Origin of the sequence: Rhizobium anhuiense, assembly GCF_003985145.1 — a bacterium.
Lineage (GTDB): Bacteria > Pseudomonadota > Alphaproteobacteria > Rhizobiales > Rhizobiaceae > Rhizobium > Rhizobium anhuiense.
Window position 1 is genome coordinate 1 of the sequence record NZ_ML133524.1, and the last position, 54,755, is coordinate 54,755.

General features: G+C 60.8%; 59 protein-coding genes and 2 pseudogenes (1 of these 61 running past the window's edge). 14 read left to right on the forward strand and 47 right to left on the reverse strand.

Features of this window, described 5'->3' with window-relative positions:
* The 5 genes and pseudogenes from EEQ99_RS13275 to EEQ99_RS13295 form a co-directional block, all read right to left on the reverse strand.
* Positions 1-416, reverse strand: a pseudogene (locus EEQ99_RS13275) (extracellular solute-binding protein); the annotation flags it as partial.
* A gap of 88 nt (positions 417-504) precedes the next feature.
* Positions 505-2,025 (reverse strand): aldehyde dehydrogenase family protein, encoded by a 1,521-nt coding sequence (locus EEQ99_RS13280; RefSeq protein ID WP_097545240.1) that lies wholly within the window; start codon positions 2,023-2,025, stop codon positions 505-507.
* Positions 2,025-2,804 (reverse strand): enoyl-CoA hydratase/isomerase family protein, encoded by a 780-nt coding sequence (locus tag EEQ99_RS13285; RefSeq protein ID WP_047619901.1) that lies wholly within the window; start codon positions 2,802-2,804, stop codon positions 2,025-2,027. The genes EEQ99_RS13280 and EEQ99_RS13285 overlap by 1 nt, the downstream gene beginning before the upstream one ends.
* Entirely contained in the window at positions 2,797-4,410 is a 1,614-nt protein-coding gene (locus EEQ99_RS13290; RefSeq protein ID WP_097545241.1) for an acyl CoA:acetate/3-ketoacid CoA transferase, read from the reverse strand. The genes EEQ99_RS13285 and EEQ99_RS13290 overlap by 8 nt, the downstream gene beginning before the upstream one ends.
* A 5-nt stretch (positions 4,411-4,415) precedes the next feature.
* The gene (locus EEQ99_RS13295) at positions 4,416-5,465 is read right to left on the reverse strand and encodes a LacI family DNA-binding transcriptional regulator (RefSeq protein ID WP_097545242.1); all 1,050 of its coding nucleotides are present in this window, start codon (positions 5,463-5,465) and stop codon (positions 4,416-4,418) included.
* Positions 5,466-5,776: 311 nt separating this feature from the next.
* On the opposite strand from EEQ99_RS13295, the gene EEQ99_RS13300 reads away from it, so the two are divergent.
* Positions 5,777-6,181 (forward strand): Imm6 family immunity protein, encoded by a 405-nt coding sequence (locus EEQ99_RS13300; protein ID WP_097545243.1) that lies wholly within the window; start codon positions 5,777-5,779, stop codon positions 6,179-6,181.
* Between the two features lie 64 nt (positions 6,182-6,245).
* On the opposite strand, the gene EEQ99_RS13305 is transcribed toward EEQ99_RS13300, so the two are convergent.
* Together EEQ99_RS13305 and EEQ99_RS13310 are read right to left on the reverse strand one after the other, a co-directional pair.
* Positions 6,246-7,637 (reverse strand): amidohydrolase, encoded by a 1,392-nt coding sequence (locus tag EEQ99_RS13305; protein ID WP_097545244.1) that lies wholly within the window; start codon positions 7,635-7,637, stop codon positions 6,246-6,248.
* A complete protein-coding gene (locus EEQ99_RS13310; protein ID WP_047619894.1) occupies positions 7,634-8,878 on the reverse strand; it encodes an MFS transporter in 1,245 nt (414 codons plus the stop codon). The genes EEQ99_RS13305 and EEQ99_RS13310 overlap by 4 nt, the downstream gene beginning before the upstream one ends.
* A gap of 120 nt (positions 8,879-8,998) precedes the next feature.
* Here EEQ99_RS13310 and EEQ99_RS13315 point away from each other — a divergent pair, with 120 nt between their 5' ends.
* The 3 genes from EEQ99_RS13315 to EEQ99_RS13325 all read left to right on the forward strand — a co-directional run bounded on the left by EEQ99_RS13315 (position 8,999) and on the right by EEQ99_RS13325 (position 13,391).
* Positions 8,999-11,011 carry a helix-turn-helix domain-containing protein gene (locus EEQ99_RS13315; protein ID WP_097545246.1) on the forward strand — a complete coding sequence of 671 codons (2,013 nt, stop codon included), beginning with the start codon at positions 8,999-9,001 and terminating at the stop codon, positions 11,009-11,011.
* Positions 11,012-11,171: 160 nt separating this feature from the next.
* On the forward strand, positions 11,172-12,704 hold the full coding sequence (locus tag EEQ99_RS13320) for a sensor histidine kinase (protein ID WP_047619890.1): 1,533 nt from the start codon (positions 11,172-11,174) through the stop codon (positions 12,702-12,704).
* A 63-nt stretch (positions 12,705-12,767) separates the two neighbouring features.
* A complete protein-coding gene (locus EEQ99_RS13325) occupies positions 12,768-13,391 on the forward strand; it encodes a carboxymuconolactone decarboxylase family protein (RefSeq protein WP_047619888.1) in 624 nt (207 codons plus the stop codon).
* Positions 13,392-13,441: 50 nt separating this feature from the next.
* On the opposite strand, the gene EEQ99_RS13330 is transcribed toward EEQ99_RS13325, so the two are convergent.
* A complete protein-coding gene (locus EEQ99_RS13330) occupies positions 13,442-14,485 on the reverse strand; it encodes an alpha/beta hydrolase (RefSeq protein WP_047619886.1) in 1,044 nt (347 codons plus the stop codon).
* Between the two features lie 92 nt (positions 14,486-14,577).
* Complete coding sequence (locus tag EEQ99_RS13335) at positions 14,578-15,465, reverse strand: LysR family transcriptional regulator (protein WP_047619884.1); 888 nt, start codon at positions 15,463-15,465, stop codon at positions 14,578-14,580.
* 125 nt (positions 15,466-15,590) lie between these two features.
* On the opposite strand from EEQ99_RS13335, the gene EEQ99_RS13340 reads away from it, so the two are divergent.
* On the forward strand, positions 15,591-16,442 hold the full coding sequence (locus tag EEQ99_RS13340; protein ID WP_097545247.1) for an oxidoreductase: 852 nt from the start codon (positions 15,591-15,593) through the stop codon (positions 16,440-16,442).
* Positions 16,443-16,597: 155 nt separating this feature from the next.
* Positions 16,598-17,602, forward strand: a complete 1,005-nt coding sequence (locus tag EEQ99_RS13345; protein WP_097545248.1) for a ketopantoate reductase family protein — start codon at positions 16,598-16,600, stop codon at positions 17,600-17,602.
* Between the two features lie 44 nt (positions 17,603-17,646).
* On the opposite strand, the gene EEQ99_RS13350 is transcribed toward EEQ99_RS13345, so the two are convergent.
* Complete coding sequence (locus EEQ99_RS13350) at positions 17,647-18,594, reverse strand: alpha/beta fold hydrolase (RefSeq protein ID WP_097623607.1); 948 nt, start codon at positions 18,592-18,594, stop codon at positions 17,647-17,649.
* Between the two features lie 185 nt (positions 18,595-18,779).
* Between EEQ99_RS13350 and EEQ99_RS34595 the strand changes: the two genes are divergently transcribed.
* From EEQ99_RS34595 to EEQ99_RS13360, 3 genes are all read left to right on the forward strand, one after another.
* Complete coding sequence (locus tag EEQ99_RS34595) at positions 18,780-18,938, forward strand: hypothetical protein (protein WP_155295777.1); 159 nt, start codon at positions 18,780-18,782, stop codon at positions 18,936-18,938.
* Positions 18,939-19,039: 101 nt separating this feature from the next.
* Positions 19,040-19,351 carry a DUF1883 domain-containing protein gene (locus EEQ99_RS13355; protein ID WP_097545249.1) on the forward strand — a complete coding sequence of 104 codons (312 nt, stop codon included), beginning with the start codon at positions 19,040-19,042 and terminating at the stop codon, positions 19,349-19,351.
* A 254-nt stretch (positions 19,352-19,605) separates the two neighbouring features.
* The gene (locus EEQ99_RS13360; protein ID WP_097545251.1) at positions 19,606-20,280 is read left to right on the forward strand and encodes a VIT1/CCC1 transporter family protein; all 675 of its coding nucleotides are present in this window, start codon (positions 19,606-19,608) and stop codon (positions 20,278-20,280) included.
* A 32-nt stretch (positions 20,281-20,312) separates the two neighbouring features.
* Here EEQ99_RS13360 and EEQ99_RS13365 read toward each other — a convergent pair whose 3' ends face one another.
* Both EEQ99_RS13365 and EEQ99_RS13370 read right to left on the reverse strand, forming a co-directional pair.
* The gene (locus tag EEQ99_RS13365; protein WP_063473384.1) at positions 20,313-21,629 is read right to left on the reverse strand and encodes a replication-associated recombination protein A; all 1,317 of its coding nucleotides are present in this window, start codon (positions 21,627-21,629) and stop codon (positions 20,313-20,315) included.
* Positions 21,626-23,029, reverse strand: coding sequence for a DegQ family serine endoprotease (locus tag EEQ99_RS13370; protein ID WP_029868484.1), 1,404 nt, complete (start codon positions 23,027-23,029; stop codon positions 21,626-21,628). The genes EEQ99_RS13365 and EEQ99_RS13370 overlap by 4 nt, the downstream gene beginning before the upstream one ends.
* A gap of 256 nt (positions 23,030-23,285) precedes the next feature.
* Here EEQ99_RS13370 and EEQ99_RS13375 point away from each other — a divergent pair, with 256 nt between their 5' ends.
* Positions 23,286-23,666: a YkvA family protein gene (locus tag EEQ99_RS13375; protein WP_029868136.1), complete on the forward strand. Its 381-nt coding sequence runs from the start codon at positions 23,286-23,288 to the stop codon at positions 23,664-23,666.
* 23 nt (positions 23,667-23,689) lie between these two features.
* Positions 23,690-24,043, forward strand: coding sequence for a lysozyme inhibitor LprI family protein (locus tag EEQ99_RS13380; RefSeq protein ID WP_029868135.1), 354 nt, complete (start codon positions 23,690-23,692; stop codon positions 24,041-24,043).
* A 58-nt stretch (positions 24,044-24,101) separates the two neighbouring features.
* On the opposite strand, the gene ilvD is transcribed toward EEQ99_RS13380, so the two are convergent.
* The gene (gene ilvD / locus EEQ99_RS13385; RefSeq protein WP_029868134.1) at positions 24,102-25,940 is read right to left on the reverse strand and encodes a dihydroxy-acid dehydratase; all 1,839 of its coding nucleotides are present in this window, start codon (positions 25,938-25,940) and stop codon (positions 24,102-24,104) included.
* Positions 25,941-26,273: 333 nt separating this feature from the next.
* Here ilvD and msrP point away from each other — a divergent pair, with 333 nt between their 5' ends.
* Both msrP and msrQ read left to right on the forward strand, forming a co-directional pair.
* Positions 26,274-27,221: a protein-methionine-sulfoxide reductase catalytic subunit MsrP gene (gene msrP / locus EEQ99_RS13390; protein ID WP_029868132.1), complete on the forward strand. Its 948-nt coding sequence runs from the start codon at positions 26,274-26,276 to the stop codon at positions 27,219-27,221.
* Positions 27,221-27,877 (forward strand): protein-methionine-sulfoxide reductase heme-binding subunit MsrQ, encoded by a 657-nt coding sequence (gene msrQ, locus EEQ99_RS13395; RefSeq protein ID WP_029868131.1) that lies wholly within the window; start codon positions 27,221-27,223, stop codon positions 27,875-27,877. The genes msrP and msrQ overlap by 1 nt, the downstream gene beginning before the upstream one ends.
* 25 nt (positions 27,878-27,902) lie before the next feature.
* Here msrQ and EEQ99_RS13400 read toward each other — a convergent pair.
* From EEQ99_RS13400 to rpsL, 32 genes and pseudogenes are all read right to left on the reverse strand, one after another.
* Positions 27,903-28,308: pseudogene (locus EEQ99_RS13400) on the reverse strand (ribosomal maturation YjgA family protein).
* A gap of 142 nt (positions 28,309-28,450) precedes the next feature.
* A complete protein-coding gene (gene rplQ / locus EEQ99_RS13405) occupies positions 28,451-28,873 on the reverse strand; it encodes a 50S ribosomal protein L17 (RefSeq protein WP_003573769.1) in 423 nt (140 codons plus the stop codon).
* Between the two features lie 123 nt (positions 28,874-28,996).
* Positions 28,997-30,007 (reverse strand): DNA-directed RNA polymerase subunit alpha, encoded by a 1,011-nt coding sequence (locus EEQ99_RS13410; RefSeq protein ID WP_003547579.1) that lies wholly within the window; start codon positions 30,005-30,007, stop codon positions 28,997-28,999.
* 97 nt (positions 30,008-30,104) lie between these two features.
* Entirely contained in the window at positions 30,105-30,494 is a 390-nt protein-coding gene (gene rpsK, locus EEQ99_RS13415; RefSeq protein WP_003547577.1) for a 30S ribosomal protein S11, read from the reverse strand.
* Positions 30,495-30,627: 133 nt separating this feature from the next.
* On the reverse strand, positions 30,628-30,996 hold the full coding sequence (gene rpsM / locus EEQ99_RS13420; protein WP_003573772.1) for a 30S ribosomal protein S13: 369 nt from the start codon (positions 30,994-30,996) through the stop codon (positions 30,628-30,630).
* Positions 30,997-31,217: 221 nt separating this feature from the next.
* Positions 31,218-31,868 (reverse strand): adenylate kinase, encoded by a 651-nt coding sequence (locus tag EEQ99_RS13425; RefSeq protein WP_029868130.1) that lies wholly within the window; start codon positions 31,866-31,868, stop codon positions 31,218-31,220.
* A complete protein-coding gene (gene secY, locus EEQ99_RS13430) occupies positions 31,865-33,205 on the reverse strand; it encodes a preprotein translocase subunit SecY (protein WP_029868128.1) in 1,341 nt (446 codons plus the stop codon). Before secY ends, EEQ99_RS13425 begins: the two co-directional genes overlap by 4 nt.
* A gap of 233 nt (positions 33,206-33,438) precedes the next feature.
* Positions 33,439-33,915 (reverse strand): 50S ribosomal protein L15, encoded by a 477-nt coding sequence (gene rplO, locus EEQ99_RS13435; RefSeq protein WP_029868127.1) that lies wholly within the window; start codon positions 33,913-33,915, stop codon positions 33,439-33,441.
* 16 nt (positions 33,916-33,931) lie between these two features.
* A complete protein-coding gene (gene rpmD / locus EEQ99_RS13440; protein ID WP_003547566.1) occupies positions 33,932-34,141 on the reverse strand; it encodes a 50S ribosomal protein L30 in 210 nt (69 codons plus the stop codon).
* Positions 34,142-34,155: 14 nt separating this feature from the next.
* Complete coding sequence (gene rpsE / locus EEQ99_RS13445) at positions 34,156-34,725, reverse strand: 30S ribosomal protein S5 (RefSeq protein WP_003573784.1); 570 nt, start codon at positions 34,723-34,725, stop codon at positions 34,156-34,158.
* A gap of 131 nt (positions 34,726-34,856) precedes the next feature.
* Entirely contained in the window at positions 34,857-35,219 is a 363-nt protein-coding gene (rplR, locus tag EEQ99_RS13450; protein WP_029868126.1) for a 50S ribosomal protein L18, read from the reverse strand.
* 12 nt (positions 35,220-35,231) lie between these two features.
* Positions 35,232-35,765 carry a 50S ribosomal protein L6 gene (gene rplF / locus EEQ99_RS13455; protein WP_029868125.1) on the reverse strand — a complete coding sequence of 178 codons (534 nt, stop codon included), beginning with the start codon at positions 35,763-35,765 and terminating at the stop codon, positions 35,232-35,234.
* A 42-nt stretch (positions 35,766-35,807) separates the two neighbouring features.
* A complete protein-coding gene (gene rpsH / locus EEQ99_RS13460) occupies positions 35,808-36,206 on the reverse strand; it encodes a 30S ribosomal protein S8 (protein ID WP_003547562.1) in 399 nt (132 codons plus the stop codon).
* A gap of 12 nt (positions 36,207-36,218) precedes the next feature.
* The gene (gene rpsN / locus EEQ99_RS13465; RefSeq protein WP_003573787.1) at positions 36,219-36,524 is read right to left on the reverse strand and encodes a 30S ribosomal protein S14; all 306 of its coding nucleotides are present in this window, start codon (positions 36,522-36,524) and stop codon (positions 36,219-36,221) included.
* 32 nt (positions 36,525-36,556) lie between these two features.
* Entirely contained in the window at positions 36,557-37,114 is a 558-nt protein-coding gene (gene rplE, locus EEQ99_RS13470; RefSeq protein WP_003573788.1) for a 50S ribosomal protein L5, read from the reverse strand.
* The gene (gene rplX, locus EEQ99_RS13475) at positions 37,107-37,415 is read right to left on the reverse strand and encodes a 50S ribosomal protein L24 (RefSeq protein ID WP_003587195.1); all 309 of its coding nucleotides are present in this window, start codon (positions 37,413-37,415) and stop codon (positions 37,107-37,109) included. Before rplX ends, rplE begins: the two co-directional genes overlap by 8 nt.
* An 11-nt stretch (positions 37,416-37,426) precedes the next feature.
* Positions 37,427-37,795 carry a 50S ribosomal protein L14 gene (gene rplN, locus EEQ99_RS13480; RefSeq protein WP_003573790.1) on the reverse strand — a complete coding sequence of 123 codons (369 nt, stop codon included), beginning with the start codon at positions 37,793-37,795 and terminating at the stop codon, positions 37,427-37,429.
* A 259-nt stretch (positions 37,796-38,054) separates the two neighbouring features.
* The gene (gene rpsQ, locus EEQ99_RS13485) at positions 38,055-38,294 is read right to left on the reverse strand and encodes a 30S ribosomal protein S17 (RefSeq protein WP_003547557.1); all 240 of its coding nucleotides are present in this window, start codon (positions 38,292-38,294) and stop codon (positions 38,055-38,057) included.
* Between the two features lie 12 nt (positions 38,295-38,306).
* On the reverse strand, positions 38,307-38,507 hold the full coding sequence (gene rpmC / locus EEQ99_RS13490; RefSeq protein ID WP_003547556.1) for a 50S ribosomal protein L29: 201 nt from the start codon (positions 38,505-38,507) through the stop codon (positions 38,307-38,309).
* Between the two features lie 12 nt (positions 38,508-38,519).
* Positions 38,520-38,933, reverse strand: coding sequence for a 50S ribosomal protein L16 (rplP, locus tag EEQ99_RS13495; RefSeq protein ID WP_003573792.1), 414 nt, complete (start codon positions 38,931-38,933; stop codon positions 38,520-38,522).
* A 36-nt stretch (positions 38,934-38,969) separates the two neighbouring features.
* The gene (gene rpsC, locus EEQ99_RS13500) at positions 38,970-39,701 is read right to left on the reverse strand and encodes a 30S ribosomal protein S3 (RefSeq protein ID WP_003587196.1); all 732 of its coding nucleotides are present in this window, start codon (positions 39,699-39,701) and stop codon (positions 38,970-38,972) included.
* A complete protein-coding gene (rplV, locus tag EEQ99_RS13505) occupies positions 39,701-40,090 on the reverse strand; it encodes a 50S ribosomal protein L22 (RefSeq protein WP_007626081.1) in 390 nt (129 codons plus the stop codon). The genes rpsC and rplV overlap by 1 nt, the downstream gene beginning before the upstream one ends.
* 2 nt (positions 40,091-40,092) lie before the next feature.
* The gene (gene rpsS / locus EEQ99_RS13510; protein WP_003573797.1) at positions 40,093-40,371 is read right to left on the reverse strand and encodes a 30S ribosomal protein S19; all 279 of its coding nucleotides are present in this window, start codon (positions 40,369-40,371) and stop codon (positions 40,093-40,095) included.
* Between the two features lie 15 nt (positions 40,372-40,386).
* Complete coding sequence (gene rplB, locus EEQ99_RS13515; protein ID WP_003573799.1) at positions 40,387-41,223, reverse strand: 50S ribosomal protein L2; 837 nt, start codon at positions 41,221-41,223, stop codon at positions 40,387-40,389.
* An 11-nt stretch (positions 41,224-41,234) separates the two neighbouring features.
* Positions 41,235-41,528 carry a 50S ribosomal protein L23 gene (locus tag EEQ99_RS13520; protein WP_003547550.1) on the reverse strand — a complete coding sequence of 98 codons (294 nt, stop codon included), beginning with the start codon at positions 41,526-41,528 and terminating at the stop codon, positions 41,235-41,237.
* A complete protein-coding gene (gene rplD / locus EEQ99_RS13525) occupies positions 41,525-42,145 on the reverse strand; it encodes a 50S ribosomal protein L4 (protein WP_029868123.1) in 621 nt (206 codons plus the stop codon). The genes EEQ99_RS13520 and rplD overlap by 4 nt, the downstream gene beginning before the upstream one ends.
* 13 nt (positions 42,146-42,158) lie before the next feature.
* Positions 42,159-42,800, reverse strand: a complete 642-nt coding sequence (rplC, locus tag EEQ99_RS13530) for a 50S ribosomal protein L3 (RefSeq protein WP_028757604.1) — start codon at positions 42,798-42,800, stop codon at positions 42,159-42,161.
* A 39-nt stretch (positions 42,801-42,839) separates the two neighbouring features.
* A complete protein-coding gene (gene rpsJ, locus EEQ99_RS13535; RefSeq protein WP_003547547.1) occupies positions 42,840-43,148 on the reverse strand; it encodes a 30S ribosomal protein S10 in 309 nt (102 codons plus the stop codon).
* 154 nt (positions 43,149-43,302) lie between these two features.
* Entirely contained in the window at positions 43,303-44,478 is a 1,176-nt protein-coding gene (gene tuf, locus EEQ99_RS13540; RefSeq protein ID WP_028757605.1) for an elongation factor Tu, read from the reverse strand.
* Positions 44,479-44,546: 68 nt separating this feature from the next.
* Positions 44,547-46,646 carry an elongation factor G gene (gene fusA, locus EEQ99_RS13545; protein WP_127430614.1) on the reverse strand — a complete coding sequence of 700 codons (2,100 nt, stop codon included), beginning with the start codon at positions 46,644-46,646 and terminating at the stop codon, positions 44,547-44,549.
* A gap of 29 nt (positions 46,647-46,675) precedes the next feature.
* Complete coding sequence (rpsG, locus tag EEQ99_RS13550) at positions 46,676-47,146, reverse strand: 30S ribosomal protein S7 (RefSeq protein ID WP_028757597.1); 471 nt, start codon at positions 47,144-47,146, stop codon at positions 46,676-46,678.
* A gap of 77 nt (positions 47,147-47,223) precedes the next feature.
* The gene (rpsL, locus tag EEQ99_RS13555) at positions 47,224-47,595 is read right to left on the reverse strand and encodes a 30S ribosomal protein S12 (protein ID WP_003547537.1); all 372 of its coding nucleotides are present in this window, start codon (positions 47,593-47,595) and stop codon (positions 47,224-47,226) included.
* A 497-nt stretch (positions 47,596-48,092) separates the two neighbouring features.
* On the opposite strand from rpsL, the gene EEQ99_RS13560 reads away from it, so the two are divergent.
* Positions 48,093-48,386, forward strand: coding sequence for a hypothetical protein (locus EEQ99_RS13560; RefSeq protein WP_028757598.1), 294 nt, complete (start codon positions 48,093-48,095; stop codon positions 48,384-48,386).
* Positions 48,387-48,501: 115 nt separating this feature from the next.
* On the opposite strand, the gene rpoC is transcribed toward EEQ99_RS13560, so the two are convergent.
* Together rpoC and rpoB are read right to left on the reverse strand one after the other, a co-directional pair.
* Positions 48,502-52,710 carry a DNA-directed RNA polymerase subunit beta' gene (gene rpoC / locus EEQ99_RS13565; protein ID WP_047620027.1) on the reverse strand — a complete coding sequence of 1,403 codons (4,209 nt, stop codon included), beginning with the start codon at positions 52,708-52,710 and terminating at the stop codon, positions 48,502-48,504.
* Between the two features lie 190 nt (positions 52,711-52,900).
* Positions 52,901-54,755, reverse strand: the end of a protein-coding gene (gene rpoB / locus EEQ99_RS13570; RefSeq protein ID WP_127430615.1) for a DNA-directed RNA polymerase subunit beta. Its footprint extends 2,309 nt past the window's final position; 1,855 of the gene's 4,164 nt are visible here — the last part of the coding sequence; its start codon lies off the right edge, out of view — the gene reads right to left on this strand; the stop codon is at positions 52,901-52,903.

The following is a 54,755-nucleotide window of genomic DNA, read 5'->3' on the forward strand; positions in this document are numbered from 1 at the left end:
GGGGCTGCGACCCACTTGCCGTCATAGACCGAGAACTTCTGCAGCGCCGCCGGCACCGACTTGTCCCAGCCTTCCTTCTTCGCCGTCTCCGTCAGGTCGCCCATGACGCCGGCCTGGGCATAATCGAGCACGGTATACCCCAGCATCTGCGAGGCTGTCGGATAGGTGCCGGCCGCCACCATCGCCTTCAGCGCCGTCATCGCCGCGTCACCGCCACCGCCGGCCACCGGAACATCCTTCCAGGCAAAACCTTCCTTCGACAGGTCCTGCTTCAGAACGTTCAGCGCCGCTGCCTCGCCGCCAGACGTCCACCAGTGCAGCATCTGCACTTCCTTCACGTCGGCTGCGCGTACGGACACGCTACCGCTGGCCAGAGCCAATGCGATCATTGCGGTCGTGGTCAAAAACCTGTTCATCGAAGAACCTCCCAGTTCCAGTTTGGAAGATGCGGGACCCATTCCCGCACCAATCACCCGCCCTCCTCGAGCGTAGTTCGGCCGCCGGCTAAGCCGGCTTTTCCGTCTGCGGCATCCACCAATTGGTGCGTTTGCCGATATGCATGTTCAGCGTCTTGGTCTCCGTGTAGTCTTCGACCGCATCACGGCCGAGCTCGCGGCCGAGGCCGCTTTGCTTGTAACCGCCAAAGGGAAGCTCCGAGGCGCCGTCCATGAAGGTGTTCATCCAGATCGTGCCCGCCCGCACCGACCGCCCGATCGTCAGGCAGGTGTCGAAATCGCGGCTCCAGACACCGGCCGACAGGCCGTAGTCGATGGAATTGGCGATCCTGATGGCTTCGGCTGATGTCTCGAATGTCAGGACCGACAGGACCGGCCCGAAGACTTCCTCACGCGCCACGGCCATATCAGGGGTGACCTCTTCGAGGATCGTCGGCGACATGAACTGCCCCATGCCGAGATCGAGCGTCTCGCCGCCATAAGCGACGCGGGCGCCGCTGCTTCTGGCGCCGGCGACATATCCCGATATCTTCTCCAGATGCTGCGGCGTGATGATGGCGCCGACCTGCGTCGAAGGGTCGAGGGGATCGCCGACCTTCACCGCCTTCGACAATTCGGCAATCCGCCTGACGACATCGGCAGCGATTGATTTATGAAGGACCAGCCGTGAGCCGGCATTGCAGCACTCGCCGGCATTGAAATATGCGCCGAAGACCGCGGCATCGATGAATGCATCAAGATCGGCATCCGGGAATACGATCTGCGGGTTCTTCCCACCCAGCTCCAGCGAAACCTTCTTCAGCGTCTGGGCGGCATTCGCCATGGTCAGCTTGCCGACGCCGGTCGAGCCGGTGAAGGACACCATATCGACGTCAGGATGCGACGTCATGACCGCGCCGACCTCAGGTCCCCGGCCGGTGACAATATTGACGACACCATCGGGAATGCCGGCCTGCTGCAGGATTTCTCCCAGCACGAGCGTCGATCCCGAGGTCAGTTCCGAGGGCTTGACGACGGTGGTGCAGCCGGCGGCCAAGGCAAACGGCAGCTTCTGGCCGACGATCAGGAACGGGAAGTTCCAGGGCGTGATGATCGACACCACGCCGATCGCTTCGCGCAGCACGACCCCCAATGTGCCATCGCCGAGCGTGTTGTAGCTTTCGCCGTGGAGGTCACGTGCGAGCGCTGCCGCGTAGCGCCATATGTCAACGGATCCGGCAATTTCTCCCCGCACCTGCGTGATCGGCTTTCCCGCCTCGATCGCATCGAGAAATGCCAGCTCCTCCGCACGCGTCGCAATCAGATCGGCGGCCTTGAGCAGGATGGCGGAACGTTCGGAAGCGGTCATCCGCGGCCACGGCCCAAGGTCGAAGGCCCTGCGTGCCGCGGCGATCGCCCGCTCGGCGTCCGTGCTGCTGCCCGTCGGGAAGCGGCTGACCACGACACCATGGCTTGGCGCGACACGCTCGATCGGACCGGAGGAGCCTGCCTCCCATTTGCCGTCGATGAGCATCTTGAAATCACGCGCTCTGTGGTTGCTCAGTGCCGTGGGGTTGACGAGGACCGTCATTACCATTCTCCCTTGAACGTTGCCGGGCGCTTCTCGCTGAATGATGCGACGCCCTCCTTCAGATCGCCGGTCTTCGCAGCGAGGATCGAGCCCAGGGCTTCGACCGCGGTTCCGTTGTCTTCGCCGTTCGCCGATGCGATCATCAACTTCGCGATCTCGGTCGCAGCCGGCCCCCTTGCAGCAATCCGCTGCGCATATTCCTTGGCAGCGGCCAGCGCGTTTCCTGTGGGAACAACCGCGTCCACGATCCCGAGAAGGCGTGCCTCCTCGGCGGTGAATATCTCGCCACCCAGGGCCATACGCCGGACGGCCTGCGCCCCGAACCGGCGCACAAGACGCTGCGTCCCGGACCAGCCCGGCACCATGCCAAGGCCGGTCTCCGGCAGGCCGATCTTGATGTGCTGCTCGGCGAGGCGAATGTCCGCGACGCCCGCAAGCTCAAGCCCTCCTCCGAGAGCGTGGCCGTTCAGAGCCGCGACCAACGGCACCCTGAGTGTCGCCAGTCTTTCGAAAATACGGTGGCCGTGGCGAACCCAGAGATGACCGAACTCCTGAGGCAACATTCCGCCCCAGGCCTTGATATCGCCACCGGCGGAAAAGCCCTTTCCTTCGCCCGTGAGAATGGCAGCGCGCACATTGGCGTTCGCCTCCACCTCGTCAGCCGCATCCGCCAGCGCTTTCAGCATGTCCAGGTCGAGCGCGTTCAGCTTCTCCGGACGAGAAATCGTCAGCGTCGCAACATGTCCATCGACGTCAATTCTGACGGATCCGCTAGCCATGGAAGCTGCCCTCCAGCGTGCGTGCCTTTTTTTCTGGAAGCGACAGGCCGATCGCTGCCTCCGCGAAGAGCGCCGCGTCCATGACCTTCAGATCAGGCGCGACGATCAATGGAAACTCCGATTGATCGAGGATGTGGGACTGGAGATCGACGCCAGGGGCAATCTCGGTGAGGACGATGCCATCGCGCGTCAGCTTCATCACGCACCGCTCGGTGACATAGGTGATATCCTGCCCTTGCTCGATCGCGCGCCTACCGCTGAAGGTGACATGTTCGACCTCGTTGACGAGTTTCTTCAACTTGCCTTCCTTCTCGATTAGTAGCGCGCCATCGGCGATCGAAAGCTTCGCTCCGGCGTTGAACATGCCGGAGAAGACGATCTTCTTCGCCCGCGCGGTGATGTCGACGAAGCCTCCGGCGCCAGCCGTCACATGCGGCCGGAAGGAGAGCTTGGAGACATTGACCGAACCGTCTTTGCCGATCTCAAGGAAGGACAGCAGCGAGGCATCGAAGCCTGCGCCCTGGAAATAGGTGAACTGATAGGGAGACGGCATGTAGGCGTCGGCGTTGGAGGCGCAGCCAAAGGCGAAGTCGAGCAGCGGCACGCCGCCGACGGCACCCTGCTCGATCACCCAGGTGACTGCGCCGTGGAGCCCCTCCTCCAGCAGAATGCGCGGCACGTTGGCCGAGATGCCGAAGCCGAGATTGACGCAGCTTCCCGTCTGAAGTTCCTGCGCGACACGGCGCGCGATGACTTTCTGAACATTGAACTCCGGGACGCTGAAACTATCGAGCGGGCGGAAGATCTCCCCCGAAATCGCCGGATCGTACTGCGTCTGCGTCGTCTGCTTCTGCTCCGGATCGACGACCACATAATCGACCAGCATTCCGGGCACACGGACGTCATGCGGCTTCAGCGAGCCTTCCTTGGTGATCCGCTTGACCTGGGCGATGACGATGCCGCCATTGTTGCGGGCGGCCAGGGCCTGATCAAGTCCGCCGAGATAGGCGCCTTCATGTTCGTAGGTGAGGTTGCCGCGCTCGTCGGCCGTGGTGGCGCGGATTATGGCGACCTTGGGGACGATCGCGGGAAAAAACAGCCAGTCGTCGCCTTCGAAGCTGACACGCTTGACCACCGGATGTTCCGACGCCAGGCCGTTCATCGCGCAACCCTGCCGCTCTGGATCGACGAATGTATCGATGCCGATCTTGGTCAGGACGCCTGGTCGCTTGGCGGCGGCTTCACGATGAATGTCGAAAAGAATGCCGGAGGGAATGTTGTAGGCCGGGATCTCGTTGCTGGTGATCATCTGCCAGATCAGTGGCGGCTCTGATGACGACGGACCGGAGGGATAGGAGCCGCCGATGATGCGTTTGAGCAGTCCCTTCTTGGCGATATAGTCGACGCCCTTGATGCCGCTCATGTCGCCGGCAGCGATCGGGTGAAGGGTGGTAATGTCCTTGGGATGACCGGTCGCATCGAAACGTTCGCCGATCGCCTTCAGCATCAGGTTCGGGCAGCCGAGACCGCTCGAAGACGACACCGTGACAACAGCGCCATCCGGGATCAGCGCGGCCGCTTCGGCCGGGGTGAGGTGCTTCTTCATTGGCATTAGACAGAGTCCTGTTTGATCTTGACGCTCATGCCGGCTCCACAGCTCTCGCGAACGACCAGCCGGACGGCTGTTGTCACCGTCTCCGCCTCGGCCTTACCCGCACTGATTTGCTTGAGAAGCATCTGCGCGCCGCGGCGCCCAATGCCTTGCGGATCGACCGAGACCGTTGTCAGCGCCGGAACCGCCGCCTGAGCCTCGATGACGTCATCGAAACCCACGACCGCGAAGTCGGAGCCGGGCTCCAGACGGCGCGCGCGCAACCCGTCGCAAACACCGAAGGCGACGGCATCGTTGAAGCAGACGGCCGCCGTCGGTCTGTCGGTAAGAACGAGCGCTTTTCCGATCGCCTCGACCCCGCCGGCGCGCGACGGCGCCGACGAGACGACAAGTTCTTGGTGGTAGTCGAGCCCGGCTGCTTCCATGCCGCTTCGGTAACCGGCAAGGCGGTCGTCGAAAACGGCGGTGTCGGGAAAACCGCCGAGGAAAGCGATGCGCTTGTGGCCGAGCCCCGCCAGGTGCTTGACCGCCGACATCATGCCGGCCCGGTTGTCGGAGACGATCGACGAGACTTTGGCGCCGGGCAGGTTTCGCACGACGACCACCACCGGTATGCCTGCCGCGACGAGCGGCTTGAAGTCTGCAGCATCGGTGGCGCGCGCCGGCGACACGATGAGCCCGGAAATGCCATGTTCCCGCATCGATGCGACGACCTCGCGCTGCCTGTCGATGCTCTCACTGGTGTTCGACAGGAACTGCACGAATCCGGCCGACTGAACGACCATGTCGACGCCGACTGCCAGCTCCGCAAAGAAGCTGTTCGTCAGATCGTTCACGACGACCCCGATGATCCGCGATTTGGCGCCGGCTTGGCGAAGATTGGCTGCGCCGCGATTGTAGACATAGCCCAGCTCGCGCATCACCGCATTGACCTTGGACCGCGTCCCCTCATTGACCAGGGAAGAGCCCTGAAGCACGAGCGAAACCGTCGATTTGGAGACGCCAGCCGCCTTTGCGATATCGATGACGGTCACCCGCGCCTTCGTCACCTCTTCCTCCGAACACCAAACGTTGATTGATCGTTAAATATTTGGAACGTTCCAATTCTGTCAAGAGAAATCTTAATCTGATGCCATTTATTGGCTATTTTCGGCGTAATGATTTTCTAATTGTCGCAGAACCCTTCATTTTAGAATTGGAACGTTCTAAAAGGACGACCCGTTACGCGCCATCGTTCGATTTTTTCGACCGATCTAAACACGAGCAATGCGCCGCAATCGGCAGACCTTCTGGGACAAGCCGGAAGGGCTTCTATCTGTGTTAAAAACTTTGCGACAAACTCAGTGGAGAGCATGGAGACATGAAACTGCGCGCCGAGTTGACCGGCCTGCCGCAACGCGAACAAGCACGGCGCTTGGCAACCGTTGCCGCGGCTTTGGTCGCACACATCGAGCGCATCGAACCCGACGCGTCCGAAGCCAGGGCCGCCCTGGCGGCAATCCGTATTGGGAGTGGCGATGGACGCCTGACCGGCCGATATTTCTCCGACCTCATTTACAGCGACGATGAGCGCGGGACACTCCGTCGGCTCTCCGAGGCCGTGGGAAAGCCCAGCGAAGACGGCTGGAACGCGCTGACGACGGCGGCCATGTACGTCGCCTGGCTTGTTTACCAGGAGACCGGCGATCCCATGCCGAATGATGTCAACGAGGTCGGAGAGGACAGCCTTGATCTGCTGGAGGAGCAACTAGCCAAACTCGGCTGAAGTCCCCTCGCCGCTCGCTGTTGCTCGTAACTATTCCATGGCTCGCATAACCGTCCGCATTTGTCTAGCGGACCTTCATCGGCTTCGTCTCGGGCGGGATGAGAGGCTTGTAGGAAGCGCCTCCGAGTTCCCTGACGTGTTCCTGCTTCGCCTGGACGATCAACTCGCTGTTCTGGAGACATCTGGCGGCGGCGGCGGCCATGACCTTGCCGGCCTGAAGCATTCCCTTATGCGCGTAGGAGGCCTTGCCTTGCGCAACCATCTGCCAGCTATGCGGAGGCGTTCCGTAGGCTGATGTCGCCATGTAGACCTGTCCGGTGGGAACGATCCAGCTGACGTCGCCGACATCGGTCGAACCGTGCAGGAACGTCGGCTTTTCCTGAAACTCGTTGATATGCGCGGAGAGGATCGTTCCGCGCTTCTCGATGCGCGCTTGAACGTCCTTGGGAAAAGTCTTCTGGATCTCCGCCGCGAACGCCTTCTCGCTGTTGGAGAAGGACGCTCCGCCGATCTTGCCGAGTTCCTGGTGAATGACGCCTGCCAGCGTGGCGTTCGGGATCAGGTCGGCAGAGGCTGCATCGAAGGTGATCTCGACCTCCGTTCCGGTCATCAGCGCCGCTCCGCGCGCCACGTCCTTGACCCGTTCGGTAATGTCGCGCACCTGATCCATCAGCGGCGCGCGGACCTTGTAGAGCACTTCGGCTTGCGACTGCACGACATTAGGCGCCTTTCCGCCGGTATCGGTTATCGCATAGTGAATCCTGCCGTCCTGAACGATGTGCTCGCGCAGGAAGTTCGCCCCGACATTCATCAGCTCGACGGCATCGAGCGCGCTTCGTCCGAGATGAGGTTCGAAGCCGGCATGCGCGCTGACGCCACGGAAGGTGAAATAGACCTGGTTCGTCGCCAGCATTCTTGCATGATAGGCGAGGTTTTCATCCCACGGGTGCCAGGTGAAGGCAACGTCGACGCCATCGAACAGTCCCTCACGGGCCATGAAGGCCTTGCCGCCACCGCCCTCTTCGGCAGGGCAGCCGTAGAAGCGGACCGTACCGGCAAGCCCGAGTTCTTCCTTGCAGGCCTTGAGCGCCAAGGCGGCGGCCAGCGAACCGACACCCAGCAGATTATGCCCGCATCCATGGCCGTTGCCGCCGGGGATGATGGGCTTATATCCGACGACCTCGCCCTCCTGGCTGAGATTGGGAAGCGCATCGAACTCGCCCAGGATCGCCACGACCGGCTGTCCCTCGCCGTAGCTTGCGACGAAAGCCGTCTCGATGCCGCCGGCCCGGCGCTCGACGGCAAACCCCTCCGCTTCGAGAAGGTCGGCGAGCAATGCGGCCGACTTGTACTCTTCATAGCGGATTTCGGCGAAAGACCAGATTTCATTGGCTGCCGACTGCAGCCCTTCCGCCTTGTCGGTGAGCACGCGCTCGATGATGTCGATATATGTCATTTCACCAGTCCTGGAATTGCTTGATCGGCGACCAGTTCGTCCTTGCTTCCGGTCGGAAGCGTCGCCGCCACGGCGAAGGTCACGACAGCGCAGCCGATGATCGCCAGGAAGGCTGTCTGATAATTCTGGTCTGTGGCGTGCAGGATGGCCCCGATCGCTGTCGGCGAGACGAAGGATCCGATCTGGGCCAGGGAGTTGATCAGGCCCGTCGCTGTCCCCACCGAGTGGCTGGGGTAATGTTTCATGATCGTCACGAACACGCTGATCGAGATCGCGTTCAGGAAGACGTTTGAAACCGTGAGATAGAAGAAGGCCAGCGGGATGGAGGAAGCGTTGGCCATCAGATAGATGAACGCCGCCGACACCAGGGCGCCGATGCAGATGAGATACTTTTCCTTCTTGTGGAAATAGCGGTCGAGCAGCCAGCCGCAGAACAGGAAGGACAGGAAGCCGAGCGTCGGCGGGATTGCCGAATAGGCGCCCATCGACATCATGCTCATGCCCTTGACCTTCACCCAATAGGACGGGAGCCAGGACTGGAGACCCCAAAAGACGATGTTGGTGAAGAAGTAGCAGAGGGCGATCTTCCAGGTCAGTGCATTCTTGAGCAACGCCGTGATCCGAGCTTTTTCCGACTTTGCCGTTTTCGGGCCGGCGGAGATCGAAGCCGCGCCGGCGACTGGCTTCATGACCAGATAGAGCGCGATCGCAAGAACCAGTCCGACCAAGCCGAGGGTGACGAACATGACGCGCCAGTTGAAGTAGGCAATCAAGGCCGTGGTTACCAGCGAGCCTACGGCAAAGCCGACAGAGGCTCCCGACTGAATGACCGATTTCGGCCTGGCCATGCTCTCCTTTTTGAAGTTCTCGGTTATGGCGACCGAGCTTCCCGCCGGAAAGACAGCCTCGCCCATTCCGACCAGGACGCGCGACACGGCGAGCCCCATGGCGGAGCTGACAGCGCCGCATGCGACCGTGCCGAGCGACCAGATACCGACTGCGGAGGTCAAGACCGATCGGGTTCCCAGCCGATCGACAAGGTATCCTCCGACGAGCTGCGTCAGAGAATAGGCGAGAAAGAATGCGCTGATGATCATCCCGGACTGTTCGGAAGTCAGGTGGAACTCGTCGACGATCGGAATGATGGCGATGTTGATCGCGGTCTTGTCGAGGAAACCGACGACCCAGCAGACAAACAGCATCGCAACAATGACGTGCCTTCGCTTGATTTGACTAAGCATGGAATGCTCCCCTTTTTTGAGCGTTTATAAAACATGCTTAATATGTGAGCAGTCGCTTTTGGATGTTGAAACACACATCATGCTCGGTTTATTTATGTGAAAAGACACAAGGTTGCCAACATGACGATCATGGACGAAATCGAGGCTTCGCTTTTGCGCCTGCCGGATCGACCTCGCATCAGCTGGCGGCGGGTTACGGGCCGGCCCATGGTTTCGGAGACCGACGCGCCGGAACCTGCGATCGGATTCAGCCATCACCGCGACGGCGACGACGCCATATTGATCGCCGATATTTCCTATTTTGCCGGGGCCATCTGCGAGGTGCGAATACCCGGTGCCCACGCTGAAATCGCCCTTGCGCACCTGCAGGAGATCGTACTCAGCACAGTCATCCGCTTTCAGAACCGCGCCGTCCAGGCCATGAACGCCATCAATCGCAATGTCCTCGACTCCCTCGATCCGAACGAGATCAACGTAAACGCGCTCGAGCAGACGCTGAGCGTGATAGCCGAGAGCGACGCGGGCGTCCTGAGACTTTACGACGAGGCCTCAGGTCTCCTCATTCCGGTGTCACAAGTCGGCTTCGACGACGATTATTACAATTATCGCATCAAGCCTCAGGAATCGATCTCCGGCAGCGTCTTCTCGACCGGAACACCCGTCCTGCTGAACTCGGCCGCCGATATCAGAGATGCCCATGCGAATCTGCGTGCGCCAAACGTTCGCTTCCTATCCGAACAGCGTCTCTCTCACAGCCTCATCTGCGTTCCCATCAGGACCGACACGACGACGCTGGGAACGCTGACCGTCATGTCGTTTCGGCAGGGCTCCGCCTATGGCGCATTCAGCGTAGGCCTGCTTGCGGCCGTGGCGACGCAGCTTGCCATCGCCTACAAGAAGTCGCAGGCCTACGAGCAGGCCGTTCGGTCGAATGAAAGCATCAACCGGATGCGGCTGGAGATCGAAAGGCGCAACGCAGAGCTGGCGCGCTCGCTCTCGGCCCATGACGACATCCTGTCCATCTTCACGCACCATCGGCCGCTCGGCGAACATCTGGACGAGATCGCGACCCATTACGGCATCGATTTCCACTATGCCGATATTTTTGGAACGACGTTCGGCTCCAAGGGATGGAAGGAGCCGAAGACGACGAAGGACGTGCCGGCCGCACTCCTCGACGGTGGCCTGCGCCAGCGAGAAAGCATATTCGTGCATCCCGTCCGTGTCGCCGACGACGTCGTCGGAACCTTTCGTTCCGAGCGCGGCGACAATGCAGGCTATTGCGCGGCGATCCTCGGCGTGGTTTCCGCTTTCGTCGCGCTCGAAATTGTCCGCAGCGCCTCACACGACGATATCCTCAACAGCAGGAAACGGAAGCACTTCGAGGTTTTAGGAAAGGATGATCAGGCCACATCGGGTGGCGCCGTCCGGTTCGGCTTCCAGATCAGGAAGTACTGCCAGATCATCTTTATCAGGCATGAGCAAGGGAGCGCCCAGAACCAGAGCCTGTTCCTGCAGAGAACGCTGCAGCAGGCGTTGAAGGCGGCGACGATCCGCAACCAGCTGTCATTCTATACCGATGAAGGCGTCTTCCTGCTGTTTTGCGCTGCCACCGAGGAGGCCCTGCGGACGAATCTGGCATCCATCGGAGACCAGGCGGTAGCTGAGGGATGGTGCTGCGGGGCGAGCCTCATTCAAAGCGCACCCCATCCTTATCCGGAAGGCGCCGCACAGGCTGTCGAGGCCGCGCATCTCATGAGCATGCGGCATCGGGCGGGCATCCTCATGCACAGCGAGACCGGCATCGACAGACTGCTGCGCAAACAATCCGCGGCTGATATCCTCGAATTCGCCGATCAGATACTCGCTCCCTTCGAGAAGGAAGCAAACGGCGACGCCCTTCTCAGGACCCTGGAAACCTACATCGAGAGCGGAAAATCAGCGTCCAAGGCAGCGGCCTGCCTCGGCATACACACCAACACCCTCTATCAAAGGCTGCAGCGGGCGCAGTTGTTGATGGGCAAGGACATCGACAACAAGGATGACTATCTGTTGCTCAGCCTGGCGTTCCACCTGAAGTCGACCTACGGTTCGCCGCGGCCTGCAGGCAGACGCAAAGCAACTTCCCCCTGAACGCTGGTTCGCCTATCTGAGAAAGATAGAAGAATGCCGGAGAGCCGTATTCCCCCAGCTTTCCGTCGAGCAGTTCCCACCGACAGACATTAGCGAAACTTTATCGTTTCTGACCAATGCTACGCAGACGTGCAACGCACCAGATCTGAAGCAGGACCGGATGATGCCACACTCGTTTGAATCCATTCTGGAGAGCCTGCCTCAGGGCATTGTCCTGCTCGATCCTGCCAGTGCGGTAACGGCGTTCAATTCCCGCACGCTTGATATTCTCGGCCTTCCGGAAGGCGCCATCCGCAAGGGAATGGCTATCGACGGATTGTTGGGCGCCGACTGCCGTGCGGTGGCATCCCGGCGATCGGCGATCGGCAAACCGCATACGTCTCAGTTCGTACTTTCCGACGGACGGATGATCTCATTGACCTGCGCGCCATCGAAGGATGGAGGCTGGATCCTCAGCTATGAAGACATCTCGACGCTCATTCGCGTCGAAGACAGCCTGGCCGAACAACATCGCCGGTTCGACGCAGCCCTCAGCAACATGCCGCATGGGCTGTGCATGTTCGATTCCGTCAAGAACCTGATATTGTGCAACCCCTCCTATGCGCGGATGTACAATCTGCCGGACCTGCTGACGCAACCGGGGACGCCACTCGTGGATATCCTGGCCTATCGCAGCCGGGAGGGAAATGGCCCGGCCGATACCGCTACCTATTTTGATGTCGTTTTCGAAGCGACGGCCCGCGGTGCGGTAGCCAGCCAGAACATCGTGCTCACCGATGGGCGGGTTATCAAGATCACCCACAATCCGATGCAAAACGGTGGATACGTCGCCACCCATGAAGACGTCACCAAGACCGTGCGCCTTGCCGAAGAGCTGCGCCGGCATCACGATCAGCTCGAAGCGACGGTGAAGAGTCGTACGGCGGAAGTCGAGCGGCAAGCGCGGGAACTAGAACGCATGCTCACGCAGGAGCGGAACATCAACGAATTGCAGCGGCAGTTCGTGGCGATGGCATCGCATGAATTCAGGACCCCGCTTGCCATCATCGACGCCGCTGCCCAGCGGCTGCTGCGTAAACGAGGGGCGGTCGAACCCGAATTTCTCAGCGACAAGGTCGATCAGATCCGCGCATCGGTGAACCGGATTGTCGATCTCATGGAGAGCATCCTGTCGGCCGGACGCCTCGATACCGGCAAGATCGATATCAGCTACACCGCTTGCGCATTAAGATCATTGATAAGAACCTGCTGCGAGCGGCAGTCGACGATCGCAAAGACGCACAGCTTTGTTTTGGACATAGATGGGCTTCCCGAGTTCATCGATGGCGATCCCCGCACTTTGGCACAGGTCTTTACCAACCTGCTTTCCAATGCCGTCAAATACGCGCCTGGAACCTCCGAAATTCGCGTCACGGCATGGGCAGAGACAGGAAACGTCAAAGTTTCGGTCAGCGATGACGGTGTGGGGATCGATCCGGAAGACGTGCCCCGGCTGTTCCAGCGCTATTTTCGTGCCCGGACGTCGATCGGGATTGCCGGAACGGGTATCGGCCTCAATCTGGTGAAGCAGATCGTCGAGCTGCATAACGGCTCGATAGAGGTTCGAAGCGCAAAAGGATGCGGGTCGACATTCACCGTAACCCTTCCCATCAAGAGAAGCGGTAACGCTTCCGCGACCAATGACGCGGCCTGACGTTTCAGGATTGCTGTCCGCCATATCTACCCTATCCTTCTCGCAATAGAGGAGGATCACGCCATGGCTTTCATTCACACCCCCAATGCATCCGCCAGCGAGAAGACGACGTCGATGTATGCGTCGGCCGAGGCGAATTATGGATATCTGCCGAACATGTACCGGGCCTTCGGCCACCGGCCGGAGGTGATGGAGAGCTGGGCGGCGCTGCTTTCGAGCATTCGCAGCCATATGAGCCTCAGGCGCTATGAACTGGTGACGCTGGCGGCAGCCAAGGAGCTGAAATCCTCCTATTGCATGCTGGCGCACGGCTCGGTGCTGCTGCGCGAGGGTTTCACCAGCGACGGGCTCACGGCAGTTGTCAACGAGACGGAGAAGGCGCCGATCGATGCCGGCGAACGCGCGATCATGGCCTTTGCCGCCAAAGTGGCGCGCGATGCGACGTCGGTCACCCAGCAGGATATAGACGGGCTGAAAAAACACGGACTGAGCGATGCCGATGTCTTCGACGTCACGGCTGCGGCCGCGGCCCGGTGTTTCTTCTCGAAAATGCTGGATGCGCTGGGCGCTGCACCCGACCACGCCTATATCGAGCGGCTGGAGCCGAATGTGCGAAAGACACTCAGCGTCGGCCGGGAGGTGGAGCGGCCTCTGGCGCCCTCACCGTCTCGTGGCACATCGCAATGATGCGATGACCGAGGGCGCCTGCTCCTGCGGCCCCCTGTTCCCCTGCGGCCCTACTCCTGTGGTTTGTCCGCAAAATGCCGGATCGCAAATTCGGCGATGTTCTGGCTCGATCGGTCGGCATCGTCGAGCAGCGAGGGAAACAGCTGCCATTGATGCGGCATTCCCGGCCAGACCTCGGTGGTGACGTCCACTCCCGCTTGGCGCGCCTTGTCGGCGAGCCGCAGCGTATCGTCCAGCAGGACTTCGCCGGAACCGACCTGCAGCAGCAGCGGCGGAAAGCCGGTCATGTCGGCATAGAGCGGCGAGGCCTGAGGATCGGTCGGAGACCGGGTGCGGAGATAGGTCTTGCGCAAGGTCTCGATCCAGTCCTTGCCGACCAGCGGATCGCTTTCGGCATTCGATGTCATCGATCCGCCCGTCGCGGCAAGATCGGTAATGGGGCTGAGCGCAATCACAGCCGCCGGCAACGGCTTTGCGACCTGCATCTGCCGCAGCACCGTCTCGATCGCGATATTGCCGCCGGCGCCGTCTCCGGCGACGATGATGTTCTCGCTCCGATAGCCGTTGTCGAGAAGCCAGCGATAGGCGGTCAGCGCGTCGTTGATCTGCGCGGGATAGCCATATTCAGGCATCAGCCGATAATCGACGAGAAGAACGTCGCTCGATGCGGCCTTGGCGAGCGAGCCGGCAATCAGGCTGTGCGTGCGGATGGAGCCGCTGGAAAAGCCGCCGCCATGGATATAGAGGATCACCCTTTGGCCGATCGGGTGATGAAGTCGGGCGGGCCACATCAGTTCGGCATCGACGCCGTCGGCATCGACCTGCCGGACCTGGATGCGCGTCGGTCCCGGCGTCGTCTCCATCAGCGTTCTGAAGGCCGTCCGCCGCTGCTGCAGGCTGTCGGCGCCGGCAAAGTGTTTCTTCCAAAGGCTGACGAGTTTTTCGACCTGCTCACGCGAGGCCTGGCTTTGCGGCCCAATGTCCTGCGCAGACACGCCGGATGCCAGCAACGCCATCGCAGTAAGCGCAGGCAACAGACATCCGAGCCGCCTTGCGAGCCTTCGATTACCGGCAGACAAAATCCGATTGTTCATCAACCTCTCCCGATGATGCGGGTCACGGCAGCATCATTGGCCAGTTCGCCCATGGGAGTCAAAAGGGTGACGGATGCCAATCCCGACCTTTTTTACTCCGCTCTTATCGCGTCGATAACAGCCCTGAAACCCGCCGACATATGGCGGCGGCTCGGATAGTAGAGATAGAGCGGTTCCTCCGGCTGACACCAGTCGTCCAGCACCTGGATCAGTTCGCCGCCGGCGACCGCCTTCTCCACGCGCGGCTCCCAGATATAGGCAAGGCCAACGCCGCTAAGTGCTGCCTGCATCATCAGCTCGTGATCGTCGAGCGACAGCGGCCCGGTCGGCTGAAAGCTCACGGTCTGGCCATCCTTCTCGAACTCCCAGGCATAGCGCGCACCTGATGGAAACATGTTCTGGATGCAGAGATGGCGCTTGAGCTCATGCGGTGTCGCCGGTTTCGGCCGGGTCTCGAAATAGGCGGGCGAACCGACGACGACCAGGCGGATGCGCGGCTTGATGCGCAGCGCGATCATGCCCTCGGTGACGCGCTCGCCGAAGCGGATGCCGGCATCAAACCCCTCCTCGACGATATCGACCAGCCTGTCTGTCGCGTTGATCTCCAGCTGCAAATTGGGGTTCTTTGTCAACAGCGGACCGATGATGCGGCCGATGACGAAGGGGCCGATCGAATTCGGCACGTTGATCCGCACCTTGCCGAAGGGCGTGTCTCGGTAGCGGTTCAGCGCATCGAGCGCTGCCGCCATCTCGCCGAAGGCCGGGTCAAGATGCGAGATCAACAGTTCGCCGGCCTCCGTCAGCGAGACGCTGCGCGTCGTGCGGTTGAGCAGGCGGATGCCGATCCGGTCTTCGAGATTGAGCACGGCATGGCTGACCGCGGAAGCAGTGACGCCCCGCTCCTCGCCTGCCTTGCGAAAGCTCTTGTGCCGCGCGACGGCGGCGAAAGCCGCGAGTTCGGACAGTTCGGTGGCGCGCATTGCTGAAATAAGCTCATCATAGTTTCAAGAATAACAAATCTTATACAGCAACGAATTTTCAGTCAAATTCACCTCGTCGGCACAGAGATGCCACCGCCAACCGAATAGTTCGAAAGGAATTCGTCATGAAAGTCTGGTTCATCACTGGTGCATCTCGCGGCTTCGGCGCGCTGATGACCAAAGAAGCCCTCGCATCAGGCGATGCCGTCATCGCCACCGCCCGCAACCCGAAGACCGTGACCGAGCAGTTGGGCGACCACCCGAACCTGCTTGCCGTCGCCCTCGACGTCACCAACGAGGCGCAGGCGAAAGAGGCTGCGGCTGCCGGCATCGCCCGCTTCGGCCGCATCGATATTCTCGCCAACAATGCCGGCTACGGCCTGCTTGGCGCTGTCGAGGAAGCCACGGCCGAAGAGATCGAGAGGCTCTATGCCACCAACGTCTTCGGTCTGCTGAAGGTGACGCGCGCAGTGCTGCCCCATATGCGCCGCCAGCGCTCCGGCCACATCCTGAACTTTTCCTCAATTGGCGGTTATTTCGGCTATCCCGGCTGGGGCGTCTACGGCTCGACGAAGTTCGCCGTCGAAGGCTTGTCCGAATCGATGGCCGCCGAACTCGAACCTTTAGGCATCAAGGTGACGATCGTCGAGCCTGGCTTCTTCCGCACCGACTTCCTCGCCGACACGTCGCTGGCGGTCAGCCCGGCCTCCATCGCCGATTACGAAGGCACGCCGGCCGGCAACATGCGCAGCTTCGCTGTTGATGCCAACCATACCCAGCCCGGCGATCCCGCCAAGCTTGCCGCCGGCATCATGACGCTCGCCAATTCGCCCAATCCGCCGCTGCGCATGCCGTTCGGCAGCGATACGGTGGCCGTCATCGAGGATCAGCACGCCAGCGTCGAAAAGGAACTTGCCGCCTGGCGCCAGCTCGCTTTGTCCACGGATTTTCCAAGCGAGGCAACGGGCTCGGCCTGAAGACCAAGGTGGGGCAGCCGTTGCCTCCCGAATCTCCGGGATGCGGCGGCTGCGCGCCGTGAGTGCAGGAAAGTGCAGCATGCGGCAAATTAGCGTTCGCCTCGCGTATGGAATGGCCTAGATCTAGGTTCGATCACCACCATGAAGAGGCGAGCATGTCCATCAAGTCCATCTGCATCTATGGCGCCGGGGCGCTCGGCGGCGCTATCGCCGTCAAGCTTGCAAGCCACGCCGAAAACGACGCCATCATCTCCGTCGTCGTGCGTGGAGCCCATCTCGACGCCATCCGCGACAATGGTCTCAGCCTGCGCGAAGCCGGTGCGGAAAGGCCGCTCAATGTCCGCCTCACCGCAACCGACGATCCCAGGACATTGCCGCCGCAGGATCTCGTCATCACCGGCCTCAAGGGGCATCAGCTGGCACCCGCTGCCGAAGGTATTGCAGGCCTCCTCAAGGAAGGCACCCGCGTCGTCATGATCCTCAACGGCATTCCGTGGTGGTATTTTCACCGCGATATCCAGAGCCGGCATGCCGAGCTGCAGTTCGACGAGCTCGATCCCGGCGGCAGGCTTTGGCGACTGATCGGGCCGGAACGGGTGATCGGCTGCGTCGCTTATCAAGGGGCAGAGGTCATCTATCCCGGCGAGATCCAGCTTGCCAACAACGGCCGCTTCGTGCTCGGCGAGCCCTCAGGCGAGATGTCGGCCGATCTCAAGGCGATCGCCGCGGTGCTGACCGACGCCGGCCTCAACATCACGACGACGGCTGTTATCCGTGACGAGATCTGGAGCAAGTTGATGGGCAATACCGCCTTCAACCCGATCAGCGCGCTGACCAGGGCGCTGATGACCGACATCATGGCGGATCCGGCACTTTCGACCACAGTCGGCAAGGTGATGAACGAGGTCCGCGCCGTCGGCGAGGCCTTGGGCGCGCGTTTCAGCATGACCGTCGAGCAGCGGCTCGAGCAATCGCGCCATATCGGCGCCGTGCGCACATCGATGCTGCAGGATCTGATCGGCGGCAAGGCGCTCGAAATCACGCCGCTGGTCGGCATGGTGGTGGCGCTCGGACGCCTGAGTGCCGTTCCGACCCCAGTCTCGGAAACGATCCTGGCGCTGGTGACACAATTGGATCGGGAAAACCAGCGCGACCGCTGACTGCGGAGAAAAAGAAAGGCCGGGAGAAACCCGGCCGCCTTGACTTACTTTCCGACCTGCTCGGCCCAATTCGGCGCCTTGCCGCCGCCATCGAGGAAGGTCATTGCCATATTCGCCATGAGGGGAGAGGCGAAGGTCTCGTAATGGGTGAGATCGGGCAGGATCGCCAGCCGGTTCTTCGACATGTTTTCCCGCATCCAGCCCGCATCGCGCAGACCGCCGCCGAGCTTGTGATAGAAGTCGACCATATGCTCGGGGCGGATCATGTCGGCATCGCCATAGATCAGCATGACCGGCATGGTGAGCTTCGCGACCGCATCGCTGTAGTCGGCGGGTTCACGCATCAGCGCGCCCATGGCGTCGAGCAGCTTCGGAAATTCAGAAACATCAGGCGCCACCGCCTTGTAGGAGAGGAACATCGGCGTGTCCTTCATCATCTCGGCCATGCCGGCGCCGACGGCCGCCTGCTGCGGCAGCATCTCCGGGAAGAAGCCGTTCTGCGCATAGGGTGCAGAGAGTATCACCAGCCGGCGCACCTGGTCGGGCGCGTTCGCCGCCATGTTCAGCGCCACCCCGCCGCCAAAGGAATAACCGAAGACGTCGAGTTTGTCGTAACCGAGCTGCTTCACCAGGATCGCGAGATCGGCGCCGATCGCCGGAAGCTCGATCGGCCGCTTGCCGAGCGGCGTGCGGCCATGGCCCTGCAGGTCGACGGCGATCACCTGGCGGTGGTCGGTGAAGATGGGCATGACCGGCGCGAACATCTCGATCTGCCCGAGGCCGCCGTGAAGGAGCAGCAACGGTTCGCCCTCCCCGCGGATCTCGTAGTAATAATCGATGCCGTTGACCGGCACGCTTCCCTTCCTGACCATCGGCGCTACGGCCTTATTGTCCTCGATGACAGGCCTTCCACTTTCAGCACCTGACATATCGGGTGCGGCCAGGAATGCGGCAGCCGTTGCGATCATCGAAATCAGCGTCATCTTCGACATGTCCTTGCTCCCATGTTTGCTTCGATATCGCAAGGACGGCGGCGATCATGCGTTTCCGACACCGCGCTTCGAAATTTCTGCCATCGGCCTTTATGCCATTTCTACATTTTCGCCCCTCTCTCCGAATGGATTTCCTATCGCAAGCGGCAGTAGCCTTTCGCCATCACTGCAAAGGTCAAAAAGCCATGCGAAATCTCATGTCCTCCGGTTTCCGGCCTCTTCGCCCCTACAGGATCACGCGCGGCAGCCGGCAGATGCGCGAGAGGCGCACCGCCCAGGCGTTCATCGTCTTCGGCGTGGTGCTCGCCTGTGTCGAGCTCTACGTCATTTTCGGCTGGCTCTGAGGCGGAGCGCGAAGACGTGAGCTGAAAGGCCAATTCCAACTTTTCCTTAACCGGCATGCTGGTAAAATCCTGGCGCAGAGACTTCAGACGCCGCGAGACCGATGCCGAAACCGAATTTCCGCTTCACCCATTACGATCTCAAGGAACAACGCGCCGGATCGATCATCGAGGTGTCGTTGAATGCGGTGAACAATGTCCGGCTGATGACGTCACCGAATTTTCAGCGGTTCACCGAGGTTCTCGATTTCAAATATATCGGCGGCGTAGCGCGCAAATCGCCGATCAGGATCGCCGTGCCGGAAAGCGGCCACTGGCATGTCGTCGTCGACATGGAGGGCCATCACGGGCTTGCGGAATCCGCCGTCAAGGTGATCGCGGCGCCCGCAAATCAGAAGATGCCGCGGCCCTCCTGAATTTTACAGCACCCACGCATCTTTCGGACGCGCAAAAGCAAGCGCTGAAGCTGCTCTGTCGAAAAACCGTGATCACGAGACGCCCAATCCTGCCGATCGTTGATTGCGATCAATGAATCAGACCGCGACGTCGGTCACAGTTCTGTGGTCGCGAGGCTTACCCCGCGCCGCCAGTTGCAAGTCGGCTCCTCATTCATGCTCTGCTAGAGAGTGAGGAACAGCGGGCCATGATCTTCATCACCTGGGGGCAGTCCATGACTTCGAGCCCGATCGGTCGTATCACCAATATCATCGATCCCGGCGATGCGCTCGGTGAGGTCCTTTTCGGATTGATCATGGCGCTAACATTTACGGTAGGTTCAAGGCTCGTTTTTGAGGATGAAGGGTTAGATGTCCACGAGTTGATCGTCGCAACAATCGGATGCAACGTCGCTTGGGGGATCATTGATGCCGTGTTGTTCATTCTGGGTACGACTTTTTACAAGAGCAGACGGCTGCGCCTTTTTCGGCAAATTAAAGCCGCCAGAAGCGAAGCTGCGGCGCTTGAGATGCTCGCGAAAGAATTCCCGATCGAAGAAGCACCGTTTTCTGCAAAGGCCGGGGACGCGGACACGCTCTATCGATCACTCCTGACGCTTGCATCTCGGGCCGATCCTGTGACGGTGTCCCTATCGAAAGGTGATCTCTGTGCCGCCATCGCGGTCTTCTTTCTGGTCTCCATCACCTCCATTCCGGCAGTGACCCCTTTCCTTCTCATCGACAGCGCGCACCTAGCTCTGAGAGTCAGCAACCTGTTTCTCATCATGCTGCTGTTTGTGACGGGCTATGCGTGGGCGAGATTTTCGGGAGGCAGGCCTTTTCGCGCAGGGATGACGATGACTTCTCTCGGGTTGCTTCTGGTTGCAATAGCGATCGCTCTTGGCGGGTGAGCCCCTTCGCCAACCCAACAGGCATAAACCCGTCAGCGCGGATTGCGCTCCTTGCGAAGTTTCGCCCACCATTCCAGCCGCTTGCGGATGTCGCGCTCGAATCCGCGCTCCGGCGGATCGTAGAAGGTCTGGCGGCCCATCTTCTCCGGGAAATAATCTTGACCGGAAAAGGCATCCGGCTCGTCGTGATCGTAACGATAGCCCTCGCCGTAACCTTCGCCCTTCATCAGCTTGGTCGGCGCATTGAGGATATGTTTCGGCGGCAGCAGCGAACCGTTCTGTTTTGCCGCCTGGCTGGCCGCCTTGAAGGCGGTGTAGACGGCATTCGACTTCGGCGCGGTGGCGAGATAGATGCAGGCTTGCGCCAGCGCCAGTTCGCCTTCCGGCGAGCCGAGATAATCGTAGGCATCCTTGGCGGCATTGCAGATCACCAGCGCCTGCGGATCGGCAAGACCGATATCCTCCACCGCCATGCGCACCAGCCGCCGGCCGAGATAGAGCGGGTCTTCGCCGGCATCGAACATGCGGGCGAGATAATAGAGCGCGGCATCGGGATCCGAGCCGCGCACGGATTTATGCAGCGCCGAGATCAGATTGTAGTGCCCGTCCTGCGCCTTGTCGTAGACTGGGGCACGGCGCTGGACGATGCGCGTCAGGCCCTCGGTATCGAAGCTCTCGCCCTCGCGCGCGGCGCGCCAGACCTCTTCGGCGAGCGTCAGCACCGCCCGGCCATCACCGTCGGCCATGCGGATCAGGCTGGCGCGCGCCTCCTCGGTCAGCGGCAGCGGCTTCTGCTCGATCGCCTCGGCGCGCTTCAGCAGTTCCTCCAGGCTCTCCTCGTCATGCGACTTGAAGGTGAGGACACGGGCCCGCGACAAGAGAGCGGCGTTGAGCTCGAAGGACGGGTTCTCGGTGGTGGCGCCGACGAGGATGACGGTGCCGTCCTCCATGACCGGCAGGAAACTGTCCTGCTGGGCACGATTGAAACGATGGATCTCATCGACGAAGAGCAGCGTCTGACGGCCGTCCATGCGCCGCAGGCGGGCTGTCTCGAACACCTTCTTCAGATCGGCGACGCCGGAAAAGATCGCCGATATCTGCTCGAAGGCCAGCCCGGCCTCGCCCGAAAGCAGCCGCGCCACCGTCGTCTTGCCGGTGCCTGGCGGCCCCCAAAAGATCATCGAGCCGAGCGAGCCGCTTTCGATCATCCTTTTCAGCACGCCATCCTCACCGGTCAGGTGTTCCTGACCGGTGACATCGGCAAGCGTCTTCGGCCGCAGCCGGTCGGCAAGCGGCCGCCTGGCGGCGACCTCCTCCGGAACACGCGGCGCGAAGAGATCGTTGCTCATCGGAAAAACTGCCGGATGCGCTGGCCGTCGCGCTCGATTTCCACTCGCCAGAGGCCGGGGTCGCTATCGGCGATCTCGGACAGTTCGCTGGTCGACTTCACATCCGTGCCGTTGATCGAGACGATGATATCCTTCGGCTCGAAGCCCAAACGGGCGGCAGGCGAATCCTCTTTCACCTCGGAGACGACGACGCCTGCCGATTCCGGCGGCATGCGCAACTCGTCGGCAACCCGCGGCGACAGGTTCTCGACGACGGCGCCGGTAAACGGCGTGTGGCCGCCGATCGTGCGCTGGTCGCGCGGCGAGGTCTCCGGGGCGCGGTCGAGCGTCAGCGGCAATTGCTCCTCGCGGCCGTTCTCGACGACGGTGAGCTTGACCGATTTGCCGAGACCGGCCGTCGTCAGCCGGTAGAGCAGTGCATCGGGATGTTCGACAGAAATGCCGTCGACGGCGGTGACGATTTCCCCGGCCTTCAGCCCGGCCTTGGCCGCCGGCCCGCCTTCCGAGACCTTGACGACGAGCGCGCCGCGCGCCTTGTTCAGCCCGAGCGCTTCAGCCACCTCAGAGGTCACGGCATCGAAACTGGCGCCGACATAGGGCCGCTCGAAGGATTTGACGCCGGCATCGGCCGAGGCGAGGAAGACCTTGACGAGATTGGCGGGGATGGCGAAGCCGATACCGTTCGAGCCGCCGCCGCGGGAGAAGATCGCCGTATTGATGCCGATCAGCTCGCCCTTCATGTTCATCAAGGCGCCGCCGGAATTGCCGGGATTGATCGAGGCATCGGTCTGGATGAAGAAGCCGAACTCGTTCCTGACCACCTGGTTGCGGGCCAGTGCCGAGACGATACCGCTCGTCACCGTCTGGCCGACGCCGAAGGGGTTGCCGATCGCCAGCACGAGATCGCCGACCTCGACCGAATCGGAATTGCCGATCGGCAATGTCGGGAAGCTTTCCTTGGTATCGATCCTCAGGACGGCAAGATCGACGCGGTCGTCGCGCAGCACCACCTTGCAAGGGAATTCGCGGCCATCCGACAGCGCGATCTTGATGTCGTCGGCGCCTTCGACGACGTGATTGTTGGTGACGACAGTGCCGTTCGCCTCAACGATGACGCCGGAACCAAGCGAGGACTGCTTTTCCGAACGGTTCGGCATCTGCTGGCCGAAAAACTGCTCGAAGAAAGGATCGCCGGCAAAGGGCGACTGCCGCTGGACGATCTTTTCCGCATAGACATTGACGACGGCGCCTGACGTTTGTTTGACGAGCGGCGCGAAGGAGAGCTGCATCTGCATCTGGCTCTCGGGGACGGTCTTTGCAGTCTGCGCATCGGCCGCGGCCGGCAGAATGAGCATGAGAGCGAAGAGCGAGACGGACGCGCGCTTGAACAGGCCTTGCATGGGTATCCCTTTTGAATCCTCTTGAGGAACGTTTTAGAGCATGATGCCGAAAAATGTGAGCGGTTTTCGGACGACATCATGCTCTAACTATTTAATTGCGAACAGGATTCAGATTTTAGGCCGGCCGGCCTAAAATCGTCCCGTTCTGCGGCCCGACGCTAGAAAGGAAAGAGGGCGGAAGCATGGAAGAATAAGGCAAGAGGACGCCTCGGAAACCGGTTGAAGTCATTGTGAATTTGATTCAGGAAGATTGGCCATGCAACTGATATCGAAAGCCAAACTCTGGGCGAAGTCACTGAAGCGTGACATCGTGGCCCTTTGGTTTGCCGCTCGCGATCCACGCGTGCCCTGGCATGCCAAAACGGTGGCCGGCACTGTTGCCGCCTACGCGCTGTCGCCGATCGATCTCATCCCCGATTTCATTCCCGTGCTCGGCTATCTCGACGATCTCCTGATCGTGCCGCTCGGCATCATGCTGGCTATCCGGCTCGTGCCGGTGGAGGTGATGATCGAGCTCCGCACGGAGGCGGCCAAGCGCATCGAGCGCCCCTCCAGTCGTCTCGGAATGATCTTCATCCTTGCCGTCTGGCTCGCCTGCATCATCTTCCTGGCTCTGGCACTCAGCAGGCTCGCCTGAACGGCACCAACGGGAACATATGCATGATGATGACAAGAATGATGACGGCAGCCTTCGGCTTTGCGACCCTGCTCCTCGCATCGCCCGTGGCACAGGCGGCCAGTTTCGATTGCGACGCGAAAGAATTGAAGCCGGATGAAAAGGCGATCTGCGACAACCGCGCGCTCAACGATGCCGACGTGCAGATGGTGACGACCTTCGATCTGCTCTCCGGCCTGCTGGCGATGGGCTCGCGCGGCACGCTGCAGGACGAACAGACGGCCTGGCTGAAGAAACGGCAGGAATGCGGGGCAGATGCGACCTGCATCAAGGCTGCTTATGACGAGCGGCTGAAGCAACTCGGCGAGACCTATAAAAACATCAACCGGCCGCTGTGAAAGCGACCGGTTGGTAGAGCCGCTGACTTTTAATCAGCAGGTAATCGGTTGAGATGCCTCAACGGGCGTTCAGATCGCGCACGGCGCCGCGATCGGCGCTCGTTGCGAAGGCGGCGTAGGCCTTCAACGCGGTCGTGACGTTGCGCTTGCGGACTTCGACCGGGTACCAACCCTTGGCGTCCTGATCGGCGCGGCGGGCGGCAAGTTCGGTTTCGCTGACGCGCAGGCTGATCGTACGGTTGGGGATGTCGATGTCGATCATGTCGCCTTCACGCACCAGGCCGATGATGCCGCCATTGGCCGCTTCCGGTGAGACATGGCCGATCGACAGGCCGGAGGTGCCGCCGGAGAAGCGGCCGTCGGTGATGAGGGCGCAGGCCTTGCCGAGGCCCCTCGACTTCAGATAGCTCGTTGGATAGAGCATTTCCTGCATGCCGGGGCCGCCCTTCGGGCCTTCATAGCGGATGACGACGACGTCGCCTGATTTGACCTCGTTGGAAAGGATCGCCTTGACGGAGGCATCCTGGCTTTCGAAGACGCGGGCGGGGCCGGAGAATTTCAGGATCGATTCATCGACGCCGGCCGTCTTGACGATGCAGCCGTCGATCGCAAGGTTGCCCTTGAGCACGGCGAGGCCACCATCTTTCGAGAAGGGATGTTCGACCGAACGGATGACGCCGTTCTGGCGATCGGTGTCGAGCTCGTCCCAGCGGGCCTCCTGGCTGAAGGCGACCTGGGTCGGGATGCCGCCCGGAGCGGCGCGATAGAATTTGCGGACAGTTTCGCTGTTGGTGCGGGTGATATCCCAGCGATCGATCGCATCGCCCAGCGTCTCGGCATGGACGGTCGGGCAATCGCGGTTCAAGAGACCGCCCTTGTCGAGCTCGCCGAGGATCGACATGATGCCGCCGGCGCGGTGGACGTCTTCCATATGCACATCGCTCTTGGCGGGCGCGACCTTCGACAGGCACGGCACGCGGCGCGACAGCGCGTCGATATCGGTCATGGTGAAATCGACCTCGCCTTCATGGGCGGCGGCAAGGATGTGCAGGACCGTATTGGTCGAGCCGCCCATGGCGATGTCGAGCGCCATGGCATTCTCGAAAGCCTGCTTGGAAGCGATGGTGCGCGGCAGCGCCTTGACGTCGTCCTGCTCGTAATAGCGGCGGGCGAGATCGACGATCAGATGGCCGGCCTCGACGAAGAGCCGCTTGCGGTCGGCGTGGGTGGCGAGCGTCGAGCCGTTGCCGGGCAACGACAGGCCGAGCGCTTCCGTCAGGCAGTTCATCGAATTGGCGGTGAACATGCCGGAGCAAGAGCCGCAAGTCGGACAGGCCGAGCGTTCGATGGTCTGGACGTCTTCGTCGCTGATCTTGTCGTCGGCCGCGGCGACCATGGCATCAACGAGGTCGAGCGCATGCGTCTTGCCGTGCAGCACGACCTTGCCGGCTTCCATCGGACCGCCGGAGACGAAGACTGTGGGAATGTTGAGGCGCAGCGACGCCATCAGCATGCCGGGAGTGATCTTGTCGCAGTTGGAGATGCAGACCATGGCGTCGGCGCAATGGGCATTGACCATATATTCGACGCTGTCGGCGATGAGCTCACGCGAGGGCAGCGAATAGAGCATGCCGTCATGGCCCATGGCGATACCGTCATCGACGGCGATCGTGTTGAATTCCTTGGCGACACCACCGGCCGCTTCGATCTCGCGGGCGACCAGCTGGCCGAGGTCCTTCAGGTGCACGTGGCCGGGCACGAACTGGGTGAAGGAATTCACCACCGCGATGATCGGCTTGCCGAAATCCGAATCCTTCATGCCCGTGGCGCGCCAAAGGCCGCGGGCGCCCGCCATGTTGCGGCCATGGGTCGTGGTTCTGGAACGGTAAGCTGGCATCGGTGTCTTCCTCAACGTGGCGGAATTATCAGGCAAAGCGGGGCGGCATGGAGCCTGCAGGCCGGGCAAACGCTGCTTTTTGGAATTGTCCTAATCCAATCGACGGGGGCTGTCACTACCTGGAAGCTCAAATCCGGTACGCCATCGGCCAAGCGCCACAAGCCCATCGATCATATACGGTTCGGCGCGATGTTTCGTTACAGCCTATTCCATCACCGCCGAACACAAAAAATTGGCTTCCCGTCGGTAATATTCAAGGCTTAGACACTCATCCGAGTGTGCGGGTGGTTCGTTTAAGACTATATTTCACAGATCCGCCCAGGAGGTTTCGCCATGCCAAGCTATCGCCCACCGAAGATCGCGTCATCGGAGATAACACCGCGCCAGATCTATGTGCGGCGTCGTGAATTCCTCGGCGCGGCAGCGCTTGGCGCCGTGGCGCTCTACAGCGCCGGCAAGGCGAGTGCTGCGGCGCTTTCCGCCGTCCAGAGCAAGTATAAGGTCGACGAGAAGCCGACGCCGATCAAGGATGTCACGACCTACAACAACTTCTATGAGTTCGGCCTCGACAAGGGCGATCCCGCAGCTCTTTCCGGCGATTTCAAGCCGCTGCCCTGGACGGTCAAGGTCGACGGCATGGTCAACAAGCCCGGCACCTTCGACATCGAGGCGCTGATGAAGGAATTCCCGATCGAGGAACGAACCTACCGGATGCGCTGCGTCGAGGCCTGGTCAATGGTCATCCCGTGGGACGGTTTTCCGCTGGCATCGCTGCTCGACAAGGTGGAACCGCTCGGCAGCGCCAAATACGTCGCCTTCGAAACCGTCGTGCGGCCGGAAGAAATGCCGGGGCAGAAGGGCTTCTTCCAGTCGCTCGACTGGCCCTATGTCGAAGGTTTGCGCCTCGACGAAGCGCGCCATCCGCTGACGCTGCTTGCCGTCGGGCTCTATGGCGAAACGCTGCCGAACCAGAACGGCGCGCCGATCCGCCTCGTCGTGCCGTGGAAATACGGTTTCAAGGGCATCAAATCGATCGTCAAGATCACGCTCACCGACCAGCAGCCTAAGAATACCTGGCAGGTGACCAATCCGCAGGAATACGGCTTCTACGCCAACGTCAACCCTGATGTCGATCATCCGCGCTGGAGCCAGGCGAGCGAGCGGCGCATCGGCGAAAGCGGCTTCTTCGGTGCGAGCCGCCATCCCACCCTGCCCTTCAACGGCTATGCCGACGAGGTGGCGGGTCTTTATGCCGGCATGGATCTGAAGGCGAATTTCTGATGGCGGAACTGTCGCTCGCCATCCCCAAGCGCTGGCAACCCGCCTCCGTCTGGCTGCTCTACGTCGTCGGGCTGGTGCCTGCGGCCTGGACTTTCTATCTCGGCGCGACCGATCAGCTCGGCGCCGATCCAGTCAAGACCTTCGAGCTCTTCCTCGGCATCTGGACGATCCGCTTCCTGATCGCAACACTTGCCGTGTCCCCGGCCCGCGAGCTCTTCGGCTGGAATTATCTGCGCTATCGCCGCGCGCTGGGCCTGCTGACCTTCTACTACGCGCTAATGCATTTCACCGTCTACATGGTGCTCGACCAGGCCATGGATATCTCTGCCGTCATCAACGACGTGCTGAAGCGCCCCTTCATCATGTTCGGCATGGCAGCCCTTGCCATGCTCATTCCGCTGGCGCTGACATCCAATAATTTCTCGATCCGCCGCCTCGGCAAGAACTGGATCTGGCTGCATCGCCTGATCTACATCATCGCCGCCAGCGGAGCGCTGCATTTCGCGCTCTCGACCAAGATCCTCGACCTCGAGCAATATATCTATGTCGGGCTGATCATCGCGCTCATCCTCTACCGCTCCTACCGGCCGATCGCACGCAACAGGAAGAAGGGCCACGGACGGGCGCGCAATCGCGCAATGGCGTCAGCTTCGTGAGGCGCAAACGACCGCCGAGGACGCTTCACCGACGGGCGGGATCGAAGGCGCAGGCTGCGGCGATGCCGATGGCATAAGCCAGCATATTCCAAAACGAAAATATCCATCCGGCCAAGCAACAGGGCGCCCGCCGTGGTCAGCCGAAAGGCGTCGAGCCAGGGCGCATGATAGAGGCGGAACAGTTCCACGGAGATCGCGATGAGCAGCGCTGTGACGGCAATGACCGCCCGCCGTGACCTTGCGGCTATGAGTGACACCAGCAGATAGACCATCGCGCCCCAGAGCGCCGATCCGCCATATTTGACGACGACGAAGGGCAGATCGGCCGCATAGCCAAAGCGCCGGAGCGCCAGCCCGAGGACGATGACAAGAAGCAGGGCTGCGAGACGCAGGAACTGCGCTCGAGAGCGAGTTTGAATAATTGCGCGCAATGACCTGTCCTATCTCAATTTCCGCCGGTTGGACGGCCGAGGTGCAGATATCGAATTATCAAGCGAAGGCTGTCCGCCGGCGCACAAACAAAAACAGCCGGGCTTTGCAGCCCGGCTGTCTTGTTTCCGCCGAAGCGGAAGATTAAGCGGCGACGGCCTGTTCTTCGGCAGCGACGCGGGCCTTGTCGGCTGCGCCCTTGGCGAAGGTGTCGCGATCAACGAATTCGACAACGGCCATGGCGGCATTGTCGCCCTGGCGGAAGCCGGCCTTCATGATGCGCAGGTAGCCGCCGTTGCGGGTGGCGTAACGCGTTGCGATCGTGTCGAACAGCTTCGAAACGACGGCAGCATCGCGGATCTGCGAGATCGCCTGGCGGCGAGCATGCAGGTCGCCGCGCTTGCCGAGCGTGACGAGCTTCTCGACGATCGGACGGATTTCCTTGGCCTTCGGCAGGGTCGTGACGATCTGCTCGTGGGTAATCAGCGAAGCCGCCATGTTGGCGAACATCGCCTTGCGGTGGCTTGCAGTTCTATTCAGCTTGCGGCCGGCTTTACCATGGCGCATTGCTATTCTCCTTTAATGCAGGTGCCCTTACGCTAAATGGGCCTGCCGTTTCCTGGCACATGCAGGCGATCGGCCTGCTGTTTGACGGGGAAAGGCAGCCGAAAGAGCCTGCCTTTTGTTTTCTCAGTATTGGTCTTCGTAACGCTTGGCGAGATCTTCGATGTTCTCGGGCGGCCATGCCGGCACTTCCATGCCGAGGTGCAGGCCCATGGAAGCGAGAACTTCCTTGATTTCGTTCAGCGACTTGCGACCAAAATTCGGCGTGCGGAGCATTTCTGCTTCGGTCTTCTGAATGAGGTCGCCGATGTAGACGATGTTGTCGTTCTTCAGGCAGTTTGCCGAACGGACCGACAGTTCGAGTTCGTCTACCTTCTTGAGGAGAGCCGGGTTGAAAGCGAGTTCGGTGACTGCTTCCTCTTCGGTTTCCTTCTGCGGCTCGTCGAAGTTGACGAAGACGCCAAGCTGATCCTGGAGAATGCGCGCCGCAAAAGCGACGGCGTCTTCGCCGGTGATCGAGCCATCGGTTTCGATGGTCATGTTCAGCTTGTCGTAGTCGAGAACCTGTCCTTCGCGGGTATTTTCAACCTTGTAGGACACCTTCTTGACCGGCGAGTAGAGGCTGTCGACCGGGATGAGACCGATCGGAGCATCTTCCGCACGATTGCGCTCGGCCGGAACGTAGCCCTTGCCGTTGTTGACGGTGAACTCCATGCGGATTTCGGCGCCCTCGTCGAGCGTGCAGATGACATGCTCGGGGTTGAGGATTTCGATATCGCCGACCGTCTGAATGTCGCCAGCCGTAACAACGCCCGGGCCCTGCTTGCGCACGACCATGCGCTTTGCGTCGTCGCCATCCATCTTGATGGCGATTTCCTTGATGTTGAGCACGATGTCCGTCACGTCTTCGCGGACGCCCGGAATCGAGGAGAATTCATGCAGCACGCCGTCGATCTGCACCGCCGTGACGGCAGCACCGCGCAGCGAGGAGAGCAGAACGCGACGCAGCGCGTTGCCGAGGGTGAGGCCGAAGCCGCGCTCCAGCGGTTCGGCAACGAGCGTCGCCCTGGTGCGCGAGCTCGAGGAGAACTCCACCTTGTTCGGCTTGATCAGTTCCTGCCAGTTCTTCTGAATCATGAGTTTGCCTTCCGTTCGTTGCCACCATCCAATCGTGGCAACCGAGCTTGAAAACCACCGGGAGCGCGCAGGCGCTCACCGGTGACGAGAGCGATGATCAGACGCGGCGCTTCTTGCGCGGACGGCAGCCATTGTGCGGGATCGGGGTCACGTCGCGGATGGACGTGATCATGAAACCTGCAGCCTGGAGCGCGCGCAGAGCCGATTCACGACCCGAACCCGGACCGCAGACTTCGACTTCCAGCGACTTCATGCCGTGTTCCTGGGCCTTCTTGGCGCAGTCTTCGGCAGCGATCTGGGCGGCGAACGGGGTCGACTTGCGCGAGCCCTTGAAGCCCTTTGCGCCAGCCGACGACCATGCGATCGCATTGCCCTGCGCGTCGGTGATGGTGATCATCGTGTTGTTGAAGGTCGAGTTGACGTGAGCGACACCCGACGAGATATTCTTGCGCTCGCGACGGCGAACGCGGACGGCTTCCTTAGCCATGGTATTCCTTTCGTTGATCTCTTCACCGCCGTAATGCCAGCGGCTACACCGGAACGGCGCCTATATGGTCCCGCTCCAAACTCAAAAGAGGCCGGCGCAGACCGCCAGCCTCCCTACCCCGGTTTCCCGGAAATTACTTCTTCTTACCAGCGATTGCCTTTGCCGGGCCCTTGCGGGTGCGGGCATTGGTGTGCGTGCGCTGGCCGCGGACCGGAAGGCCGCGGCGATGACGCAGGCCGCGGTAGCAGCCGAGGTCCATCAGGCGCTTGATGTTCATCGCGGTATCGCGACGAAGATCGCCTTCGACCTGATAGTCGCGGTCAATGGCTTCGCGGATCTGAAGGACTTCTGCGTCCGTCAGCTGATGCACACGACGTTCAGCCGGGATACCGACCTTCTCGACGATTTCCTGTGCGAATTTCGGACCGATCCCGTGAATGTAGGTCAGCGCAATAACAACGCGCTTCGCAGTCGGGATGTTGACGCCAGCGATACGTGCCACGCCTGTTCTCCTTGCATTCCAGTTGCCATCCGGCAAGTGGGCTTCGTTATGCGGTCTTTAGAACCGCCCGTTCAGATTTACGTCCGTAACATGTCAAAACGACCGCACCCGGACTTCCCTGGGAAATCCGCGCCGATCGCATGGAATGTCGCGAGTTGGCGCGGTGTTTAGCGGAATCACTGCTGAAAAGCAACCGTTCCGCCAAGTTTATTTTCAAAGCCTTAAAGCTTGGAAAGAATGCTTTCGACCTCGGCAGTCACCTGATCGATGTCCGCCATGCCGTCCACGGACTTGAGTTTGCCCTTGGCATGGTAATAACCGATCAGCGGCGAGGTTTCCTTGTAGTAGACCTGCAGCCGAGCCGTCATGGTCTCCGGATTGTCATCGGGACGGCGCTTGAAGTGCGTCGAACCGCACTTGTCGCACACGCCTTCGGCAGCCGGAACCTTATCGCTATCGTGATAGACGCTGCCGCACTGCGCGCAGGAATAACGACCGGCGACACGGCGGATCAGTTCGGCATCATCGACACGGAATTCGATGACGACGGACAGGCCGAGACCCTTTGCCCTCAGCATCGCCTCGGTGGCATCCGCCTGGACGAGCGTCCGCGGGAAACCGTCAAGAATGAAGCCATTGGCGCAATCGGGTTGATCGATTCGCTCGGAAACGATGGCGATGACGATCTCATCCGAGACGAGTTTGCCGGCGTCCATGACCGCCTTGGCGCGCTTGCCGACATCCGTACCGGCGTTGACCGCTGCACGCAGCATGTCTCCCGTGGAAAGCTGCGGAATGCCGTGCTTTTCCACGATCCGCTGGGCCTGGGTTCCCTTACCCGCGCCCGGCGGCCCCAAAAGGATAAGTCTCATCGCCCCCTCTTTCCTCCACGCAACTTCGATTTCTTGATCAGGCCTTCGTATTGCTGCGCGATCAGGTGACCCTGGATCTGTGCAACCGTATCAAGAGTTACGCTAACCACGATCAAAAGCGAAGTCCCACCAAGGGATAATGGGATGCCGGTTTGCGACACCAAGATCTCCGGAAGGATGCAGACGAAGACGAGATAGATCGCGCCGATCACCGTGATGCGGGTCAGCACGTAGTCGATATATTCGGCAGTGCGCTCGCCCGGACGGATGCCGGGAATGAAGCCGCCATGCTTCTTCAGATTGTCGGCCGTGTCCTTCGGATTGAAGACGATGGCCGTGTAGAAGAAGGCGAAGAAGGCGATCAGCGCCGCGTAGAGCACCATGTAGAGCGGCTGGCCGTGGCCCAGCGCCGCGACGATCGACGTCGCCCAGGAGGGCATAGCCGTGGTGTTGGCAAAGCCCGCAAGCGTTGCCGGCAGCAGCAGCAGCGAGGAGGCGAAGATCGCCGGGATGACGCCCGAGGTGTTGAGCTTCAGCGGCAGGTGCGAGGTATCGCCCTGGAACATGCGGTTGCCGACCTGGCGCTTCGGATACTGAATCAGCAGCCGGCGCTGCGCACGCTCGACGAAAACGATCACGCCGATGACGCCGATCGCCACAATGATGACGAGCAGGATGAGGAAGGTCGACAGCGCGCCGGTGCGGCCGAGCTCGAGCGTGCCGGCAAGGGCCGTCGGGAGACCGGCGGCGATGCCGGCGAAGATGATCAGCGAGATGCCGTTGCCGATGCCGCGCGAGGTGATCTGCTCGCCGAGCCACATCAGGAACATCGTGCCGCCGAGCAGCGTCAGAACGGTGGAAACACGGAAGAACCAGCCCGGATCGACGACGAGGCCCTGGCCGCTCTCAAGACCGGCGGCAATGCCGTAGGCCTGCAGCGCGCCGAGGATGACGGTGCCGTAGCGGGTATACTGGTTGATGATCTTGCGGCCCTGCTCGCCCTCCTTCTTGAGGTTTTCGAGCGCCGGCACGACCGAGGTCATGAGCTGCACGATGATCGAAGCAGAGATATAGGGCATGATGCCGAGCGCGAAGATCGCCATGCGCTGAACGGCGCCGCCCGAGAACATGTTGAAAAGGCCGAGAATGCCGCCTGCCTGGCCGCGGAAAGCCTGGGCATAGGCTTCGGGATTGAGGCCCGGAAGCGGAATATGGGTGCCGAGCCTGTAGACGAGGAGAGCTGCCAGTGTGAACCACAAGCGCTTCTTCAAATCCTCGGCTTTGGCAAAGGTCGAAAAATTGAGGTTGGATGCCAATTGTTCCGCTGCAGAAGCCATGCGTTTCTCCGCGCTACCAATTCCGGCGTCTCTGGGGGATAGGCCGGCCCCGGAATCAGTATGAAAATTATTCAAAACCGGGTTCAGAACGGATTGCAATGCAACCCCATGCCTCACCCTCGTTTTAGTCTTACCGGCATGACGCGGGCGCGCCAGCCAAGTTTTTGTGAGGCCCACATATGGGAGCAAAATCGCCCGGTGTGAAGCACCCCGGGCGATATATCATCAGATTATTATTCGGCAGCAGCCGGAGCCGAAAGCAGCGTCACGGTGCCGCCGGCCTTTTCGATCTTCTCGACGGCAGGCTTGGAGGCGCCTGCAACGACGATCGTCACCTTGGCCTTGAGCTCGCCATCGGCGAGAACGCGAACGCCGTCCTTGGGGCGACGGATGACGCCAGCGGCCTTGAGGGCAGCGGCATCAACGGTCGCCTTGGCGTCGAGCTTGCCGGCGTCGATTGCCGCCTGGATACGGCCGAGCGACACGACAACAAAATCGGAAGCGAAAATGTTGTTGAAGCCGCGCTTCGGCAGGCGACGATAGATCGGCATCTGGCCACCTTCGAAGCCGTTGATGGCGACGCCCGAGCGGGACTTCTGACCCTTCACGCCGCGACCACCGGTCTTACCCGAGCCCGAGCCGATACCGCGGCCGAGACGCTTGCGGCTGTGGGTCGAGCCTTCGTTGTCCTTGATTTCATTCAGTTTCATGAGCGTTTCCTCCGTCTCACTTCTCGTCGACGACGCGAACGAGATGCTGGACAGCACGGATCATGCCACGAACCGAAGGAGTATCCTCCAGCGTGCGGCGACGGTGCATCTTGTTCAGTCCGAGACCGATCAGCGTGCGCTGCTGAACATCCGGACGGCGAATCGGGCTGCCGATCTGTTCGATCGTGACAGTCTTCGCTTCAGCTTTCTTGGTAGCCTTGGCCATCTGTCAAACTCCTCTTATTCTTCAGAGGCGTTGCCGGAGGCGCTACGACGAGCCTGCAGCGTTGCATACTTGATGCCGCGCTGAGCTGCGATGTCCTTCGGGTGAACCTGGTGCTTCAGAGCGTCGAAGGTGGCGCGAACCATGTTGTAGGGGTTCGACGAACCGGTCGACTTGGCGACGACGTCGTGCATGCCGAGCGTTTCGAATACGGCGCGCATCGGACCGCCGGCGATGATGCCGGTACCGACCTTGGCCGAACGCAGCAGAACCTTGCCGGCGCCATGGCGGCCATGGACGTCGTGATGCAGCGTACGGCCGTCACGCAGCGGTACGAAGATCAGTTCGCGCTTGGCGGCTTCGGTTGCCTTGCGGATGGCTTCCGGCACTTCACGTGCCTTGCCATGGCCGAAGCCGACGCGGCCCTTCTGGTCGCCGACGACGACGAGTGCTGCGAAACCAAAACGACGGCCGCCCTTGACGACCTTGGCGACGCGGTTGATCGCGACCAGCTTGTCGACGAATTCGCTATCGCGCTCTTCACGGCTCTGGCGGTCTTCCCGCTGCGGCCTTCTTTCCTGTGCCATTGTCCTCTTCCTTTTTCTTTTCCGGGTGCAATCGGCAAACACATGTGGACCGCATCAGCCTCCCCTTTCGGGAAGTGCCTGCGGTCCGGCGAAAATCCGGCCGGCGCTGAAAGCGTCCGGCCGGAAACTGATCAGAAGGTGAGACCGCCTTCGCGGGCCGCTTCGGCGAGAGCCTTGATGCGGCCGTGATAGATGAAGGCGCCACGGTCGAACACGACTTCCGTAACACCGGCCTTGGAGGCGCGCTCGGCAACGAGCTTGCCTACGACGGCAGCGGCGGCGGTATCGGCACCGGTCTTCAGAGAACCGCGCAGATCCTTTTCGAGGGTGGAGGCAGACGCGAGCGTCTTGCCGGCCACATCATCGATGACCTGGGCGTAGATGTTCTTCGAGGAGCGATGAACCGACAGGCGCGGACGGCCATTGGCCACCGACTTGAGTTGACGGCGCACGCGGTTGGCACGACGTGCAAGTGCTTCTTTCCTGCTAGCCATTTCGCGTGATCCTTACTTCTTCTTGCCTTCTTTGCGGACGATCCGCTCGTCGGCGTACTTGACGCCCTTGCCCTTGTAAGGCTCGGGACCGCGATATTCGCGGATTTCGGCGGCAACCTGGCCGACCTGCTGCTTGTTGATGCCGCTGACGATGATTTCAGTCGGCTTCGGAACAGCGATCGAGATACCGACCGGCGGCTCATAGATCACGTCGTGGCTGAAACCGAGAGCCAGCTGCAGGTTCTTGCCCTGCATGGAGGCGCGGTAACCAACGCCGTTGATTTCAAGCTTGCGCTCGAAACCGTCCTTGACGCCCTTGAAGATGCCTTCGATCATCGTGCGGGACATGCCCCACTTCGAACGTGCATCCTTGGTCTGGCTGAGCGGCGTTACGACGACCGCGTTATTTTCGAGCTTGAGGCTGATTTCGTCGTTAGCAACGAAAAACAGCTCGCCCTTCGGACCCTTTGCAGTCACCTTCTGACCATCGACCGTAGCCGTGATCCCAGCAGGTACCTGAACGGGCTTTTTACCGATACGAGACATGTTTCTATCCTGTCTGTTCGCTATGGAGACCCCTGCCCGATCTTAGAAGACCGAGCAAAGAACCTCGCCGCCAACGTTCTGTTCGCGAGCCTGGTGATCGGCCATCACACCCTTCGGAGTCGAAAGGATGGTGATGCCGAGACCGTTCGCGACCTGCGGAATGGACTTGACCGAGACATAAACCCGGCGGCCCGGCTTGGACACACGGCCGATCTCACGGATCACCGATGCGCCTTCATAATATTTCAGCTCGATGCTGAGTTCCGACTTGCCATTGCCGAAATCGACAACGGAATAGCCACGGATGTAGCCTTCGGACTGCAGGACATCGAGAACACGCGCACGGAGCTTGGACGCAGGCGTCGAGACCGACGACTTGCGGCGGGAAGCGCCGTTGCGGATGCGGGTGAGCATATCGCCCAACGGATCAGTCATTGTCATGTAACCTGCTCCTTACCAGCTCGACTTGACGATGCCCGGCACCTTGCCGAGATTGCCGAGTTCACGCAGCGCGATACGCGACATGCGCAGTTTACGGTAATATGCGCGCGGACGCCCCGAGACTTCGCAACGGTTGCGAATACGGGTCTTCGATCCATCGCGCGGCAGGGATGCCAGCTTGATCGAGGCCTTGAACCGCTCTTCGATCGGAAGAGCCTGGTTCATGATGATCGCCTTCAACGCAGCCCGCTTAGCGGCCTGGTTGGCGACCGTAGTACGGCGGCGCTTGTTCTTTTCAACTGCGCTTGTCTTCGCCATGTCAGGTTCCTTTTCTACGCTCGTCGTTACGGTTATTGACGGAACGGGAAGCTGAACTCTTTCAGAAGAGCCCGTGCTTCGTCGTCGGTCGTCGCCGTCGTGCAAACGATGATGTCCATGCCCCACATCTGATCAACCTTGTCGTAGTTGATCTCAGGGAACACAATGTGCTCCTTGATGCCCATGGCGAAGTTGCCACGGCCGTCAAAGCTCTTCGGGTTCAGGCCGCGGAAGTCGCGAACGCGCGGGAGCGCGATGTTCACGAGACGGTCCAGGAACTCGTACATGCGGGCGCCGCGAAGGGTAACCTTGGCGCCGATCGGCATCTGTTCGCGGACCTTGAAGCCTGCGATAGAGTTGCGTGCGCGGGTGATGACCGGCTTCTGGCCGGCGATCGCTGCGAGGTCGGCGGCAGCAACCGTCGGCTTCTTCGAGTCAGCGGTCGCTTCGCCAACACCCATGTTGATCACGATCTTGTCGAGCTTCGGAATCATCATCTCGTTGGCGTAGGAGAACTGCTCCTGCATCGCCTTGCGGATGCGCTCGACATATTCCTTCTTGAGCCGTGGCTCGTATTTTGCCTCAGCCATCGATCACTTCTCCAGAACGCTTGGCCACACGGACCTTCTTGCCGTCAACAACCTTGAAACCGACGCGGGTCGGCTTACCGTCCTTGTCGACGATTGCAACGTTGGACAGGTGAACCGAGGCTTCCTTGTTGATAATGCCGGCTTCCTGGGTCTGCGTCTGGCGCTGGTGGCGCTTGACGACGTTGACGCCACGAACGACGGCACGATCTTCCTTTGGCATGACCTGGACAACTTCGCCGGTGCGGCCCTTGTCCTTGCCAGCGAGCATGACGACCTTGTCGCCCTTACGAATCTTCTGCATCGCTTCGCTCCTTACAGTACTTCGGGAGCCAGCGAGATGATCTTCATGTGGTTCTTGGCGCGAAGTTCGCGCGGAACCGGTCCGAAGATACGGGTGCCGATCGGCTCTTTCTTGTTGTCGATGAGGACTGCTGCGTTGGTGTCAAAGCGGATGACGGAGCCATCCGGACGACGGATATCCTTGGCGGTACGAACGACAACCGCCTTCATCACGTCACCCTTCTTCACACGGCCGCGCGGGATCGCTTCCTTGATCGAAACGACGATGACGTCGCCGATCGAGGCATACTTGCGCTTCGAGCCGCCCAGCACCTTGATGCACATGACACGACGTGCGCCGGAATTATCCGCGACGTCGAGGTTTGTTTGCATCTGAATCATATCAGGTCGCCTTCTTGGTTTACCGGAATGGTTGGGCTAGCCCCCTACTCCGGCTTATGAAAATTTTCGCCGGCCGAGCTGCCATGACGGCAACACAGACGCGGCAATAGCTGAATAGCGCGGGGTCGATCGTGCCAGGGTGGTTTCCCGAACGGGACCTTCCGTGCGCTCAAAGCAAAAGAACGCCCGGCATTCGAGCGTTCTGACGCTGCTTCATACAGATATTTCGGCGAGACGCAAGGCCTCGCACAAAATTCTGTTACTTGCCCTGGGCGGAAATCACCGTCCAACGCTTGTCCTTGGAAATCGGCGCGCATTCCTCGATGGATACGGTATCGCCGATCTTGTACTGGTTGTTCTCGTCGTGGGCCTTGTACTTCTTGGAACGACGAACGGTCTTCTGGAGCAGCGGGTGAGCGAAACGACGCTCGACACGAACCACTACCGTCTTCTCGTTCTTGTCGCCAACGACGACGCCCTGCAGGATGCGCTTCGGCATATTTTTCTTCCTTTAGGCCTTAACTTCTGCCGCCTTCTGGCGGGCAATGGTTTTCACGCGGGCGATGTCCTTGCGGACTTCGTTGATGCGCGAGGACTTTTCGAGCTGGCCGGTCGCCTTCTGGAAGCGCAGGTTGAACTGCTCCTTCTTCAGCTTGGCAAGCTCGTCCTTGAGTTGGTCGGCGGTGAACCCGCGAACATCTGAGGCTTTCATGAGCTCAATCCCTTACTCTGCAATGCGCTGAACGAAGCGCGTCTTGACCGAGAGCTTGGCAGAGCCGAGACGAAGCGCCTCGCGGGCGATTTCTTCGCTGACACCGTCGATCTCGAACATCATACGGCCGGGCTTGACCTTGCATGCCCAGTATTCAACGGAGCCCTTACCCTTACCCATACGGACTTCGGTCGGCTTTGCGGTTACCGGAACGTCCGGGAACACGCGGATCCATACACGGCCGGCGCGCTTCATATAACGCGTGATCGCGCGGCGGGCCGCTTCGATCTCGCGCGCGTTGACGCGGTTGGGTTCCTGAGCCTTCAGGCCGAATTCGCCGAATGCCAGGTCAGAACCGCCCTTGGCGACGCCCTTGATGCGGCCCTTGAACTGCTTGCGGTACTTGGTACGCTTTGGCTGCAACATTTTCTTATTCTCCGAACTTCTCTGCCACGCGCGCTATCAAGCGTTGTCGCGGCGACGGTCTCTGTCGCGGTCACGGTCACGGCTTGCCGGACCCTGGGCGTCACCTTCCATCGCACGGCGCTCGGAAGCCATCGGATCGTGCTCAAGGATTTCGCCCTTGAAGATCCAGACCTTGATGCCGCAGATGCCGAATGCGGTTTCTGCTTCAGCCGTGCCGTAGTCGATGTCGGCGCGCAGCGTGTGCAGCGGCACACGACCTTCGCGGTACCATTCCGTACGGGCGATTTCAGCGCCGCCGAGACGGCCGGCGCAGGTGATCTTGATGCCTTCGGCGCCAAGACGCATCGCGGACTGAACGGCGCGCTTCATGGCGCGGCGGAAAGCCACGCGGCGCTCGAGCTGCTGGGCGATCGACTGAGCGACCAGCGTCGCGTCGACTTCGGGCTTGCGCACTTCGACGATGTTGAGGTGCGTTTCCGAATTCGTCATGTCCGACAGCTTCTTGCGGAGCTTGTCGATGTCTGCGCCCTTGCGGCCGATGATGAGGCCCGGACGTGCCGAGTGGATCGTGACGCGGCACTTCTTGTGCGGACGCTCGATGACCACCTTGGAGATCCCGGCCTGCTTCAGTTCGCTCATGACGAACTTGCGCATCTTCAGGTCTTCGTGCAGCAGCTGGCCGTACTCGGCATTGTCCGCGAACCAGCGGCTATCCCAGGTACGGTTGATGCCAAGACGGAAACCGATTGGATTGATTTTCTGACCCATTATGCGGCCTCCTCTACTGCCTGCACTTCACGAACGACGATCGTCAGGTGCGCGAAGGGCTTTTCGATGCGCGACGCGCGACCACGGCCACGAGCGTGGAAACGCTTCATGACGATCGACTTGCCGACATAGGCCTCGGCGACGACAAGCGAGTCGACGTCGAGATCGTGGTTGTTCTCGGCATTGGCGATCGCAGATTCGAGCGTCTTCTTGACGGCGCCTGCGATGCGCTTGCGGGAGAACTCCAGCTCAGCGAGTGCGCGCTCGACCTTCTTGCCACGGATAGCCGCAGCAACCAGGTTGAGCTTCTGGGGGCTGACGCGGAGCGTGCGGGCGACTGCTTGCGCCTCGTTGTCCTTCAGCCGGCGTTCGGCTTTTGCCTTGCCCATTGTTACTTCCTCTTCGCCTTCTTGTCCGCGCCGTGACCGTAGTAGGTGCGGGTCGGAGAGAATTCACCGAATTTGTGGCCGACCATGTCTTCATTGACGCTGACCGGAATATGCTTGCTGCCGTTGTAGACGCCGAAGGTAAGACCGACGAACTGCGGCAGGATCGTGGAGCGACGGCTCCAGATCTTGATCACTTCTGCACGTCCGCCTTCACGAACCTTCTCAGCCTTCTTGAGAAGATAGCCGTCAACGAACGGACCTTTCCATACTGAACGAGCCATTGGAGACTTCCTCTCTTACTTCTTACGCTGATGACGCGAGCGCATGATCATCTTGTCGGTCGACTTGTTCGACCGGGTGCGCTTGCCCTTGGTCGGCTTGCCCCAGGGTGTCACCGGATGGCGACCACCAGAGGTGCGGCCTTCACCACCGCCGTGCGGATGGTCGACCGGGTTCATGACGACGCCGCGGTTATGCGGACGCTTGCCGCGCCAAACCGTACGACCGGCCTTGCCGTCGTTGATGTTGGCGTGATCCGGGTTGGAGACGGCGCCGATCGAAGCAAGGCAGGAGCCATGGACGAGACGCTGTTCACCGGAGTTCAGGCGAAGGATCGCCATGCCCTGGTCGCGGCCGACGAGCTGTGCGTAGCCACCGGCGGAGCGAGCGATCTGACCACCCTTGCCCGGCTTCATTTCCACATTGTGGATGATGGAGCCGACCGGGATGAACTGCAGCGGCATGGTGTTGCCGGGCTTGACGTCAACAGCCTTCTCGGAAGCGATGACCTTGTCACCGGCAGCGAGGCGCTGCGGAGCGAGGATATAAGCCTTTTCGCCATCAGCATAGGTCACCAGCGCGATGAACGCCGTGCGGTTCGGATCGTATTCGATACGCTCGACGGTGCCTTCGACGTCGAACTTGCGACGCTTGAAGTCGATCAGACGATAGGTGCGCTTGTGACCGCCGCCGATGAAGCGGGCGGTGATGCGACCGAGGTTGTTACGACCGCCGCTCTTGGTCAGACCTTCCGTCAGCGCCTTGACCGGCTTGCCCTTGTAGAGGGCCGAGCGGTCGACGATGACCAGCTGGCGCTGGCTCGGGGTGATCGGATTGAATGTTTTCAATGCCATTTTCTTATACCTCAGAGACCGGTGGAGACGTCGATCGTCTGGCCTTCAGCCAGGGTTACGACAGCCTTCTTCACGTCCTTCTGCTTGCCGACGAAACCGCGGAACCGCTTGGTCTTGCCCTTGCGCAGCAGAGTGTTGACGGCCGTAACCTTGACGCCGAACAGCGCCTCGACAGCAGCCTTGATTTCCGGCTTCGTCGCCTGCTTGGCGACATTGAAAACAACCTGGTTGTTTTCGGATACCAGCGTGGACTTTTCGGTGATCGCCGGGGAGACGATCACATCGTAGTGGCGAAGATCGGTCACTTGAATCGCTCCTCTAGCGCTTCAACCGCAGCCTTGGAAAGCACGAGCTTGCCGCGGCGCACGATGTCGTAAACGTTGATGCCCTGGATCGGCAGAACATCGATGTTCGGGATGTTCTGAGCTGCGAGCTTGAAGTTGCCATCAAGCTCTGCGCCGCCGATGAAGAGGGCGTTGGTCAGGCCGAGCGTCTCGAAAACGGACGCGAGAGCCTTGGTCTTGGCTTCGGTGGCAACCAGGTTGTCGATGACGATGACGTCATCGGCCTTGATCTTGGCCGAAAGGGCATGGCGAAGGCCGAGTGCACGAACCTTCTTGGGAAGATCATGCTCGTGGCTGCGCACGACCGGGCCGTGAGCCTTGCCGCCGCCGCGGAACTGCGGAGCGCGAGCCGAATGGTGGCGGGCGCGGCCCGTACCCTTCTGCTTGTACATCTTGGCGCCGGTGCGCGAAACTTCAGCGCGGCCCTTAGCCTTGTGCGTGCCCTGCTGCTTCTTGGCAAGCTGCCAGCGGATGACGCGGGCGAGAATGTCTTCGCGGGGCTCGAGGCCGAAAATCGCGTCCGAAAGGGAAACCTTCCCGGCGTCTTTTCCCTCGAGGGTCTTGACGTTCAATTCCATTGATCTGGCTCCCTTACTTCGCGGCCGACTTGACGGCGTCGCGCACGATGATCCAGGCACCCTTGGAACCAGGAACAGCACCCTTGATCAGGATCAGACCACGATCTTCGTCGGTCGAAACCACTTCCAGGTTCTGCGTCGTGACACGCGTCTGGCCCATGTGACCAGCCATCTTCTTGTTCTTGAAAACCTTGCCCGGATCCTGGCGCGAGCCGGTCGAACCGTGCGAGCGGTGCGAAACCGACACACCGTGCGTGGCGCGCAGACCGCCGAAACCGTGGCGCTTCATGGCGCCGGCAAAACCCTTACCGATCGTCGTGCCCGTCACGTCGACGAGCTGACCGGCTGCAAAGTGACCCGCCTTGATCTCAGTGCCGACTTCGAGCAGCTGATCTTCCGACACGCGGAATTCTGCGACCTTGGCCTTCGGCTCGACGTTGGCAACGGCAAAGTTGCCGCGCATCGCCTTCGACGTGTTCTTCACCTTCGCCTGGCCGGCACCGAGCTGAACTGCGGTATAGCCATTCTTTTCGACAGTGCGCGTGGCAACGACCTGGACGGCCTCCATGCGCAGTACCGTTACCGGGACATGCTCGCCGGCGTCGTTATAGACGCGGGTCATTCCCACCTTCTGTGCAATCACACCTGAACGCATCGGTTCAATCCTTCTCACTCAGCCCGAAGACCCGAGGTCTCAGAGCTTGATCTCAACATCGACACCGGCGGCGAGATCGAGCTTCATCAGCGCGTCTACCGTCTGCGGGGTCGGGTCAACGATATCGAGAAGGCGCTTATGCGTGCGCATCTCGAACTGTTCACGGCTCTTCTTGTCGATGTGCGGGGACCGGTTGACCGTAAACTTCTCGATGCGGGTCGGAAGCGGAACGGGGCCCCGGACGCTGGCACCGGTGCGCTTCGCCGTCGATACGATCTCGCGCGTGGAGGCATCGAGAATCCGGTGATCGAACGCCTTCAGGCGGATGCGGATATTCTGGCCGTTCATTCGACTTTATCCTTGTGTCTGTTATCCGCGTGTCACCATTGAGGGACACGACTTACCTTCAGTTACGTTAGCGGGCCACCGGTTTCAAAGATCGAGAGGGACACCCAGATCGGCGTCCCTATCCTTTCCTTGGGCCTGGTGGCCCAGCCGCTAATTACTCGACGATCGAAGCGACGATGCCGGCGCCGACGGTGCGGCCGCCTTCGCGGATGGCGAAGCGCAGCTTTTCTTCCATCGCGATCGGAACGATCAGCTCGACGGCAACCGTGACGTTGTCGCCCGGCATAACCATCTCCGTGCCTTCCGGCAGCGTCACAATGCCCGTCACGTCGGTTGTGCGGAAGTAGAACTGCGGACGGTAGTTGGTGAAGAACGGCGTATGACGGCCACCCTCTTCCTTCGTCAGGATGTAGGCTTCCGCCATGAACTTCTTGTGCGGCTTGACAGAACCCGGCTTGCAGAGAATCTGGCCACGCTCGACGCCGTCACGGTTCACACCGCGGATCAGCGCGCCGATGTTGTCGCCAGCCTGGCCCTGATCGAGCAGCTTGCGGAACATTTCAACGCCGGTCACCGTCGTCTTCGAGGTCGGACGGATGCCGACGATCTCTACTTCTTCGCCAACCTTGACGATGCCACGCTCGACGCGGCCGGTCACAACCGTGCCGCGGCCCGAGATCGAGAACACGTCTTCGATCGGCATCAGGAACGGCTGGTCGATCGGACGCTCAGGCGTCGGGATGTAGGCGTCAACCGCAGCCATCAGCTCGCGGATCGCGTCTTCGCCGATCTTCTTGTCCGAATCTTCGAGAGCAGCGAGCGCCGAACCCTTGACGACCGGGATATCGTCGCCCGGGAAGTCGTAGGACGACAGCAGTTCGCGAACTTCGAGCTCGACCAGTTCGAGAAGCTCGGCGTCGTCAACCTGGTCGACCTTGTTCAGGAACACCACGATCGCCGGAACGCCGACCTGGCGGGCCAGAAGGATGTGTTCGCGCGTCTGCGGCATCGGGCCGTCAGCGGCCGAGCACACCAGGATCGCGCCGTCCATCTGGGCAGCACCGGTGATCATGTTCTTGACGTAGTCGGCGTGGCCGGGGCAGTCGACGTGCGCGTAGTGGCGGGCCGGCGTCTCATACTCGACGTGGGCCGTCGAAATGGTGATGCCACGGGCCTTTTCTTCCGGAGCCGCGTCGATCTGGTCGTACGCCTTGAACTCACCGAAGTACTTCGTGATCGCTGCCGTCAGAGACGTCTTGCCGTGGTCAACGTGGCCGATCGTGCCGATGTTGACGTGCGGCTTGTTGCGCTCAAACTTACTCTTTGCCATTTTCGGCTCTCCGTTTTGCTAGTCCCCGAGGGGATCTAATTCTTGTTATCGGTCAATTGGTATGCCGGTCACTTCTGACCGGAATACTTTGCCTGGATTTCTGTTGCGACGTTCGACGGGACCGGCGAATAGTGATCGAAGGTCATCGTGTACTGAGCGCGGCCCTGAGACATGGAGCGCAGGTTGTCGACGTACTTGAACATGTTCGCGAGCGGAACGTTCGCGTTGATGACGACGGCGATACCACGGCTTTCCTGGCCCTGGATCTGGCCGCGACGGGAGTTCAGGTCGCCGATGACGTCGCCGACGTAATCTTCCGGGGTCACGACTTCGACCTTCATCATCGGCTCGAGCAGCTGAGCGCCGGCCTTCTTGGCTGCTTCACGGAAGCAGGCACGCGATGCGATTTCGAAGGCGAGAACCGAGGAGTCGACGTCGTGGAAGGCGCCGTCGATGAGGGTCGCCTTGACGCCGAGCATCGGGAAGCCAGCCAGCGGACCCGAAGACAGGACGCTTTCGATGCCCTTCTGGACGCCGGGGATGTATTCCTTCGGAACGGAACCACCGACAATCTTCGATTCGAACTTGAAGTCGTCGCCGTCCGGGTTCGGTTCGAAGATGATCTTGACGCGCGCGAACTGGCCGGTACCACCGGACTGCTTCTTGTGCGTGTAGTCTTCTTCGTGCGTCCGGGTGATGGTTTCGCGGTAGGCAACCTGCGGCGCGCCGACGGTTGCTTCGACCTTGAATTCACGACGCATGCGGTCGACGATGATGTCGAGATGCAGTTCGCCCATGCCGGCAATGATGGTCTGGCCGGATTCCTGGTCGGTCTTGACGCGGAAGGAAGGATCTTCAGCAGCCAGGCGGTTGAGCGCGAGGCCCATCTTTTCCTGGTCGCCCTTGGTCTTCGGCTCGATGGCGATCTGGATGACCGGCTCGGGGAATTCCATGCGCTCGAGGATAACCGGCTTCAGCGGATCGCAAAGCGTGTCGCCCGTCGTGGTTTCCTTGAGGCCGGCGAGAGCGACGATGTCGCCTGCGAAGGCTTCTTCGATGTCTTCACGCGAGTTGGAGTGCATCTGCAGCATGCGGCCGACGCGCTCGCGCTTGTCCTTGACCGTGTTCATGACCGACGCGCCCTTTTCGAGCTTGCCGGAGTAGATGCGGGCGAAGGTCAGCGAACCGACGAAGGGGTCGTTCATGATCTTGAAGGCGAGCATGGAAAGCGGCTCGCTGTCGTCGGCGTGACGCTCGATGTCAGCTTCCGTCTTGAAGTCGATGCCCTTGATCGCCGGGATGTCCATCGGCGACGGCAGGTAGTCGACGACGGCGTCGAGCAGCGGCTGCACGCCCTTGTTCTTGAAGGCGGTGCCGCAGAACATCGGGTGGAACTTGACGTCGATCGTGCCGCGGCGAACCAGCGCGCGGATCTGATCGTTGTCGGGCAGAACGCCTTCGAGATAGGCTTCCATGGCGGCTTCGTCGATATCGACGACCGTCTCGATCAGCTTTTCGCGATATTCTTCGGCCTTGGCCTTCATATCCTCGGGGATCTCGACGACATCCCACTGGGCGCCGAGCGACTCGTCGCGCCAGATGAGAGCGTTCATCTCGATGAGGTCGATGACGCCCTTGAAGTCGCTTTCAGCGCCGATCGGCAGCTGCATGACGACAGCCGTTGCGCCGAGACGGGTCTTGATCATCTCGACGGAGCGGTAGAAGTCCGCGCCGGTCTTGTCCATCTTGTTGCAGAAGATCATCCGCGGGACGTTGTACTTCTCGGCCTGACGCCAGACGGTTTCCGTCTGCGGCTCAACACCTGCGTTGGCGTCGAGCAGCGCGATGGCGCCGTCGAGAACGCGCAGCGAACGCTCGACTTCGATGGTGAAGTCGACGTGGCCGGGGGTGTCGATGATGTTGAAGCGGCGCATCTTGCCGTCACGGCCCTTCCAGAAGGTCGTGGTGGCAGCAGAGGTGATCGTGATGCCACGCTCCTGCTCCTGCTCCATCCAGTCCATGGTGGCTGCGCCGTCGTGGACTTCGCCGATCTTGTGCGACTTGCCGGTGTAGTAAAGGATACGCTCGGTGGTCGTGGTCTTGCCGGCGTCGATATGCGCCATGATACCGAAATTGCGGTAATCTTCGATCTTATATTCGCGAGCCATTGTGGACTGCCTTTCGATACCGTTCGGAATTACCAGCGATAGTGCGAGAATGCGCGGTTGGCGTCAGCCATCTTGTGCGTGTCTTCGCGCTTCTTGACGGCGGAGCCACGGTTGTTGGACGCATCGAGCAGTTCGCCGGAAAGGCGGTCAACCATAGTCGTTTCATTGCGCTTGCGGGCAGCAGCGATCAGCCAGCGAATGGCGAGAGCCTGGCGGCGCTCCGGACGAACGTCGACCGGGACCTGATAGGTCGCACCACCAACACGGCGCGAGCGGACTTCAACGTGCGGGGCAATGTTGTCGAGCGCAGAATGGAAAACCGTGAGCGGCTCCTGCTTGGACTTGCCCTGGACGGCGTCGAACGCACCGTAGACGATGTTTTCAGCAACGGACTTCTTGCCGTCGAGCATGATGGCATTCATGAACTTGGTGACGACGAGATCGCCGAACTTCGGATCCGGATTGATCTCGCGCTTTTCTGCTTTATGGCGTCTGGACATAGTTTTCGTCTCTTCAATCGTTAAGGCGCTTCATCACGCGGAGGACCTCGCGCAGCGCCGAATTATTCAAAACCGAATTACTTCGGACGCTTCGCGCCGTACTTGGAGCGGCGCTGCTTGCGGTTCTTGACACCCTGGGTATCGAGAACGCCGCGGATGATGTGATAACGGACACCCGGAAGGTCCTTGACGCGGCCGCCACGGATCATGACGACAGAGTGTTCCTGAAGGTTATGACCTTCCCCGGGGATGTAACCAATGACTTCGAAGCCGTTGGTCAGGCGGATCTTTGCGACCTTACGCAGAGCCGAGTTCGGCTTCTTCGGCGTCGTCGTGTAGACGCGCGTGCAAACGCCGCGCTTCTGCGGGTTCTCCTGGAGTGCGGGAACCTTGTTACGCTTTACGTTCGCCTGGCGAGGCTTGCGGATCAGCTGGTTTACGGTAGGCATTCAACCATCCCTTACGTTTTATCTCAGTACCCTTGCGGGCTTGAACTCGCGCCGTCTCCGGCAGTGACGCACGCTTTCCGTCAATGCGCAAAATATGGCCCGATCCGCTTCCGCAGATGGACCACAAGGAGCAGAGGACGCATAGAATATGCGTCGTGCGTGCAGCATCATGACTTCAACGTGCGTTTAGAACCTTGTTTGAGGTGAACTTCAGGGCGCGTCGCCCCGAACAGCCAAGCCTCACATGGGATCTGATGGCCGGGGTACTACTGGTTTCCACCCATCTCGTCAAGGCCGGTTAAGAAATAAACTCGCCGCATCGCCTTGATATGCGGGCCTGACGCCCTGTTTTCACCCTCCTAGACGAATTCACAGCCGTGCGCCAAGATAAAAACTTGGGCATCGCAGCAAAAGCAGCTAAGGAATCAGCAATTGCAGCGCTCGGCCCTCACAGGGGATTCGAGCGAGCGAATCGTCAAAGAGCCGAAGGACAGGCGATGATCACGACACCTGATAACGACAATAATTTCGATGGTCCGATGATCTTCATCATCATCGGCAAGGGCTACGAGTCCGACGCCAGCGAAGGCATCGACCTGCATATCATGCTGAAGGCGCCCGACGACGACACCGCCGTCCGAGAGGCCCTGAACGCCCTTGCCGAGGAAGGCTTCATTGAGGCCGATCTCGACCAGATCGGCATGCTGACCGAGGTGCCTGCCGAGGAGCCGCACGCCTCCGCCTATCAGGGCGCCGTCGACGGCGAAGTCGCGATCATCCGCTTCAACTGAAGGGAGCCGCGCGGGGTGCGCTCCCTCCCCGCCCGACCAAACAGAGCAGACCAAAAACGAAAACCGCCCGGATCGCTCCGGGCGGTTTTTCAATTCAACGACTTCAGCCGGCGGATTATTCCGCAGCCGGAGCCTTTTCGGCCATGTCCTGCAGCATCGGCGTAGCAACGGCAGCCCCGGTGCCCTTGCGGCGCTCTTCGAGGATCATCTCGTCGCGCGACGTGGCGATGCGGCGGATCTGGGTCATGGTGCCGCCGGTGCCGGCCGGGATGAGGCGACCGACGATGACGTTTTCCTTCAGACCCTGCAGGCCGTCGGTCTTGCCGGCGATCGCAGCTTCCGTCAGCACCTTGGTCGTTTCCTGGAAGGACGCGGCCGAGATGAAGGACGGGGTCTGCAGCGACGCCTTGGTGATGCCGAGAAGAACCGGATCGCCGTAGGCGGGCTTCTTGCCCTGCTCGATCAGATGATCGTTGACGTCTTCGAGCTCGATCCGGTCGACATTGTCGCCGACGATATAGGTCGAGTCGCCTGCATCGGTGATTTCCACCTTCTGCAGCATCTGACGGACGATCACCTCGATGTGCTTGTCGTTGATGACAACGCCCTGCAGGCGGTAGACTTCCTGGATCTCGTTGACGAGGTAGGAGGCCAGAGCCTCCACGCCCTTGATCGCCAGGATGTCGTGCGGAGCCGGGTTACCGTCGAGGATGTAGTCACCCTTTTCGATATAGTCGCCTTCCTGAAGGTGGAAGGGCTTGCCCTTCGGGATCAGGTATTCGACAGGCTCGACACCGTCTTCCGCCGGCTCGATGATGACGCGGCGCTTGTTCTTGTAGTCGCGGCCGAGGCGGATCGTACCATCGATCTCCGCGATGATGGCGTGGTCCTTCGGACGACGGGCTTCGAACAGTTCGGCAACACGCGGCAGACCGCCGGTGATGTCCTTGGTCTTGGCGCTTTCCAGCGGCGAACGCGCGAGAACGTCACCCTGGGAGACCTTTGTGCCCGGCTCGACCGACAGGATCGCGTCGACCGAGAGCAGGAAGCGGGCGTCGCCGCCACGCGACAGCTTGGCGACATTGCCGCTGGCATCCTTGATGACGATCGCCGGCTTGAGGTCCGAACCGCGGGGGGTCGAACGCCAGTCGATGACCTGACGCTTGGTGATGCCGGTGGATTCGTCGGTCGCTTCCAGAACGGAGAGACCGTCGACCAGGTCTTCGAACTGAACGGTACCGGCTACTTCCGTCATCATCGGACGGGTGTAGGGGTCCCACTCCGCCAGACGCTGGCCGCGCTTGACCTTGTCGCCTTCGTCGACATGCAGCTTCGAACCGTAGGCCACACGCTGCGACGACCGCTCGACACCACGTTCGTCCAGGATCTGGACGGTCATGTTGCGGCCCATGGCAACGAGGTTGCCATCGGAGTTGCGCAGGATGTTGCGGTTCTTGATCTGCACCGTACCTTCATACGAGGCTTCGAGGAACGACTGGTCGACCACGGTTGCCGTACCGCCAAGGTGGAAGGTACGCATGGTGAGCTGGGTGCCCGGTTCACCGATCGACTGAGCTGCGATGACGCCGACGGCTTCGCCCATGTTGACAGGCGTACCACGCGCGAGGTCGCGGCCGTAGCAGACCGAGCAGACGCCCGTCTGGATTTCGCAGGTCAGTGCCGAGCGAATCCGGATCGACTGGATACCGGCCTTCTCGATTTCGACGACATCGGGCTCGAGGATCATCTTACCGGCATCGACGATGCGCTCACCGGTGATCGGATGATCGATATCGTCGAGCGCCGTACGGCCGAGGATGCGAGCACCGATCGAGGCAACGACCTGGCCGGCATCGACGATGGCGGTCATGGTGAGGCCCGTCTGCGTTCCGCAATCGACGTGCGTGACGATGCAGTCCTGCGCGACGTCGACGAGACGGCGCGTGAGGTAACCGGAGTTGGCGGTCTTGAGCGCGGTGTCTGCCAGACCCTTGCGGGCGCCGTGCGTCGAGTTGAAGTACTCGTTGACGGTCAGGCCTTCCTTGAAGTTCGAGATGATCGGCGTCTCGATGATTTCGCCCGACGGCTTGGCCATCAGGCCGCGCATGCCGCCCAGCTGACGCATCTGGTTCGGAGAACCGCGGGCGCCGGAGTGGCTCATCATGTAGATCGAGTTCATCGGCTTCTGACGACCGGTCTTCTCGTCGAACTCGACCGCCTTAATGCGGGCCATCATCTCTTCGGCGACCTTTTCGGTCGCCTTGCCCCAGGCGTCGACAACCTTGTTGTACTTTTCGCCCTGGGTGATCAGGCCGTCATTGTACTGCTGCTCGTATTCCTTCACCAGGCTTTCGGTGTCGGCAACGATCTTGGCCTTGGCATCCGGAATGACCATGTCGTCCTTGCCGAACGAAATGCCGGCGCGGCAGGCATGGGAGAAGCCGAGCTGCATGATGCGGTCGCAGAAAATGACCGTGTCCTTCTGGCCGCAGTGGCGATAGACCGTGTCGATCATCTTGGAGATGTTCTTCTTGGTCATTTCCTGGTTGCAGATGTCGAAGGGCACCTTGCCGTTCTTCGGCAGCAGTTCGCCGATGAGCAGACGGCCAGGCGTCGTCTCATAGATCTTCGAGTAGGGCTTGCCATCCTCGTCGATCGACTTGAAGCGGCCGCGGATCTTGGTGTGCAGCGTCACGACCTTGCTTTCGAGGGCGTGATGCAGTTCGCCGAGGTCGGAGAAGGCCATGCCTTCGCCCGGCTCGTTCTGGTTCAGGATCGACAGGTAGTAGAGGCCGAGAACCATGTCCTGCGAGGGAACGATGATCGGCGCGCCGTTGGCCGGATGCAGGATGTTGTTGGTCGACATCATCAGCACGCGGGCTTCGAGCTGGGCTTCGAGCGACAGCGGCACGTGAACGGCCATCTGGTCACCGTCGAAGTCGGCGTTGAAGGCCGTGCAGACGAGCGGATGCAGCTGGATCGCCTTGCCTTCGACCAGGGTGGGTTCGAAGGCCTGGATGCCCAGGCGGTGCAGCGTCGGCGCACGGTTCAGGAGAACCGGATGCTCGCGGATGACCTCGTCGAGGATATCCCAGACTTCCGGCTTTTCCTTTTCGACCAGCTTCTTGGCCTGCTTGACGGTCGAGGAATAACCCTTGGCGTCGAGGCGGGCATAGATGAACGGCTTGAAGAGCTCGAGCGCCATCTTCTTCGGCAGGCCGCACTGGTGCAGCTTCAGTTCCGGGCCGGTGACGATGACCGAACGACCGGAATAGTCGACGCGCTTGCCGAGCAGGTTCTGGCGGAAGCGGCCCTGCTTGCCCTTCAACATGTCGGAGAGCGACTTCAGCGGACGCTTGTTGGCGCCGGTGATGACGCGGCCGCGGCGGCCGTTGTCGAACAGCGCGTCAACAGATTCCTGCAGCATGCGCTTTTCGTTGCGGATGATGATGCCCGGCGCGCGAAGCTCGATCAGGCGCTTCAGGCGGTTGTTACGGTTGATTACGCGGCGGTAAAGATCGTTCAGATCCGACGTCGCGAAACGGCCGCCGTCGAGCGGAACCAGCGGACGCAGGTCCGGCGGAATGACCGGGACGACCTTCATGATCATCCATTCCGGACGGTTGCCCGACTCCATGAAGTTCTCGACGATCTTCAGGCGCTTCATCAGCTTCTTCTGCTTGAGATCCGACGTGGTGTCGGCAAGCTCGGAACGCAGGTCGCCAGCGATCTTTTCGAGGTTCATCGAGGCCAGCATCTCGTAGATCGCCTCAGCGCCGATCATCGCGGTGAACTGGTCTTCGCCGTATTCGTCGACGGCAAGCATGTACTCTTCTTCCGAGAGGAGCTGATGCTCCTTCAGGGCGGTCAGGCCCGGCTCGGTGACGATGTAGTTTTCGAAGTAGAGGACGCGCTCGACATCCTTCAGCGTCATGTCGAGCAGCGTCGAGATGCGCGATGGCAGCGACTTCAGGAACCAGATGTGGGCGACGGGAGCGGCGAGCTCGATATGGCCCATGCGCTCACGGCGAACGCGCGACAGCGTGACTTCGACGCCGCACTTTTCGCAGATGATGCCCTTGTACTTCATGCGCTTGTACTTGCCGCACAGGCATTCGTAGTCCTTGATCGGCCCGAAGATGCGCGCGCAGAACAGACCGTCGCGTTCCGGCTTGAACGTACGGTAGTTGATGGTTTCCGGCTTCTTGATCTCACCGTAGGACCAGGAGAGGATCTTCTCCGGAGACGCGATCGAAATCCGAATGGAATCGAAATTCTGTGCAGGCACCTGCGGATTGAAAAGATTCATGACCTCTTGGTTCATGCCTGTCTCCTTCATGGGCTAAAGCGCCCTCAAAATGCGATGGTCGGCGGCAATTTCCCGGGAGCCGCCTCCCTCGCTTAAACGAGAATAACCGCAAGATGCGGCGAAACTTCCCTCCCGGGCCGACACGGATACGGCGCCCGGCGGGACCGGCGTGCGCCGCATTGGCAGCGCACGCCCTATCAAGTGCTTACTCGGCCGCGTCGGGCAGCTGGGCTGCATGAGGCGCAGGCAGCCCAGCTGCCTGCGCCTCATCAAGCTTGGTGTTCTCGAGCTCGACGCTGAGGCCCAGCGAGCGCATTTCCTTGACGAGAACGTTGAAGCTTTCCGGAATACCGGCTTCGAACGTGTCGTCTCCGCGGACGATGGCTTCGTAGACCTTGGTGCGGCCGGCGACGTCGTCCGACTTCACCGTCAGCATTTCCTGCAGCGTGTAGGCGGCACCATATGCTTCGAGCGCCCAGACTTCCATTTCGCCGAAGCGCTGACCGCCGAACTGCGCCTTGCCGCCCAGCGGCTGCTGGGTCACGAGCGAGTAAGGACCGATCGAACGGGCATGGATCTTGTCGTCGACCAGATGGTTGAGCTTCAGCATGTAGATGTAGCCCACGGTCACCTGGCGGTCGAACTGCTCGCCGGTACGGCCGTCATAAAGCGTCGACTGACCGGTATCCTTGAGACCTGCCAGACGCAGCATGTCGTTGACGTCGCCTTCATGCGCACCATCGAAAACAGGCGTCGCAATCGAAACGCCGCGCTTCCACTGGTCGGCGAGACGCAGGACCGACTCATCGTCGAACTCGTGGACCTGTTCGGCCTTCGGACCGTCACCGACGACATCGCCGATGGTCTTACGCAGCGGCTCAATGTTGCCATTGGCCTTGTAGGCTTCGATCAGTTCACCGATCTGGCGACCCATGCCGGCGCAAGCCCAGCCCAGATGCGTTTCCAGAATCTGGCCGACGTTCATGCGCGAGGGAACGCCGAGCGGGTTCAGAACGACGTCGACATGCGTGCCGTCTTCGAGGAACGGCATGTCCTCGACAGGCACAATGCGCGAGACCACGCCCTTGTTCCCGTGACGGCCGGCCATCTTGTCGCCCGGCTGGATCTTGCGCTTCACGGCGACGAAGACCTTGACCATCTTCATGACGCCAGGAGGCATTTCATCGCCGCGCTGGACCTTCTCGACCTTATCCATGAAGCGCTGTTCGAGGCGCGACTTGGATTCGTCGTACTGGCCGCGGAGTGCTTCGAGTTCGCTCTGGACCTTCTCGTCCTCGACCGCGAACATCCACCACTGCGAGCGGGGATATTCGGAGACGACGGCGTTCGAAAGCTCGGTGCCCTTCTTGAAGCCCTTCGGGCCGGCAATGGAGACCTGGCCGCGCAGCATGTCGATCAGACGGCCGTAGACGTTACGGTCGAGGATCGCCTGCTCGTCGTCGCGGTCCTTTGCCAGACGCTCGATCTCTTCGCGCTCGATCGCCATCGCGCGCTCGTCCTTCTCGACGCCATGGCGATTGAAGACGCGGACTTCGACGATCGTGCCGTAGGTGCCGGGCGGCATGCGCATGGAGGTATCGCGCACGTCGGAGGCCTTTTCGCCGAAGATGGCGCGCAGAAGCTTTTCTTCCGGCGTCATCGGGCTTTCGCCCTTCGGGGTGATCTTGCCGACGAGGATATCGCCCGGCTGAACTTCGGCGCCGATATAGACGATGCCGGCTTCGTCGAGGTTCTTCAACGCTTCTTCCGAAACGTTCGGAATATCGCGGGTGATTTCCTCGGGACCAAGCTTGGTGTCGCGCGCCATCACTTCGAATTCCTCGATGTGGATGGAGGTGAACACGTCGTCGGCAACGATACGTTCGGAGAGCAGGATCGAGTCTTCGTAGTTGTAGCCGTTCCAGGGCATGAACGCGACGAGCGCGTTGCGGCCGAGCGCCAGGTCGCCGAGATCGGTCGACGGACCGTCGGCGAGAATGTCGCCGCGGTTGACGACGTCACCGACAGTGACCAGCGGGCGCTGGTTGACGCAGGTGTTC

What these genes read in the sequence shown, in the direction of transcription:
- EEQ99_RS13380 (WP_029868135.1), top strand. Translation starts at nt 23,690, where the DNA reads ATGATGATGACAAGAATGATGACGGCAGCCTTCGGCTTTGCGACCCTG.
- EEQ99_RS13365 (WP_063473384.1), bottom strand. Translation starts at nt 21,629, where the DNA reads ATGAGCAACGATCTCTTCGCGCCGCGTGTTCCGGAGGAGGTCGCCGCC.
- rpsH (WP_003547562.1), bottom strand. Translation starts at nt 36,206, where the DNA reads ATGACAATGACTGATCCGTTGGGCGATATGCTCACCCGCATCCGCAAC.
- rplN (WP_003573790.1), bottom strand. Translation starts at nt 37,795, where the DNA reads ATGATTCAGATGCAAACAAACCTCGACGTCGCGGATAATTCCGGCGCA.
- rpsE (WP_003573784.1), bottom strand. Translation starts at nt 34,725, where the DNA reads ATGGCACAGGAAAGAAGGCCGCAGCGGGAAGACCGCCAGAGCCGTGAA.
- secY (WP_029868128.1), bottom strand. Translation starts at nt 33,205, where the DNA reads ATGGCTTCTGCAGCGGAACAATTGGCATCCAACCTCAATTTTTCGACC.
- rpsG (WP_028757597.1), bottom strand. Translation starts at nt 47,146, where the DNA reads ATGTCCAGACGCCATAAAGCAGAAAAGCGCGAGATCAATCCGGATCCG.
- rplB (WP_003573799.1), bottom strand. Translation starts at nt 41,223, where the DNA reads ATGGCATTGAAAACATTCAATCCGATCACCCCGAGCCAGCGCCAGCTG.
- EEQ99_RS13345 (WP_097545248.1), top strand. Translation starts at nt 16,598, where the DNA reads ATGTCCATCAAGTCCATCTGCATCTATGGCGCCGGGGCGCTCGGCGGC.
- rplE (WP_003573788.1), bottom strand. Translation starts at nt 37,114, where the DNA reads ATGGCTGAGGCAAAATACGAGCCACGGCTCAAGAAGGAATATGTCGAG.
- rplC (WP_028757604.1), bottom strand. Translation starts at nt 42,800, where the DNA reads ATGCGTTCAGGTGTGATTGCACAGAAGGTGGGAATGACCCGCGTCTAT.
- msrQ (WP_029868131.1), top strand. Translation starts at nt 27,221, where the DNA reads ATGGCGGAACTGTCGCTCGCCATCCCCAAGCGCTGGCAACCCGCCTCC.
- rpoC (WP_047620027.1), bottom strand. Translation starts at nt 52,710, where the DNA reads ATGAACCAAGAGGTCATGAATCTTTTCAATCCGCAGGTGCCTGCACAG.
- EEQ99_RS13335 (WP_047619884.1), bottom strand. Translation starts at nt 15,465, where the DNA reads ATGCGCGCCACCGAACTGTCCGAACTCGCGGCTTTCGCCGCCGTCGCG.
- EEQ99_RS13355 (WP_097545249.1), top strand. Translation starts at nt 19,040, where the DNA reads ATGCCGAAACCGAATTTCCGCTTCACCCATTACGATCTCAAGGAACAA.
- fusA (WP_127430614.1), bottom strand. Translation starts at nt 46,646, where the DNA reads ATGGCTCGCGAATATAAGATCGAAGATTACCGCAATTTCGGTATCATG.
- rpsJ (WP_003547547.1), bottom strand. Translation starts at nt 43,148, where the DNA reads ATGAACGGCCAGAATATCCGCATCCGCCTGAAGGCGTTCGATCACCGG.
- EEQ99_RS13350 (WP_097623607.1), bottom strand. Translation starts at nt 18,594, where the DNA reads ATGTCGAAGATGACGCTGATTTCGATGATCGCAACGGCTGCCGCATTC.
- ilvD (WP_029868134.1), bottom strand. Translation starts at nt 25,940, where the DNA reads ATGCCAGCTTACCGTTCCAGAACCACGACCCATGGCCGCAACATGGCG.
- EEQ99_RS13305 (WP_097545244.1), bottom strand. Translation starts at nt 7,637, where the DNA reads ATGACATATATCGACATCATCGAGCGCGTGCTCACCGACAAGGCGGAA.
- rplR (WP_029868126.1), bottom strand. Translation starts at nt 35,219, where the DNA reads ATGGCTAGCAGGAAAGAAGCACTTGCACGTCGTGCCAACCGCGTGCGC.
- rplV (WP_007626081.1), bottom strand. Translation starts at nt 40,090, where the DNA reads ATGGGCAAGGCAAAAGCCGAACGCCGGCTGAAGGACAACGAGGCGCAA.
- EEQ99_RS13285 (WP_047619901.1), bottom strand. Translation starts at nt 2,804, where the DNA reads ATGGCTAGCGGATCCGTCAGAATTGACGTCGATGGACATGTTGCGACG.
- rpsN (WP_003573787.1), bottom strand. Translation starts at nt 36,524, where the DNA reads ATGGCGAAGACAAGCGCAGTTGAAAAGAACAAGCGCCGCCGTACTACG.
- rpmD (WP_003547566.1), bottom strand. Translation starts at nt 34,141, where the DNA reads ATGGCCAAGGCTACCAAGAAAGCTGAAGCGAAGACTGTCACGATCGAA.
- EEQ99_RS13370 (WP_029868484.1), bottom strand. Translation starts at nt 23,029, where the DNA reads ATGCAAGGCCTGTTCAAGCGCGCGTCCGTCTCGCTCTTCGCTCTCATG.
- EEQ99_RS13320 (WP_047619890.1), top strand. Translation starts at nt 11,172, where the DNA reads ATGATGCCACACTCGTTTGAATCCATTCTGGAGAGCCTGCCTCAGGGC.
- EEQ99_RS13340 (WP_097545247.1), top strand. Translation starts at nt 15,591, where the DNA reads ATGAAAGTCTGGTTCATCACTGGTGCATCTCGCGGCTTCGGCGCGCTG.
- EEQ99_RS13410 (WP_003547579.1), bottom strand. Translation starts at nt 30,007, where the DNA reads ATGATTCAGAAGAACTGGCAGGAACTGATCAAGCCGAACAAGGTGGAG.
- rplD (WP_029868123.1), bottom strand. Translation starts at nt 42,145, where the DNA reads ATGGAATTGAACGTCAAGACCCTCGAGGGAAAAGACGCCGGGAAGGTT.
- rpsK (WP_003547577.1), bottom strand. Translation starts at nt 30,494, where the DNA reads ATGGCTAAGGAAGCCGTCCGCGTTCGCCGTCGCGAGCGCAAGAATATC.
- EEQ99_RS13360 (WP_097545251.1), top strand. Translation starts at nt 19,606, where the DNA reads ATGACTTCGAGCCCGATCGGTCGTATCACCAATATCATCGATCCCGGC.
- rpsL (WP_003547537.1), bottom strand. Translation starts at nt 47,595, where the DNA reads ATGCCTACCGTAAACCAGCTGATCCGCAAGCCTCGCCAGGCGAACGTA.
- EEQ99_RS13315 (WP_097545246.1), top strand. Translation starts at nt 8,999, where the DNA reads ATGACGATCATGGACGAAATCGAGGCTTCGCTTTTGCGCCTGCCGGAT.
- rpsQ (WP_003547557.1), bottom strand. Translation starts at nt 38,294, where the DNA reads ATGCCGAAGCGCATCCTGCAGGGCGTCGTCGTTGGCGACAAGAACGAG.
- EEQ99_RS13375 (WP_029868136.1), top strand. Translation starts at nt 23,286, where the DNA reads ATGCAACTGATATCGAAAGCCAAACTCTGGGCGAAGTCACTGAAGCGT.
- EEQ99_RS13560 (WP_028757598.1), top strand. Translation starts at nt 48,093, where the DNA reads ATGATCACGACACCTGATAACGACAATAATTTCGATGGTCCGATGATC.
- msrP (WP_029868132.1), top strand. Translation starts at nt 26,274, where the DNA reads ATGCCAAGCTATCGCCCACCGAAGATCGCGTCATCGGAGATAACACCG.
- EEQ99_RS13330 (WP_047619886.1), bottom strand. Translation starts at nt 14,485, where the DNA reads ATGAACAATCGGATTTTGTCTGCCGGTAATCGAAGGCTCGCAAGGCGG.
- rpsS (WP_003573797.1), bottom strand. Translation starts at nt 40,371, where the DNA reads ATGGCTCGTTCAGTATGGAAAGGTCCGTTCGTTGACGGCTATCTTCTC.
- rplF (WP_029868125.1), bottom strand. Translation starts at nt 35,765, where the DNA reads ATGTCTCGTATCGGTAAAAAGCCCGTTCAGGTACCTGCTGGGATCACG.
- EEQ99_RS13325 (WP_047619888.1), top strand. Translation starts at nt 12,768, where the DNA reads ATGGCTTTCATTCACACCCCCAATGCATCCGCCAGCGAGAAGACGACG.
- rpmC (WP_003547556.1), bottom strand. Translation starts at nt 38,507, where the DNA reads ATGAAAGCCTCAGATGTTCGCGGGTTCACCGCCGACCAACTCAAGGAC.
- rplP (WP_003573792.1), bottom strand. Translation starts at nt 38,933, where the DNA reads ATGTTGCAGCCAAAGCGTACCAAGTACCGCAAGCAGTTCAAGGGCCGC.
- EEQ99_RS34595 (WP_155295777.1), top strand. Translation starts at nt 18,780, where the DNA reads ATGCGAAATCTCATGTCCTCCGGTTTCCGGCCTCTTCGCCCCTACAGG.
- rpsC (WP_003587196.1), bottom strand. Translation starts at nt 39,701, where the DNA reads ATGGGTCAGAAAATCAATCCAATCGGTTTCCGTCTTGGCATCAACCGT.
- rplX (WP_003587195.1), bottom strand. Translation starts at nt 37,415, where the DNA reads ATGCAGAAGATTCGTAAGGGCGACAAGGTCGTCATGCTCGCTGGCAAG.
- EEQ99_RS13300 (WP_097545243.1), top strand. Translation starts at nt 5,777, where the DNA reads ATGAAACTGCGCGCCGAGTTGACCGGCCTGCCGCAACGCGAACAAGCA.
- rplO (WP_029868127.1), bottom strand. Translation starts at nt 33,915, where the DNA reads ATGAAACTGAATGAAATCAAGGACAACGAAGGCTCGACCCACAGCCGC.
- EEQ99_RS13310 (WP_047619894.1), bottom strand. Translation starts at nt 8,878, where the DNA reads ATGCTTAGTCAAATCAAGCGAAGGCACGTCATTGTTGCGATGCTGTTT.
- EEQ99_RS13425 (WP_029868130.1), bottom strand. Translation starts at nt 31,868, where the DNA reads ATGAGACTTATCCTTTTGGGGCCGCCGGGCGCGGGTAAGGGAACCCAG.
- EEQ99_RS13280 (WP_097545240.1), bottom strand. Translation starts at nt 2,025, where the DNA reads ATGACGGTCCTCGTCAACCCCACGGCACTGAGCAACCACAGAGCGCGT.
- tuf (WP_028757605.1), bottom strand. Translation starts at nt 44,478, where the DNA reads ATGGCAAAGAGTAAGTTTGAGCGCAACAAGCCGCACGTCAACATCGGC.
- EEQ99_RS13290 (WP_097545241.1), bottom strand. Translation starts at nt 4,410, where the DNA reads ATGAAGAAGCACCTCACCCCGGCCGAAGCGGCCGCGCTGATCCCGGAT.
- rplQ (WP_003573769.1), bottom strand. Translation starts at nt 28,873, where the DNA reads ATGCGCCATGGTAAAGCCGGCCGCAAGCTGAATAGAACTGCAAGCCAC.